Source organism: Rahnella bruchi (assembly GCF_003614975.1).
Taxonomy (GTDB): domain Bacteria; phylum Pseudomonadota; class Gammaproteobacteria; order Enterobacterales; family Enterobacteriaceae; genus Rahnella; species Rahnella bruchi.
Window position 1 is genome coordinate 1 of the sequence record NZ_QZWI01000010.1, and the last position, 57,671, is coordinate 57,671.

53 protein-coding genes (1 of these 53 running past the window's edge) are annotated in these 57,671 nt (G+C 51.4%); 31 read left to right on the forward strand and 22 right to left on the reverse strand.

The window, feature by feature from the left end; genetic code table 11:
- The 5 genes from D5398_RS16315 to D5398_RS16335 all read left to right on the forward strand — a co-directional run.
- Nucleotides 1-534, forward strand: a 534-nt coding sequence (locus tag D5398_RS16315) for a sodium:solute symporter family transporter (RefSeq protein WP_425272772.1), incomplete at its 5' end; no start/stop codon positions are given.
- Nucleotides 531-1,709 carry a sialidase family protein gene (locus D5398_RS16320; RefSeq protein ID WP_119825690.1) on the forward strand — a complete coding sequence of 393 codons (1,179 nt, stop codon included), beginning with the start codon at nucleotides 531-533 and terminating at the stop codon, nucleotides 1,707-1,709. The genes D5398_RS16315 and D5398_RS16320, both read left to right, overlap by 4 nt.
- Nucleotides 1,710-1,757: 48 nt before the next feature.
- The gene (locus tag D5398_RS16325; protein WP_120508571.1) at nucleotides 1,758-2,228 is read left to right on the forward strand and encodes a NanQ anomerase/TabA/YiaL family protein; all 471 of its coding nucleotides are present in this window, start codon (nucleotides 1,758-1,760) and stop codon (nucleotides 2,226-2,228) included.
- Nucleotides 2,229-2,231: 3 nt separating this feature from the next.
- Nucleotides 2,232-2,921: an SDR family NAD(P)-dependent oxidoreductase gene (locus D5398_RS16330; RefSeq protein ID WP_120508572.1), complete on the forward strand. Its 690-nt coding sequence runs from the start codon at nucleotides 2,232-2,234 to the stop codon at nucleotides 2,919-2,921.
- 40 nt (nucleotides 2,922-2,961) lie between these two features.
- Nucleotides 2,962-3,297, forward strand: a complete 336-nt coding sequence (locus D5398_RS16335; protein ID WP_274387309.1) for a Tn3 family transposase — start codon at nucleotides 2,962-2,964, stop codon at nucleotides 3,295-3,297.
- A 267-nt stretch (nucleotides 3,298-3,564) separates the two neighbouring features.
- On the opposite strand, the gene D5398_RS16345 is transcribed toward D5398_RS16335, so the two are convergent.
- From D5398_RS16345 to D5398_RS16400, 12 genes are all read right to left on the reverse strand, one after another.
- On the reverse strand, nucleotides 3,565-4,497 hold the full coding sequence (locus D5398_RS16345) for a hypothetical protein (RefSeq protein ID WP_119825696.1): 933 nt from the start codon (nucleotides 4,495-4,497) through the stop codon (nucleotides 3,565-3,567).
- A gap of 505 nt (nucleotides 4,498-5,002) precedes the next feature.
- A complete protein-coding gene (locus D5398_RS16350) occupies nucleotides 5,003-5,743 on the reverse strand; it encodes an SDR family oxidoreductase (RefSeq protein ID WP_119825698.1) in 741 nt (246 codons plus the stop codon).
- Between the two features lie 19 nt (nucleotides 5,744-5,762).
- Nucleotides 5,763-6,893: an alkene reductase gene (locus tag D5398_RS16355; protein WP_120508573.1), complete on the reverse strand. Its 1,131-nt coding sequence runs from the start codon at nucleotides 6,891-6,893 to the stop codon at nucleotides 5,763-5,765.
- A gap of 71 nt (nucleotides 6,894-6,964) precedes the next feature.
- Nucleotides 6,965-7,645, reverse strand: a complete 681-nt coding sequence (locus D5398_RS16360; RefSeq protein ID WP_120508574.1) for a type 1 glutamine amidotransferase domain-containing protein — start codon at nucleotides 7,643-7,645, stop codon at nucleotides 6,965-6,967.
- Nucleotides 7,646-7,769: 124 nt separating this feature from the next.
- A complete protein-coding gene (locus D5398_RS16365) occupies nucleotides 7,770-8,375 on the reverse strand; it encodes a TetR/AcrR family transcriptional regulator (protein WP_119823183.1) in 606 nt (201 codons plus the stop codon).
- 69 nt (nucleotides 8,376-8,444) lie between these two features.
- Nucleotides 8,445-8,705 (reverse strand): multiple stress resistance protein BhsA, encoded by a 261-nt coding sequence (bhsA, locus tag D5398_RS16370; RefSeq protein ID WP_120508575.1) that lies wholly within the window; start codon nucleotides 8,703-8,705, stop codon nucleotides 8,445-8,447.
- 144 nt (nucleotides 8,706-8,849) lie between these two features.
- Nucleotides 8,850-9,671 carry an alpha/beta fold hydrolase gene (locus D5398_RS16375; RefSeq protein ID WP_120508576.1) on the reverse strand — a complete coding sequence of 274 codons (822 nt, stop codon included), beginning with the start codon at nucleotides 9,669-9,671 and terminating at the stop codon, nucleotides 8,850-8,852.
- Nucleotides 9,672-9,806: 135 nt separating this feature from the next.
- Complete coding sequence (locus tag D5398_RS16380) at nucleotides 9,807-10,562, reverse strand: alpha/beta fold hydrolase (RefSeq protein WP_120508577.1); 756 nt, start codon at nucleotides 10,560-10,562, stop codon at nucleotides 9,807-9,809.
- A 155-nt stretch (nucleotides 10,563-10,717) separates the two neighbouring features.
- Entirely contained in the window at nucleotides 10,718-11,398 is a 681-nt protein-coding gene (locus D5398_RS16385; RefSeq protein WP_120508578.1) for a type 1 glutamine amidotransferase domain-containing protein, read from the reverse strand.
- Between the two features lie 329 nt (nucleotides 11,399-11,727).
- Nucleotides 11,728-13,143 (reverse strand): NAD-dependent succinate-semialdehyde dehydrogenase, encoded by a 1,416-nt coding sequence (locus tag D5398_RS16390; protein ID WP_120508579.1) that lies wholly within the window; start codon nucleotides 13,141-13,143, stop codon nucleotides 11,728-11,730.
- A 99-nt stretch (nucleotides 13,144-13,242) separates the two neighbouring features.
- A complete protein-coding gene (locus tag D5398_RS16395) occupies nucleotides 13,243-14,055 on the reverse strand; it encodes a helix-turn-helix transcriptional regulator (protein ID WP_120508712.1) in 813 nt (270 codons plus the stop codon).
- Between the two features lie 229 nt (nucleotides 14,056-14,284).
- A complete protein-coding gene (locus D5398_RS16400) occupies nucleotides 14,285-15,235 on the reverse strand; it encodes an alpha/beta hydrolase (protein WP_120508580.1) in 951 nt (316 codons plus the stop codon).
- 110 nt (nucleotides 15,236-15,345) lie between these two features.
- On the opposite strand from D5398_RS16400, the gene D5398_RS16405 reads away from it, so the two are divergent.
- Nucleotides 15,346-15,747 carry a MarR family winged helix-turn-helix transcriptional regulator gene (locus tag D5398_RS16405; RefSeq protein ID WP_119825706.1) on the forward strand — a complete coding sequence of 134 codons (402 nt, stop codon included), beginning with the start codon at nucleotides 15,346-15,348 and terminating at the stop codon, nucleotides 15,745-15,747.
- 457 nt (nucleotides 15,748-16,204) lie between these two features.
- Nucleotides 16,205-16,891 (forward strand): hypothetical protein, encoded by a 687-nt coding sequence (locus D5398_RS16410; protein ID WP_120508581.1) that lies wholly within the window; start codon nucleotides 16,205-16,207, stop codon nucleotides 16,889-16,891.
- 744 nt (nucleotides 16,892-17,635) lie between these two features.
- Here the strand turns inward: D5398_RS16410 and fabV are convergent.
- A complete protein-coding gene (gene fabV / locus D5398_RS16415; protein ID WP_120508582.1) occupies nucleotides 17,636-18,832 on the reverse strand; it encodes an enoyl-ACP reductase FabV in 1,197 nt (398 codons plus the stop codon).
- A gap of 7 nt (nucleotides 18,833-18,839) precedes the next feature.
- Nucleotides 18,840-19,148, reverse strand: a complete 309-nt coding sequence (locus D5398_RS16420) for a hypothetical protein (protein ID WP_120508583.1) — start codon at nucleotides 19,146-19,148, stop codon at nucleotides 18,840-18,842.
- Between D5398_RS16420 and D5398_RS16425 the strand changes: the two genes are divergently transcribed.
- The 4 genes from D5398_RS16425 (at nucleotide 19,143) to D5398_RS16440 (ending at nucleotide 22,478) form a co-directional block, all read left to right on the forward strand.
- Nucleotides 19,143-20,648, forward strand: coding sequence for a sugar porter family MFS transporter (locus D5398_RS16425; RefSeq protein ID WP_120508713.1), 1,506 nt, complete (start codon nucleotides 19,143-19,145; stop codon nucleotides 20,646-20,648). The genes D5398_RS16420 and D5398_RS16425 overlap by 6 nt on opposite strands.
- A 215-nt stretch (nucleotides 20,649-20,863) precedes the next feature.
- Nucleotides 20,864-21,157 carry a helix-turn-helix domain-containing protein gene (locus D5398_RS16430; protein WP_120508714.1) on the forward strand — a complete coding sequence of 98 codons (294 nt, stop codon included), beginning with the start codon at nucleotides 20,864-20,866 and terminating at the stop codon, nucleotides 21,155-21,157.
- On the forward strand, nucleotides 21,142-21,453 hold the full coding sequence (locus tag D5398_RS16435; RefSeq protein ID WP_120508584.1) for a HipA N-terminal domain-containing protein: 312 nt from the start codon (nucleotides 21,142-21,144) through the stop codon (nucleotides 21,451-21,453). The genes D5398_RS16430 and D5398_RS16435 overlap by 16 nt, the downstream gene beginning before the upstream one ends.
- Nucleotides 21,450-22,478 (forward strand): type II toxin-antitoxin system HipA family toxin, encoded by a 1,029-nt coding sequence (locus D5398_RS16440; protein WP_120508585.1) that lies wholly within the window; start codon nucleotides 21,450-21,452, stop codon nucleotides 22,476-22,478. Before D5398_RS16435 ends, D5398_RS16440 begins: the two co-directional genes overlap by 4 nt.
- Before the next feature lie 28 nt (nucleotides 22,479-22,506).
- Here D5398_RS16440 and D5398_RS16445 read toward each other — a convergent pair whose 3' ends face one another.
- The gene (locus D5398_RS16445; RefSeq protein WP_120508586.1) at nucleotides 22,507-23,961 is read right to left on the reverse strand and encodes an NAD-dependent succinate-semialdehyde dehydrogenase; all 1,455 of its coding nucleotides are present in this window, start codon (nucleotides 23,959-23,961) and stop codon (nucleotides 22,507-22,509) included.
- An 8-nt stretch (nucleotides 23,962-23,969) separates the two neighbouring features.
- Nucleotides 23,970-25,238: a 4-aminobutyrate--2-oxoglutarate transaminase gene (locus tag D5398_RS16450; protein ID WP_120508587.1), complete on the reverse strand. Its 1,269-nt coding sequence runs from the start codon at nucleotides 25,236-25,238 to the stop codon at nucleotides 23,970-23,972.
- Nucleotides 25,239-25,381: 143 nt separating this feature from the next.
- Between D5398_RS16450 and pdxR the strand changes: the two genes are divergently transcribed.
- From pdxR to D5398_RS16495, 9 genes are all read left to right on the forward strand, one after another.
- Nucleotides 25,382-26,893: a MocR-like pyridoxine biosynthesis transcription factor PdxR gene (gene pdxR, locus D5398_RS16455; protein WP_120508588.1), complete on the forward strand. Its 1,512-nt coding sequence runs from the start codon at nucleotides 25,382-25,384 to the stop codon at nucleotides 26,891-26,893.
- 1,422 nt (nucleotides 26,894-28,315) lie between these two features.
- Nucleotides 28,316-28,942: a ParA family partition ATPase gene (parA, locus tag D5398_RS16460; RefSeq protein WP_120508589.1), complete on the forward strand. Its 627-nt coding sequence runs from the start codon at nucleotides 28,316-28,318 to the stop codon at nucleotides 28,940-28,942.
- Complete coding sequence (locus tag D5398_RS16465) at nucleotides 28,939-29,148, forward strand: plasmid partition protein ParG (protein ID WP_120508590.1); 210 nt, start codon at nucleotides 28,939-28,941, stop codon at nucleotides 29,146-29,148. The genes parA and D5398_RS16465 overlap by 4 nt, the downstream gene beginning before the upstream one ends.
- A 1,375-nt stretch (nucleotides 29,149-30,523) precedes the next feature.
- The gene (locus D5398_RS16470) at nucleotides 30,524-31,510 is read left to right on the forward strand and encodes a replication initiation protein (RefSeq protein WP_120508591.1); all 987 of its coding nucleotides are present in this window, start codon (nucleotides 30,524-30,526) and stop codon (nucleotides 31,508-31,510) included.
- Nucleotides 31,511-32,198: 688 nt separating this feature from the next.
- Entirely contained in the window at nucleotides 32,199-33,818 is a 1,620-nt protein-coding gene (locus D5398_RS16475; RefSeq protein ID WP_244216782.1) for an ABC transporter substrate-binding protein, read from the forward strand.
- A 57-nt stretch (nucleotides 33,819-33,875) separates the two neighbouring features.
- Complete coding sequence (locus tag D5398_RS16480) at nucleotides 33,876-34,835, forward strand: ABC transporter permease (RefSeq protein WP_013577990.1); 960 nt, start codon at nucleotides 33,876-33,878, stop codon at nucleotides 34,833-34,835.
- Nucleotides 34,835-35,782, forward strand: a complete 948-nt coding sequence (gene opp4C / locus D5398_RS16485) for an oligopeptide ABC transporter permease (RefSeq protein ID WP_162940774.1) — start codon at nucleotides 34,835-34,837, stop codon at nucleotides 35,780-35,782. Before D5398_RS16480 ends, opp4C begins: the two co-directional genes overlap by 1 nt.
- Nucleotides 35,779-36,783, forward strand: a complete 1,005-nt coding sequence (locus D5398_RS16490) for an ABC transporter ATP-binding protein (RefSeq protein WP_120508593.1) — start codon at nucleotides 35,779-35,781, stop codon at nucleotides 36,781-36,783. Before opp4C ends, D5398_RS16490 begins: the two co-directional genes overlap by 4 nt.
- The gene (locus D5398_RS16495) at nucleotides 36,780-37,745 is read left to right on the forward strand and encodes an ABC transporter ATP-binding protein (protein WP_120508594.1); all 966 of its coding nucleotides are present in this window, start codon (nucleotides 36,780-36,782) and stop codon (nucleotides 37,743-37,745) included. Before D5398_RS16490 ends, D5398_RS16495 begins: the two co-directional genes overlap by 4 nt.
- 34 nt (nucleotides 37,746-37,779) lie before the next feature.
- On the opposite strand, the gene D5398_RS16500 is transcribed toward D5398_RS16495, so the two are convergent.
- Complete coding sequence (locus D5398_RS16500) at nucleotides 37,780-38,703, reverse strand: LysR family transcriptional regulator (protein ID WP_120508595.1); 924 nt, start codon at nucleotides 38,701-38,703, stop codon at nucleotides 37,780-37,782.
- Between the two features lie 158 nt (nucleotides 38,704-38,861).
- On the opposite strand from D5398_RS16500, the gene D5398_RS16505 reads away from it, so the two are divergent.
- Nucleotides 38,862-39,734, forward strand: coding sequence for a fumarylacetoacetate hydrolase family protein (locus tag D5398_RS16505; RefSeq protein WP_120508596.1), 873 nt, complete (start codon nucleotides 38,862-38,864; stop codon nucleotides 39,732-39,734).
- 6 nt (nucleotides 39,735-39,740) lie between these two features.
- On the opposite strand, the gene D5398_RS16510 is transcribed toward D5398_RS16505, so the two are convergent.
- Nucleotides 39,741-41,156 (reverse strand): PTS transporter subunit EIIC, encoded by a 1,416-nt coding sequence (locus D5398_RS16510; RefSeq protein WP_120508597.1) that lies wholly within the window; start codon nucleotides 41,154-41,156, stop codon nucleotides 39,741-39,743.
- A gap of 309 nt (nucleotides 41,157-41,465) precedes the next feature.
- Here D5398_RS16510 and D5398_RS16515 point away from each other — a divergent pair, with 309 nt between their 5' ends.
- Nucleotides 41,466-42,665, forward strand: a complete 1,200-nt coding sequence (locus D5398_RS16515) for an enolase C-terminal domain-like protein (protein ID WP_120508598.1) — start codon at nucleotides 41,466-41,468, stop codon at nucleotides 42,663-42,665.
- Nucleotides 42,666-42,670: 5 nt separating this feature from the next.
- Here D5398_RS16515 and D5398_RS16520 read toward each other — a convergent pair whose 3' ends face one another.
- Nucleotides 42,671-43,381: a GntR family transcriptional regulator gene (locus D5398_RS16520; protein ID WP_120508599.1), complete on the reverse strand. Its 711-nt coding sequence runs from the start codon at nucleotides 43,379-43,381 to the stop codon at nucleotides 42,671-42,673.
- Between the two features lie 186 nt (nucleotides 43,382-43,567).
- Between D5398_RS16520 and D5398_RS16525 the strand changes: the two genes are divergently transcribed.
- Both D5398_RS16525 and D5398_RS16530 read left to right on the forward strand, forming a co-directional pair.
- On the forward strand, nucleotides 43,568-43,864 hold the full coding sequence (locus D5398_RS16525; protein WP_112151594.1) for a helix-turn-helix domain-containing protein: 297 nt from the start codon (nucleotides 43,568-43,570) through the stop codon (nucleotides 43,862-43,864).
- Nucleotides 43,865-43,868: 4 nt separating this feature from the next.
- On the forward strand, nucleotides 43,869-45,194 hold the full coding sequence (locus D5398_RS16530; protein ID WP_120508600.1) for a type II toxin-antitoxin system HipA family toxin: 1,326 nt from the start codon (nucleotides 43,869-43,871) through the stop codon (nucleotides 45,192-45,194).
- A gap of 69 nt (nucleotides 45,195-45,263) precedes the next feature.
- Here D5398_RS16530 and D5398_RS16535 read toward each other — a convergent pair whose 3' ends face one another.
- Both D5398_RS16535 and D5398_RS16540 read right to left on the reverse strand, forming a co-directional pair.
- Nucleotides 45,264-47,744: a membrane-bound PQQ-dependent dehydrogenase, glucose/quinate/shikimate family gene (locus D5398_RS16535; RefSeq protein ID WP_120508601.1), complete on the reverse strand. Its 2,481-nt coding sequence runs from the start codon at nucleotides 47,742-47,744 to the stop codon at nucleotides 45,264-45,266.
- A 395-nt stretch (nucleotides 47,745-48,139) separates the two neighbouring features.
- The gene (locus D5398_RS16540) at nucleotides 48,140-49,027 is read right to left on the reverse strand and encodes a LysR family transcriptional regulator (protein ID WP_120508602.1); all 888 of its coding nucleotides are present in this window, start codon (nucleotides 49,025-49,027) and stop codon (nucleotides 48,140-48,142) included.
- A 141-nt stretch (nucleotides 49,028-49,168) separates the two neighbouring features.
- Between D5398_RS16540 and D5398_RS16545 the strand changes: the two genes are divergently transcribed.
- The 7 genes from D5398_RS16545 to D5398_RS16575 all read left to right on the forward strand — a co-directional run bounded on the left by D5398_RS16545 (nucleotide 49,169) and on the right by D5398_RS16575 (nucleotide 57,313).
- Nucleotides 49,169-50,734 carry an ABC transporter substrate-binding protein gene (locus tag D5398_RS16545; RefSeq protein WP_120508603.1) on the forward strand — a complete coding sequence of 522 codons (1,566 nt, stop codon included), beginning with the start codon at nucleotides 49,169-49,171 and terminating at the stop codon, nucleotides 50,732-50,734.
- Nucleotides 50,735-50,827: 93 nt separating this feature from the next.
- Complete coding sequence (locus tag D5398_RS16550) at nucleotides 50,828-51,712, forward strand: dihydrodipicolinate synthase family protein (protein ID WP_120508604.1); 885 nt, start codon at nucleotides 50,828-50,830, stop codon at nucleotides 51,710-51,712.
- Nucleotides 51,709-52,659 carry a nucleoside hydrolase gene (locus D5398_RS16555; RefSeq protein ID WP_120508605.1) on the forward strand — a complete coding sequence of 317 codons (951 nt, stop codon included), beginning with the start codon at nucleotides 51,709-51,711 and terminating at the stop codon, nucleotides 52,657-52,659. The genes D5398_RS16550 and D5398_RS16555 overlap by 4 nt, the downstream gene beginning before the upstream one ends.
- A gap of 4 nt (nucleotides 52,660-52,663) precedes the next feature.
- The gene (locus D5398_RS16560; protein WP_120508606.1) at nucleotides 52,664-53,623 is read left to right on the forward strand and encodes a nucleoside hydrolase; all 960 of its coding nucleotides are present in this window, start codon (nucleotides 52,664-52,666) and stop codon (nucleotides 53,621-53,623) included.
- Nucleotides 53,620-54,594, forward strand: a complete 975-nt coding sequence (locus D5398_RS16565) for an ABC transporter permease (protein ID WP_120508607.1) — start codon at nucleotides 53,620-53,622, stop codon at nucleotides 54,592-54,594. The genes D5398_RS16560 and D5398_RS16565 overlap by 4 nt, the downstream gene beginning before the upstream one ends.
- Nucleotides 54,594-55,511, forward strand: a complete 918-nt coding sequence (locus D5398_RS16570; protein WP_120508608.1) for an ABC transporter permease — start codon at nucleotides 54,594-54,596, stop codon at nucleotides 55,509-55,511. The genes D5398_RS16565 and D5398_RS16570 overlap by 1 nt, the downstream gene beginning before the upstream one ends.
- A gap of 2 nt (nucleotides 55,512-55,513) precedes the next feature.
- The gene (locus tag D5398_RS16575) at nucleotides 55,514-57,313 is read left to right on the forward strand and encodes an ABC transporter ATP-binding protein (RefSeq protein WP_120508609.1); all 1,800 of its coding nucleotides are present in this window, start codon (nucleotides 55,514-55,516) and stop codon (nucleotides 57,311-57,313) included.
- A gap of 8 nt (nucleotides 57,314-57,321) precedes the next feature.
- Here the strand turns inward: D5398_RS16575 and D5398_RS16580 are convergent, their stop codons facing one another.
- Nucleotides 57,322-57,671, reverse strand: the 3' portion of a protein-coding gene (locus tag D5398_RS16580) for an HdeD family acid-resistance protein (RefSeq protein ID WP_120508610.1). It continues 934 nt past the right edge of the window; only the last 350 of its 1,284 coding nucleotides appear in the window; its start codon lies beyond the right edge, outside the window; it ends in the stop codon at nucleotides 57,322-57,324.

Consider the following 57,671-nt stretch of genomic DNA (forward strand, 5'->3'; position numbering starts at 1 on the left):
GCCCTGCCAATCTTTATTCAGGATATGAATCCGTGGCTGGCGGGTCTGGTGACCACCTCGCTGGTGGCATCGATTTTCGTCAGCGTCAGTACCGTTGCACTGGCGATTGCCTCGCTGATTGTGAAAGATTTTTACGTGCCTTACCGCAACCCGACGCCTGAACGCGAGTTTAAAATGACCCGCTGGCTGTCGCTGCTGATTGGTTTCCTGCCGCTGATTTTCGTGCTGCTGGTGCCGGAAGTGCTGAAACTGTCGTTCTTCACCCGCGCCATCCGCCTGTCGATTTCCGTGGTGGCGGTAATGGCATTCTACCTGCCGTTCTTTAAAAGTGCGCGCGGGGCCAACGCCGGCCTGATCGGTGCCTGCGTGGTGACTTCCGTCTGGTATCTGCTCGGCGATCCGTTTGGTATCAACAATATGTATATTGCGCTGGTCACACCGGCCATCATTATGGTGATTGACCGGCTGATCCCCCAGCGCGCAGTAAAAAGTAAAAATGCACACCTTATTCAAAAGTCTGGAGCCTTAAGATGACCACTGAAACGCTAACCGTCGAACGCAGCGGTAAAGTGCACACCGCCGAACATGACGCCGCGCGCCGTGACGCTATGCTGCCGTCAGATTGCCCGCAAAACCATGCCGCCAATCTGCTGCCTTTGCCCGATGGCAGCCTGTTATGCACCTGGTTTGCCGGTACACAGGAAGGTATCGCGGACATCTCCATCTATCTTTCACGACTGGAAAAAGGTGCGAAAATCTGGAGTCAGCCGGTGAAACTTTCTGAAGATGCCAGCCGTTCGGAGCAAAATCCGGTGCTATTCCTCGACCCGGATAATGTGCTGTGGCTGATGTACACCGCGCAGAAATCCGGCAATCAGGACACCGCGATTGTGCGTTTTCGCCAGTCTCAGGATCTGGGCAAAAGCTGGGGAGACATCGGCACACTGCTCAGGGAACCCGGCACCTTTATCCGTCAGCCGGTGACTGTACTGGCCAATGGCGACTGGCTGCTGCCGGTGTTTTACTGCCGCACACAGCCGGGTGAAAAATGGGTCGGCAACAATGATGACAGCGCCGTTAAAATTTCCAGCGATAAGGGAAAAAACTGGCGTGACGTTGCGGTACCGGAAAGCACTGGCTGCGTGCACATGAATATCACGCCGCTGCACGACGGCAGCCTGCTGGCGTTGTACCGCAGCCGCTGGGCGGATTTCATCTACCAGAGCCGTTCCGTGGATGGAGGTAACAGCTGGAGCGCGCCGCAGCCGACCGCGTTGCCTAACAACAACTCGTCGATTCAGGTGACAACGCTCGCCAACGGGCATCTGGCGCTGGTGTTCAATAACCTGAGTGCTGCGGATGCCAGCGAACGCCGGGAATCACTGTATGACGAAATTGAAGATGAGGAAGACGATGTGCGCGTTGAAACAACAGCCGTAACCGGTGCCCGCACGGCATTCTGGGGTGCACCGCGCGCACCGATGACGCTGGCGATTTCCGAAGACGGGGGCCGTTCATGGCCTTACCTGCGCAATCTGGAAACCGGCGACGGCTACTGCATGACCAATAACTCGCAGCAAAAACTCAACCGCGAGTTCTCTTATCCCAGCATCAAACAAGGGGTGAAAGGAGAATTACACATCGCCTTCACCTACTACCGGCAGGCAATCAAATACGTCTGCGTCGAAGAATCCTGGGTGAAAGGCTGACGCTTATCCGGCCCGCCCAGTGCGGGCTTTTTTATTAAGGAGACCCTCATGATCACAGGTAATTTAGGCGCGCTGGAACTGGCTACGCTGCCCGCTGCACTGCTCAGAATTTTGATGCGGCCGGAATGTTCACTGGAAGCACTTTGCGCGCGGGAAGATGGACGTTTTCAGCCACCGGGAGCGGAATGGTTTTGCAGTATCGGTAATGCGAATACATCGCCCGCCGCAGAGCGCCATACGGAATTTCATCGCGAATGGCTGGATATTCAGGTGGTGCTGGAAGGAGAAGAAATCATTGGATTTGATACCCAAAATGCTACCGGACAATCTGCGGTAGAGCGCAAGCCCGATCTGTATATTCTCGACAATCCCGAGCTGGCCAATGAGATATTGCTTCGCAGCGGTGACTTTGTGACGTTCGCGCCTGGCGAGCCGCATCGTGCATTGTGTTGCACCACACATCCTGCAGTGGTGCGTAAAGCGGTGTTCAAAGTGCCGGCATCAGCGTTAAAGGAGTAAGCCATGAGCAATACACCGCTTAAACACGCGCTGGTGACAGGTTGCAGCTCAGGTATTGGTGAAACGGTGTGCCTGACATTGCTGGCGCAGGGCTGGACGGTGACCGGTCTGGCGCGCCGCGAAGTGAGCTTTCAACACCCTCACTTTCACGCAGTGCCGCTTGATATCACCGACACGGCAAAACTGACAGCAGTGCTGGAAACACTGCCTCAGGTGGATGCCGTGATCCACGCCGCAGGCATGATGAAAGCGGCACCGCTCGGGCAGTTGGATCCGCAGGCCAGCGAGGCGTTATGGAGACTGCACATCGGCGTGGCAGAAGTGCTTGCCGACCGGCTGGTGGAAAATATGCCGGACGGCGGGCGCATCGTGTTGCTCGGCAGCAGGACGTCATCGGGTGTTGCCGGTCGCAGCCAGTATGTGGCGACCAAATCCGCCATGACCGGTATGGCGCGCAGCTGGGCAGCAGAGCTGGCACCGCGCGGCATTACCGTCAATATTGTGGCCCCCGGCGCGACGCAAACCCCGATGCTGGATAACCCGCAACGACAAAGTTCTCCTCCAAAATTACCGCCGATTGGACGGTTTATACAGCCACAAGAAGTCGCCGATTTAGTCTGTTATTTACTCTCTCCTTCTGCTGCTGCGATCACCGGTCAGCAATTAATAATTTGCGGCGGCGCATCGCTGTAACTCAATTAGCATTTCTTAGAACCTATCCCAATAGGATTTTATGGAGTGCCCTCGATTCCGTAGACAGTTCCTTGTATCTCAAAATATAGGTCAGACTTGTCTACAGGCTCGGGGGCACTCCAAAGATCAACTGGGTGCTCTGAGCATGGTGACCAGTGCGGTTTTGCTATGGAATACACTTTACATTCAGGAGGCGTTGTCACATCCTCGCAATTCGGGGGAAACTCCTATGGAGGAGCACCTGGCAAGATTATCGCCGCTGATATATGGCCATATAAATATGCTGGGACATTATGCGTTTTCGTTACCAGAAGCTATTTTCAAGGGCGAGTTAAGACCGTTAAATATAAATACAAACAATGAATTAACCTCTTAGCGTGGTTTTTTACTTCATTGGACCTCGACCCCCTAAACCAAGCTGTTCCTGTTCGATGTCGCTGGCCAACACCAGGTGAACTTTGGGTATGACGTTGAGCAGGCCAAGCTGGCGATGATGCAATGCGGGAAATCTACCCCGCCAGATATCTGGCTATTTCTGATGTTGTCGCGCAAAGGCTATGCCCTAAAGCGCTTTCGTAAACCGCCAAGCCCCTTGCTAACTCACAATAATAATAAGGGCAGTCATATTATTGACTGCCCTTTTTTACTGATTTTGTTTGAACCTGTTTCCTAAAATAACATAACGTTCAACGCGTTCACTCAGTTGCCTGAGCCGGTTCGGCAGGTCTTTGTGAACGAAATCCTCGGGGACATCAAAGTCATCAATGTGGGCAACCAGATACTCATGCACTTTCTCGAGTATGGCCAACAGAGAAATATTGTGTTTGGCATCGTGGGTCGCAGTCTGAAAAGGAAGATATTTTTCGTCCCATGCTAAAGCATAGAGATTCATAAAATGGTCTCTTGCCTCCCTGAAGGGACGCTGGTCGAACATTTCCAGGATAAAGAAAAAGCACGGGATTTTTAATGCATTGATCCTTGCGAGTTCAACGTCTCGCCGCCGCCGCAAAATTTTCAAATTGGCAAAACGTGATTTTATGCAGGCGATGGGGTTAAGCACCCTCACCTTGTCATGCATCACCGGTTCTTCAGTATCACCCAGGGCGATTAAAAACGGTTCTGTATTTAACAAGAGTTTTTTATCGCTGAAGTCACCCAATTCAAAACCGGCTGGCCAGTCAATTACATCCACGGTATTAGCGATTTCAGGATCTTCCGGGTCAGAAAAATATCTGCCATCAACCTGCTTAATTTCTTTCGTCTTGCTGTCTATCAGCAAGAACCGTGCGACCGAGGGGGGATTTCCGTTAGCGTTCAATGAAACATCAACGTGTAGGGCATGTGCAATGGCATTTACATCATGTTTGTTCGCTGAATAATCTACGTCGATGGAGGTGACCAGTCGCTCATCCGGCAGCTCGTCACCATACTGGTCATGGAAATAGGAAACCCAATATTGTACCGCCTGGCCGCCGACCGTGATCACGGCGTCACGCAGCTGGTCACCGCTAGCGATGAGCTGAGTATTCAGAAGATAGGCTTGTTCGAATGGGGGAATTGCTTCATTTTCAGACATAAAAAAACCATCATTGAATGATGGTTCATTTTGCCGCAGTATTCCTAATCAAGCAAAGCTAACTGGCTGCTTAGACGAGAATTTTGAAGAGACACTGTAGCGTGATTTCGGCGCAGGTTTGTACTCGCGATCACCGCGTAGAACTTCTTTTGCCACTCTGTCATAGCGGGCATGTTGTTCTGACTTAACGATTGATGGAGACATTTGACGTTACCTGAGTACAAACATTTTTGTTGGATTGCATCAAATATACGCTGCCAATCTATCGCTTGCAATTACTTCTAAAAGAACAGGCGCAACATTCAATCCGGCACACGCAGCCAGTCGCATAGTGACATATTGAAGTGGTTTACTGAATTTGGCCACCTGAACAGAGGTGATACGCTCACCTCAGAACACTACGTGGCCACAGTGAAAAGCGGCGACCCGAACACCCGGAGATTGTGTGGAGTTAGAGCTCGGTCACGTTGCTGCTTTCAGTCGTCAACAGAGGAGCCAATCTGGGTTAGAACTCTTGACGAGTCGGCCGTAGAACAATTTCATTAATATCAACATCTGCCGGTTGTTCAATGGCAAAAGCAATTGCGCGGGCAACAGATGCTGCAGGTATAGCCTGTTTATAAAACTCCAAAACATTTTCTGATGCCGTGCCGGATGTAGAGTATTTCAGATCGCTTTCTACTGCGCCGGGCTCAATTGACGTCACGCGGACTTTATCTCCAACCTCTTGCCTTAAACCTTCTGAAATTGCCCTCACGGCAAATTTCGTGCCCGAATAGACCGTACCGCCGGGTGCAAATACCTTAATACCTGCGACTGAACTCAGATTAATGATGTGCCCACTTTCTTGTGCCAGGAAGCGAGGCAACACTGCGGCGATACCATAAAGCGTGCCTTTCAAGTTGACATCAATCATCGCGTCCCATTCGTCAGTATTGACCTCTGACATCGGGCGGATGGGCATCAGACCGGCATTGTTAATGAGAACGTCAAGTCTACCAAAATCTCTGATAACGGCTGAAACGACGGACTCAACTTGATGCTTATCAGTAACATCGAGCAAATAACCTCTGACATCCCCACCGCCGCGGGTAATTTCCTCGATGACTTCCTCTGTTTTAGATTGTCTGCGTGCTGCGATTGCAACCTTAGCACCACGACTGGCAAGGAGCCGAGCAACCTCAGCCCCAATCCCTGTATTACCGCCGGTGATTAAAATCACTTTATTCTCTATGCCATTGTTCATGATATGTCCCTTGAATTTGTTAACGCTGCGCGTTGTAAACCGGATAATCAGTAAAACCTTCACCCGTCCCGCCATACAGCGTGGCGGCATTAAGATCGTTATATGCCCAACCGTTCGCTATGCGTTCAGGGAGATCAGGGTTGGCGATAAATGGACGACCAAATGCGATGAGATCAGCCAACTGCTCCTCGACCATCCGGGCTCCACGTTCTGGTGTGTATCGACCGGCATAGATGATGCGTCCACTGAATATCGCGCGGATCTCACGGCGGAACGCTTCGGGTAAGTCGGGGGCATTTTCCCAGTCGGCTTCGGCTATGGACACATAGGCAACACCCGCGTTTTCCAGGATTTTTACCGCTTCGACGTAGGTCTTATGCGGATCACTTTCAACCAGGCCGATATAGACGCGGTCTTCATCTGTGCTTGAAAATAAAGGCGTGAAGCGAACGCCCAGACGATTTGGCCCTATTGCATGAGTGATAGCCTGAACAATTTCATCAAGAAACCGCAGTCGATTTTCAACAGAACCGCCGTATTCATCCTTACGCTGGTTTGCATGCTCTGAAATGAACTGATTAACCAAATAACCATTCGCAGCATGGATCTCGACCCCATCAAAACCTGCACTGATGGCATTTTTCGCCGCCTGGGCATATAAATTAACGAGGTCTTTAATTTCTGACCGGGTCAGTTCGCGAGGAATTGAAGGGGTAACCAAGGTGCCCGTACCTGACCCCGTTTCAATAAAAGCCTTTGCTTGTTCAGCATGAATCGCTGAAGGAGCCACGGGGGCACTTTCTTCTGGTTGCAGTGCGGAATGAGAAACGCGTCCCACATGCCAAAGTTGGGCAAAAATAATCCCCCCTTCGGCATGTACCGCGCGGGTCACTTTTTTCCACCCCTCAATGTGTTGCTCAGTATAAATTCCCGGTGTCCAGGCATAACCTTGTCCACGAGGCTCAATCTGAGTACCTTCAGTGATCATGAAACCTGCACCCGCGCGTTGGCGGTAATATTCGGCCATGAGGTCGGTGGGCACATTACCGGGTTGTTCACTTCTTTGGCGCGTCAGTGGGGGGAATACAATGCGATTTTTAAGGGTATAAGGACCAAGCTGAGTTGGCTCGAATAAGGCTTTATGATTCATAAGGATTTTCCATGAGTGATCATCGTAAGAGGTGACAGGTGGGCATCCTGTCACCTTCACTTCGTCAACAGTTATGCACCCAGCTGCTTAATCAGCTGGGCCGCCGTTGCTGCCGAGGACGTTGGGTTTTGCCCGGTGATGAGTAAGCCATCGCTGACCACATAAGAACTCCAGTCCGCCCCTTTCGAGTAAATGCCGCCTTTGGCAATCAGCTCGTCTTCTACCAGGAAAGGCACAATCTGCGTCAGGCCCACGGCTTCCTCTTCGCTGTTGGTAAAACCGGTGACCTTACGGCCTTCTACCAGGGGTTTTCCCTCCGGGGTTTTGACATGGCGCAGCACGCCAGGCGCGTGGCAGACCAGTGCTACGTGTTTGTTTGCGGCCAGGAAGGCTTCGATAAGGGCGACGGAGTGTTTATCTTCGGCAAGGTCCCACAGAGGGCCGTGACCACCCGGATAAAAAACGGCGTCGTAATCAGCTTGTGAAACGCTGTCGAGGCGAACCGTTGACGCCAGGTGCGCTGTAGCTTCTGCGTCTGCCTCGAAGCGGTGGGTTTGTTCGGTCTGGAAGTCAGGCTCATTACTTTTTGGGTCTAACGGCGGGTTACCGCCTTTCGGTGAAGCCAGCGTAATTTCCGCGCCGGCGTCTTTGAAGGCGTAGTAAGGCGCAGCCAGCTCTTCCAGCCAGAAGCCGGTTTGGCGGCCGGTGTTACCCAGTTTGTCGTGTGAGGTTAAGACCATCAGAATTTTCATCACTACTCTCCTGCATTTCAAAGCGATAGTTGAATTAGACCAGTCGTCTAATTAGGTGGTAAATATTAGACCGGTCGTATATTAATTGAGTACAAAAAACGGCTCTATACTGAGTACCCCCTTGCTAGGGGGTAATATGAATAATTTTTCTTGTCGTGAGCAGCGCTGAATCAAACGGGCCAGTATTTCGAACAATCTTGACCATGACGCTTGCACCTACCCAAAGCTGGTAGAGACTTTCTGCCACGGTGCGAGGTGTATCGTCAATAGTGAGAGACCCCTCGGCTACACCCGTTTCTAACGCTTGTGCCAGACGCGAGATTATCCCTGAAGTGCCTGCCTCTAGCGTTAAGCGCATCGTGTCCGAAAGATCGGCAACTTCAGCGCCTAATTTCACGGCAAGACACTTCCCCTGACAGTCAGAGAACGACTGAGATTCACGCCACTGCTGCCAGTAGTTCATCAGTCGCTGAGCCATATTGAGACCTGGCTGGCCCAGTGTCCTGTCGATATCGGCGAGATAATCATCAAAATAGTGTGCCAGCATGTCTGCGCCAAAAGCTTCTTTCGAACTAAAGTAATGATAGAAAGAGCCTTTAGGCACACCAGCATCTTTGAGTATTTCGTTCAATCCGACCGCAGAAAATCCTTTACCCGCCATAATACGCTGGCCTGTCGCCAGAATGTGCTCGCGGATTTCATTGCTATGTAGTTGAGTTGTCGTATTCATATGTTTAATTTACCAAGAACTAGACCAGTCGTCTATAGGTAAGTTAAAACTATTCCAGTGTGCTAACGCTTATTTGTAGATTTCAGCAGTACCGTACAGATGGTTATCGCCACCGGCTGAAATAATACGGTAAGACGTTGCACCATGTTCAGTCGCTTTCGCCGCCAGTTTGTCCTGCAGGTCGCTCAAATTGCTTCCTACAGCTGAAGCGTTGATCACCCCAATACTTTGCCCCTTCACGGGTACAGCGTTGACTTCCGTCGCGGCAACAGTGGCAAAAGAAGCGGCAGTGAGTACCATTACGGTGAAGGCTTTAGTTACGTTTTTCATGATCATATCCTCATTACATTATTTTTAAGTACACTTTACACGTAGGTAAGTGGGTATATTTTTAGGCACTGAATTCATTTAAAAAATTCGTTCAATGCCCTGGGAGACAAGTATAAATGGGGACCTTGCATGTCCCTTATCCCATTACTCTTCAATGAATCGCAGCAGGTCTTCATTAATCGTCCCGGCTTGGGTGATTGTCATCCCGTGGCCAAATCCTGCATAGACTTTGAGCTGTGCATCTTTGACAAGTTGCGCGGACAGAATGGCAGAGTCGGCCAGCGGAACGATCTGATCGTCATCACCATGCATGATCAGGGTTGGCACATCGATTTTCTTAAGGTCATCGGTGAAATCAACCTCGGAGAACTGTTTGATACAGTCATATTGACCTTTGATCCCACCCCGCATGCCCTGAAGCCAGAAGCTTTCTCTCACACCCTCTGAAGGCGTCTCTGACGAACGGTTATAGTTGAAAAATGGCGTGGTCAAATCCTTGTAGAACTGAGAACGGTCTTTTTCGACCGCAGCACGGATGCCATCAAACACTTCCATAGGCAGACCGCTAGGATTTTTCTCACTTTGCAGCATAACCGGCGGTACTGCGCCGATAAGTACGGCTTTGCTGACGCGCGCCGAGCCATACGTACCGATATAGCGTGCGACTTCACCACCGCCGGTCGAGTGTCCAACCAGAACAACGTCGTGGAGATCTAACTGCTCGATGAGTGATGATAAATCTTCAGCGTAGGTATCCATATCATTGCCGTCCCACGTCTGACTCGAGTTGCCATGGCTGCGGCGGTCATGAGCGATGACACGGAACCCCTGCTGACCGAAGAACAACATTTGCGCGTCCCATGCATCACTCGATAATGGCCAGCCGTGGGAAAAAATAATGGTTTGTCCCTTGCCAAAGTCTTTATATGCAATCTTAGAACCGTCTTTCACCTGAATAGTTTTCATCTCTTTATTCTCTTTTCTGTTGGCGACGCCTCATGGGCGGAGCATTTGATTTAAAAGTATTTTTCTTCGTATATTGATTTTTACACTGGGCAGTCATTGAAAGAATGACTGGCCTAGAAAGCATTTAACTGATGTTTACTGAGATAAACTTTGTGCCGCTTTTTCGATCACCGCCGCAATTTTTTCAGGCTGCGATGCGTAAATGGCATGGTTGCCTTTCAATTCAGTGACGGTGCTGTGCGCGCGTTTAGCCATGAAGCGCTCCAGTTCTGGATTAATAGCACGATCCTGCGTCGCCACGACGGCCCAGCTTGGCTTCGTTTTCCATGCCGGAACGCCTGCCGGGGCAGTGAATGCCGCTACTGCAGGCATGAGTTGAGAGTGCGCCAACAGATTTGTCTCTTTGACGGGCAAGTCAGCTGCAAAGTCAGCGTGGAAATTTTCCGGTTTGATATAAAGGAAGTGATCTGGCGTTTCAGTAATTGACTGAGCGGCTGGCGGATATTTTTTGGCCAGACTCAGCAATGAGTCACCTTGCTCCGGCTGGAACGCTGCGATGTAAACCAGACCTGCAACAGAGGGGTCATTTCCCGCGTCACTGATGATCATTCCGGCGTAGCTATGGCCAACCAGCAGTGATTTACCACTTTGTAATGCCAGAACGCGTCGAGTCGCAGCGACATCATCAGCCAGCGAGGTTTGCGGCTCCTGAACAATCGACACGTTGTAGCCTGCTTTATTCAGAATGCGAGCCACCGGATCCCAACCTGAACCATCAACAAAAGCGCCATGTACCAGAACGATGTTTTTTACCGGCGCAGCCATTGAAGACTGGGCATAAACAGACAGAACCAGGCTTAAAGCCAGCGTGGTCAATGATTTTTTAAACATGATGTATTTCCTTCAATTGTCATTTTTTTAGTTAATACCCTGACATCCTGGCTCCCTGCCTTACAGGCCAGCGGACGGACATTCAGGTGTGTAATGTTGTCCAGATTTGCTCAGTGGGGAGGGCTTAAAGAACTCCCTCCTCACGTGATTAACCGTTATGCACCCAGCTGTTTAATCAGTTCTTCTGCCGCCTCGGTAGAGGAGGTTGGGTTTTGCCCGGTGATCAGCAGGCCGTCAGTAACAACATAAGAACTCCAGTCCGCTCCTTTCGAGTAAATCCCGCCTTTGGCAATCAAATCGTCTTCTACCAGGAAAGGCACAATCTGCGTCAGGCCCACGGCGTCCTCTTCACTGTTGGTAAAACCGGTGACCTTACGGCCTTCTACCAGCGGTTTTCCCTCCGGGGTTTTGACATGGCGCAGCACGCCAGGCGCATGGCAGACCAGTGCTACGTGTTTGTTTGCGGCCAGGAAGGCTTCGATAAGGGCGATGGAGTTTTTATCTTCGGCCAGGTCCCACAGAGGGCCGTGACCACCCGGATAAAAAACGGCGTCGTAATCAGCTTGTGAAACGCTGTCGAGGCGAACCGTTGACGCCAGGTGCGCTGTAGCTTCTGCGTCTGCCTCGAAGCGGTGGGTCTGTTCGGTCTGGAAGTCAGGCTCATTACTTTTTGGGTCTAACGGCGGGTTACCGCCTTTCGGTGAAGCCAGCGTAATTTCCGCGCCGGCGTCTTTGAAGGCGTAGTAAGGCGCAGCCAGCTCTTCCAGCCAGAAGCCGGTTTGGCGGCCGGTGTCACCCAGTTTGTCGTGTGAAGTTAAGACCATCAGAATTTTCATCACTACTCTCCTGTATTTCATATCGATAGTTGAATTAGACCAGTCGTCTATATTGTTCTTAAATAAAAACGTTTCACCTGTGCCTGTTATTCCGGCCAACTCTGCGTGCTGTTTCATTCTGCCGGAACGGCTGTCGTGCTATGTCGCCTAGTCGCCGTTGCCATGTGTGTAAGCCAACTCATAATAGACCGGTCGTCTAGAGATAATTAATAAAACTTTTCATCTTTTTCGTGCCAGAGCACTTTCATATAGCGGGTGCCTGTTCCGATAACATAACGCACTAATATTAATGCTTATTCAACTGAGTTTTCCTCCTGTCGATGATGCACTTAGTTAACTATTTTTGCCCATACTGCCTGAGCATTTGTGAATTCACGCAGGCCGAAGTGGGAGAGCTCGCGACCATACCCACTCTTTTTCACACCGCCAACCGGGATGCGTGCATTCGTGGCAGAAAATCCGTTGATGAATACCCCTCCTGTTTCTAAACGCCGCGCGATTCGCTGGGCACGGGAAACGTCGCGGGTCCAAAGATTGCCCCCTAAGCCGTAATCGCTGGTATTTGCCAGCTCAATAGCATGCTCAATGTCATCTGCGACAGTAATAGTTGCAACAGGGCCGAAGGTTTCCTCATCAAATGCAGCCATTCCCGGGCCCACTTCGCCCAATACGGTAGGCTCATAGAAGTTACCAGGGCCCGCGATTTTATACCCCCCAAGAAGACGTGTCGCGCCGGCTGCGAGAGTTCGTTCTACTTGATGATGTAATTCTTCACGCAAATCTTTTCGCGCCATGGGCCCGATCCTATTTTGCGGGTCCAGCGGATCGCCAACCTTCAACTGTCTGACGGCCGCGATGAATTTTTGGGTGAATTCCTCCGCGATGGGTTTTTCCAAAATAAACCGTTTCGCGGCTAAGCACACCTGGCCCGCATTTTGGAATCGCGCTTCAACACCCGCGGTAACAGCCAAATCAATATTGGCGTCAGCGAGCACGATAAATGCGTCTGATCCACCCAGCTCAAGCAAGCTTTTTTTCAATGCTTTGCCTGCAATCGCCGATACGGCAGACCCCGCCCGCATACTCCCCGTCAATGTCACTGCGGCAATGCGATCATCCTCAATCACTTCTGCAACAGTTTCGTTATCAGCAATAAGATTGGCGAATAAACCTTTAGGGAAGCCCGCACTCTCATAAGCATCCTGCAAAGCATAGGCAGAGCCCATCACATTGGGCGCGTGCTTGAGGATAAAACCGTTACCCGACAGCATAATTGGGCCCGAAGCGCGAATGACCTGCCATAAAGGGAAGTTCCAGGGCATGACGGCCAAAATTGAGCCAATCGGCAGATAGGAGACATGTACCTGGTCGTCATTTTCGACAGAAACAGGTTCATCTGCGAGGATTGCCGGGCCATTGCTGGCAATCCAATCAATTGTCGCTGCACACTTCTCAACTTCTGCACGGGCTGCTGCCAGTGTTTTCCCCATTTCAGCGGTGATGATCCCTGCCAAATTTTCTGAGCGTTCGCGCAGAATCGCTGATAAACGACGATAAGCTTCTACGCGTTTCGGCATGGGAGTAGCACGCCACAGGCGAAAAGCCGCGTTATTACCTGCCAGCATGCTTTCTACTTCGTCTGCCGTTTGGAATGCATAAGTCGCGATCAACTCGTCCGTCGCAGGATTACGTGAAGTCGCGACATCAAGAGAAAGCGTATTCTGTGTGACATGTTGGGATGACATAGTTTTTGCCTCATAAACGGTTTAAGAGAAGCACGTTGTGTGCTTCGATAAAATTCAGTTTAGGCAGATCGAATCATCCCTGGAAGGCGTCTTGTTATCCTATGACTGGGAGTCATAGGCAACGTGACGGGGAATATAGGTCACCAGAGAAAGGTCGGGTCTTCCCTCTGGCGTAAGAGCGACATAGGTAAATTCAATATGTCCGGAAGTAGGATGCAAAATCCGCTTGCTCCCCTCCCCCATACCTTTCACTTCCGTATCCAGCCACCACTCTTTGAATTCCGGGCTTTTTTCAGAGAGTTCTTCAATGAGATGGTCAAAAGGCTTTTTGTCCTGAGCATGGGCGCGTGATGCGCGGAAAACGGAGATCATCCCTCGAGCCATCTGCTCCCAATCCAGGATCTGGGTGCGATATGGCCTATAAAGAAACAGCAGGCGCAACGTATTACGCTCATGAGGTTGCAGCGAACCATAATCAATAAACAAATCAGCAATAGCATCATTCCAGGCAAGAATATCAAGTCGGGCATTTCTCACATAGGCCGGAATGGGATCGATAGCGCGCACTAACCTTTCCAGTCCATCACTCACGCCATTCTCAAGGGAATGTGGTACCGGCTCTTCGCGCGGTGAAAGGGCAAAAAGATGGGATGACTCAATTCGGTTAAGTTTTAGAACTTTGGCTATACGCTGGAGTGCATCTGCCGAAGGTTTAATCTCTCTCCCCTGCTCAAGCCAGGTATACCAACTCACACTGACCCCAGCCAAGACGGCGACTTCTTCACGACGTAAACCGGGTGTACGGCGAGTACCCTGTTGCATGCCGAAGTCCTGAGGATTAAGACGTGCGCGCCGGCTTACAAGGAAAGCACCGAGTTCACGACGCTGCTCTGACGTGGTTTTTTTAACCATAATAGTCTGCCTATAAATGTGCCTGTTTGACCAACGCTTCATCAAGATGCTGATGAATTTCTTATTTTCTCATCTGAACCCTATGCTAAACGATACAATTTAAGCAAAAAATCCTTCATTTCCGTGGCTAACATTGGTTGCCACGGGAGTAGAGGAAAGGATCCGACGGAAATTGCCTTTCTATCAACGAGGCAAGAATGCATGGGGCCTGCATCTTTCTCTATTCGCGCTAACGGTGCGTGACTTCCCACTGACGTGTGAAAAACTGGTCAAGGTGTTCCACTGCCTGATCGACGTACTCCGGGACGTCGTACATCTGATAATGGCGCGCGCCTGCGATTTCAATGACCGGTTGCGCAGCTCGAGCCAACCCAGCGAGTCGGTAACCGTCTTCAAATGAGCCGGTTGTCCCCGCCGAGTTTCCTGCAACGATAACTTGCACCGGCTGCGTGAGCAGAGTTTCCGCCAGATGGAAAGCATCGAAGCCAAGAATCAACGCATCACTCAAGTAATGGCGGCGATTAGTGGAGTTCACGTGTTGTCCACGCTCGGTTCGGTAGTAAGTGATAGCCTGCAGCATATCGATGTCCGCTATACCCGCTGCGGTGGCCTCGGACAACGTATCAGGGATCCATTGATGCAGTACCGGCGCAGTGCCGTGGGCTTCGTTTATCGCTTGCGCGGCGATGGTTTCCAGGAGGCGGCTGAGGCCGTCATCTGCTGCAACCATTTTTCGAAAAGCATTGCCGATATCGCTAGGTACCACGACCCCCAAGGCCTTTACGCGATGGTCAATCATCGTTCCGGCTGCTGCGTAACCGCCGCCAGCGCAAACGCCCAACATGCCAATACGCCCGTCGTCAACCTGGTTTTGCCTAATCAGGAAATCGACGGCAGCGCGCAGATCGGCGATACGGGCCGCCGGACTTTCCAGATCACGTGGCTGGCCGGAACTCGCACCTTGATAGGCAGGGTCGAACGTTAGAACGATGAACCCCCGCGCTGCCAGCGCGCGCGCGTAGTTGGCGGCGATCTGCTCCTTGACGCTGCTACCAGGCCCGGTGATGACAAGCGCGGGATAGCGCTTCAAGGGATCCCCAGTGGGAGGCATGTACAGGTAGGCGGCGATGGCAAAAGTGTCACGCGCAAATGTGGTGGACCGGCATTGGACGGTGTTCATAATGGTGTTTCCCAAGTAAAATACTATTGAAGATAACATAGTACAATATGGAACTAGAATATGTTTAAACAATTTCAGTCATGTACTATAAATAAAGACGGGCGGGATGGATGAGTGATGCTGCGAACATCTGGGCTCTGAACCACCGAGTGCTCAGCCTCGTTATGAACGAATGCGCCGAACAACTTGCATCGCTCGGGCTGGAAACGAAGGAATTTTTTGTACTTGGCGAAATTGAACCGTGCCGCTATCCGGCCGAACTTGCCAAACGTTTAATGTTGCCAAAGGCCAGCGTGACAGTTTATTTGCGCAACCTAGTTGCAAAAAAATTCGTTCGACGCGAGATCGATGAGGGTGACCTGCGCCGACACCGGTTGGTGTTAACTTCAGAAGGCAGATGCGCACTCGACGCAGCAACGATGGCGCTGTCTTCAAGCTTCGAGAAGCGCCTGACGCGACTGAAGGCGCAGGAACGGGCTGAACTAGAGCGTCTACTTACAACACTTGTGTGACGCGAGCACGCTGTTGGCTGAGTGGATGAATGGGTCAACCCGTAGCGCGTTTCCAAAGGCTATGCCCGTATTCGATGCGTTTGCGGGCTCAAACATCAACGTCTGTACGGAGCCATCTCGCTCTGCGAAGTAGTTCCTGTATTTATCAAGTTGCGCGTAAAACCTCGCCCTTTTGACCATGACCCAAAATCCTATTCCATTCAGACTCCGTTTTCATGAATGGAAATATATTGATAATTCCCTTCGAACAATGAATATTCATGTCGGCTAATTTTTTCCCTTGTATGTAATTTTTCAAGTCAACCAGTACGGTCAAAGCTAGTTCTGAGCCATAAACATTGGGCAGTCACGTTAAAAAGGGTCCTTACATATCACGACTTCTTTTGAAAGGAGCTAAAGCAAATCGTAAATAAGAGGATAACGACTATTCACAGGTCTGTTTATCCAATGAGGGATCATGAATTTCGTAATCTTTGTCGTGTGCACAACCGTTGCAATTGTCATCTTCAAAAAGTCCCGCAAGAACTCGCTTGCAAAAGGGCGAGGAAAATTCAGGGCGTCTGCTACATCCTACGTCATATCTTTTGTGTCGTTTTTCCTCCTGATGGGTATCGGTTCGCATTTCGATGTAAAACAAAATCCAACTAGTGCAGCAACAGAATCAAGCTCATCACCTAATAATCATTCTTTGGCAAAGTTGACCGATAGCAATGACACAGTGACCACGTTCAATCTGTCTCATCCTTATGAGAAAGCTGTTTATGACAACATCAAACAGATGCCTGACATTCAGCCAAGATTGAATATGTCTAGTGCTGACTCTGAGGCCCAGGATAAGCGTGATGGGGCGCTGATGTTCTTTAGAATCTACGGCTTGAGTGAGGATGATTTTTCCAGACTCGTTCGCCCAGTTTGCATTGGTGAAATAAACCACATGAAAGCGGTTTATCACAACGAAACCAGCCTTTGGTTACCGCTTAACAATAACAATTATGTTGTTAAAGCTGAAGAAGAACGTCGAAAGGAATGGAATAAGCAATACTATGCAAGGTTGGAAGGTGTGTATAAACGCATGAATGAATGCATGTTCACGGTAAGCCAGCAGCAGCCCATGCACATCCTGCGTCAGCCGGGAATTAAATAACAAACAAGCCGCCAATCTAGGCGGCTTGTTTATGTGCGCCTGACATTTTCAGCATCTCGGATGCAATCTTCATATGAGCTCATAAATTATCTCACGAGGGCCAATGTTAAGGATAAAAATCAAACACACTAATTATCCCCTCGGATACTTAAAAAGAATACATTCCATTAATGTGTCCTATGGGACACATTAAAGGAAACAGAATGATTGTTATCGACTGCTTTATATTATGAAGGTAGCCACTGTATTCGCATCAATACAACTGATACCCAAAATAGACGTGAACTTTGGGCGGCTTTAAAAAGTACCCCGGCAGCATCGCGATACCAGCCTAAACCTAACCTCATCCAGCGAGGCGTGAAGCTGTTGGTTACCGCTGGGATGAAAAGGGATCTTTAGTGAAAACTATCAAAATGTAAGGCTTGTGGGTCGTTCGTGACACTATCGACTGCCGCTTGCTGGAGCTTTCGAAAAAACGTGTTGAAATGAAGGCCGACCGCAGGGTAGCTAAAAAGGCCAATTTCCACTCACAGCAAGCCGATAGGCAGAGTGGTCATCAGGGCTGCTATGAGCGAGAGCTCAACCATGGTTACATAACTCACCTTGCCATATCGGGATCAATGGGGAGCAGCTGATTGGCTATAGCCAATAAATCAATGCGTTATACTCCACTTCCAATAAAAAAGCCCCACACCCACCTTTCGGCAAATGCGGGGTTTAGCAATCGCTTAACGTAAAACCAAATTACATCTGGATCAGATGTTTGATTTTCACGTCTGGATTGGTCTCGGCAGCGTAATCAACGCCGTTCAGGCCGAAGCCGAACAGACGCATGAACTCGCTTTTGTAACCCGCGAAATCAGTCAGTTCAGCGATGTTATCGTTGGTGACTTCATCCCACAGCTTGCCGACTTCTGCCTGTACTTCCGGCGCGATTTCTTTCAGGTCAGCGCGCAGACGGCCTTCGTTATCGACCAGCGGTTCAGCGCCATACAGGCTGTCTTTGTACAGACCATAAACCTGCTCGATACAACCTTCGTGCGTGCCCTTCTCTTTCATCACTTTGAACAGCAGGGAAAGATACAGCGGCATCACAGGGATGGCAGAACTCGCCTGCGTCACAACGGCTTTCAGTACGGAAACACGTGCGTCGCCGCCCTGAGTGGCCAGTGAGCTGCGGATATCCAGAACGCGTTTGTCCAGATCCTTCTTCGCTTCACCGATTGAACCGTTCCAGTAGATGTCCTGCGTCACTTCTTCACCCAGGTAGGTGAACGCCGTGGTTTTCGCGCCGTTAGCCAGCACACCGGCGGCTTTCAGGTCATCAATCCACATCTGCCAGTCTTCGCCGCCCATGACCGCTACAGTGCCCGCGATTTCTTCAGGAGAAGCCGGTTCCAGCGTGGTTTCGTTGATGGTTTCTTTGTCGGTATTGATGCCGCGAATAGTGACTTGCTTACCGATTGGTTTCAGGGTGGAGTTGAACACTTCACCGGTTTTCGGATGGGTACGGCGCGGCGCTGCCAGGCTGTAAACCACCAGATCAACCTGACCTAAATCTTGTTTGATCAGCTCAATGGTCTTTTGCTTCACTTCATCAGAGAACGCGTCGCCGTTGATGCTTTTTGCGTACAGACCTTTTGCGTCCGCAAATTCTTCGAAGGCAGCGGAGTTGTACCAGCCTGCGGTAGCAGTTTTAGATTCATCGCCCGGACGTTCAAAGAAGATGCCCAGCGTTGCTGCGTCAGAACCGAAAGCAGCTGAGATGCGGGCAGCGAGGCCGTAACCGGTAGATGCGCCGATCACCAGAACTTTTTTCGGACCGCCTTCGATTTTGCCTTGCGCGGTAACGTAGTCGATTTGTTCTTTAACGTTCGCCTTGCAACCTTCCGGATGGGCAGTAACACAGATAAAGCCACGGATGCGTGGTTTGATAATCATATAGACCTCATTGCAACTGTCTCAGTAAATTGGCCGATAGAATATAGGTTTGCGCCGTTTCAGGCAAAACCTGCTGCTTTATCCCATCGTAAACAGACTTCTCTGAAGCAAATACAGCGCTTATTTTACCCGAGCGGATAAAAACGAACCGCGATATCCTCTTCGGGAAAGTGTAATGCACTTCCCGCCTCACTCCTGCGCCGCATTCAGTATTTTCCGAAATTTTAGTATCTGCGTTGTAATCCAAGACTAATTTTCCCTGCTGCCTACCAAAATCCTCAACATGAGTTAGATTTAGAGCTTGTGTGATATACATCACACAAAACATGACAACAATAATGAAATACAGGGAGCACTTGTGACTCAGAAACTCAACAGCGGGCAGGAAAGCGAGGCGAAGAAAACGCCACCGCCGACCGAACCGCTGGTAAAAGTAATTGCGTTTATTGCCACCCTCGGTGGTTTATTGTTTGGCTACGATACAGGGGTAATTGCAGGCGCGCTGCTGTTCATGAAGCACGATCTGCATCTGACGTCGGTAACGACCGGGATGGTCACCAGTTTCCTGATACTGGGTTCTGCCATCGGTGCGATCTTTGCGGGACGGGTCGCTGACCGGTTCGGGCGAAAAAAAATTATTCTGGTGATGGCAATAATATTTATGGCCGGTTCGCTGGGTTGCGCTATGGCACCCAACGTCGTGCTGATGATTATGTTCCGCTTTATTCTCGGTCTGGCCGTCGGTGGCGCAGCAGCGATTGTGCCGATTTATATCGCCGAAATCGTGCCTTCTAACCGCCGCTGGCAGTTCGTCACCTTGCAGGAACTGATGATCGTCTCCGGCCAACTGATTGCTTACACCAGTAACGCGGCCATTAACGAAGTCTGGGGCGGCGAAACCACCTGGCGATGGATGCTGGGCGTTGCCTGTGTTCCGGCGGTGATTTTGTGGGTCGGTATGTTATTCCTGCCTGACACGCCGCGCTGGTACGCGATGCATGGCCGCTATCGTGAAGCACGTGATGTGCTGGAACGCACGCGTAAAGCAGGCAGAGTTGAGAAAGAACTGAGCGAGATCCGCAGTTCCATGAGTTCCAAAAGCGAGAAGCATTCCCGCCGCCAGAAAACGATTTCCGTCTGGATGAAACGCCTAGTATTTCTGGGAATTGGTATCGCCATGCTTCAACAACTCTCCGGCGTGAATACCATCATGTTCTACGCGCCGACCATGTTGCAGGCCACAGGGTTAAGCACGAATGCGTCTCTGATGGCAACTATCGCCAACGGGGTCATTTCAGTGATCATGACGTTCGTGGGCATCATGCTTCTCAGCCGTTTCGGCCGCCGTCCGCTGCTGCTGACCGGTCAGATTGGTTGTACGCTGACGCTTCTGGCCATCGGACTGGTAACCTGGCTGATGCCGGAAACGGTGAACGGCCATCCAGATGCAGTTCGCAGCTATCTGGTATTAGGCGGTATGCTGATTTTCCTGTGCTTCCAGCAGGGTGCGCTGTCGCCGGTGACCTGGCTGCTGCTGTCGGAAATGTTCCCGATGCGCATCCGGGGCATGGCTAACGGCGTATCAGTCTTTGCTATGCAGATGACCAACTTCTCCATCGCCTTTATGTTCCCGATCATGCTGGATACCATCGGACTGACGATGTCCTTCTTCTGCTTTGCCGCCATCGGTGTCGCAGGGGGGATTTTCGCGATCATCTTCGCACCGGAAACACAGGGAAAAACGTTAGAGCAGATTGAAAAACACTTCAAAAAGCATTTACAGGATGAACCGGCACCGCAGGAAGCGGGAAGTTAAGCGCGCGATGTAATCATTTTACCGGTCAGGCTCTCGTCTGGCCGGTAAAACAGGCTAACGATAAAGTGTCATATTTGACCTTTTAATGACTAATTTCTTAATGATTTTGCCGAAACTGCATCTTTAACAACCAAATGGTTCAAATATGACACTTTGCAGCTTATAATGAGATACCTTGTTTAATTTCTCACCAAATGAGTCTGATCGTGTCAAATATGACCCCCAGAAACGTAGAAATTTTACTTTCTCAGCTTTCCGAAAATGAGAAGCAGTTATTCATCGAACGTTTAAGCGCGTTTCAGCGTTTCCCTTTTGAACCATCCAAACTGACACCACTCATCATTCAAAAAATGAAACAGCAAAACATTACCTATGAAGAAATGGCTCTGCAAATTGGCATTTCTTTATCGACATTTAAAAGAATGATTGCAGACCCAGCGGGTTCAAAAACCCTCAATCTCAATGCATTACTTAAAGAGCTTGGGATAAAAGTATGGCTCGAAAACTAGAGGTGTGGTTGTACGACGAAGTGGCCGGAATATTAACTGAGCGTGAAAGTAAGTATGAGTTTTCATATGGCGCCGCCTACATGGGTCCCGCCCTATCCATAAGCATGCCGGTCAGAGCAGAACCTTACATAAGTGAGGACTTGCATCCTTTCTTCAAAGGACTGGCTCCCGAAGGATGGTTGCGCAAGCGCTACTCTGAAATCCAGAAAATCGACTCCAGGGACTTATTCGGCCTACTCATGCATAACGGTGACGATTTGCTGGGTGCCATCGTGATTAAAGAGAAAAAATCATGAATTCAGAACACTGTCTGATCAATTTAAGCCAGTTGAAGGGTGCCGAAATCGAGACCGGATATTCCACAAAAGGCATCAAACACTTACTACAAAATCCCGGGATGATGCCGGATTTACCGTTTACACGCAGACAGTTTATACAGGAACAACCTCAACGTCAGAAAGGCATGAGCATATCGGGTTACCAACCTAAATTATCGTTAGCCATTGAGGATAATGAATTTCGGGTGGTGAGCAACGGCGGGACGTATATTCTGAAACCTTCTCCTGAAGAGTATCCTCATCTTGCCGAAAATGAACACGCGACAATGTCTGTAATGGCTCGCCTTAAATTCATTGTTCCTCCTTTCGGCCTCGTCAGGTTCAGCAAAGAGGAGAGAGACCAACAGAGTGAGCTTGCCTACGTGATAAGAAGATATGACCGCGGGCAGACAGGTGATGACCGCATGCATCAGGAGCAACTCGACGGTGCGATGGGCATCAGCGATAAATACGGGTCTATCGACGATAAAAAAGCGGTAAGTTATCAAAGGGCCGCCCGTTTTTTGCTGGATAACCTGGGCAATAGTCTGACGAATAAACGCGATATTTTCCTACGTATCGTTTATGCCTATGTACTTGGAAATAATGATTTTCATCTGCGCAATTTTGGCATTTTACTTCCCCAAAATGCCCCGCCTTCGCTCGCTCCCGTTTATGACTTTATCAGTGTTGTTCCTTACCCCACAGCCTTTGGTGAATATCTCGCTTTGCCACTCCTCGAAAGGGAAGAAAACGATCAGGAAAGTGCCCCTGGCCTTGACTCGCCTTACGGTGAGTATACCGGCGCTGATTTTGTCTCCCTGGGGGAAGGGATCGGGATCCAAAATCAACTTGTACGAAAATGGTTACTTAACGTAATAAGAAGCCACCAGCTCATCATCGATACTTACAATGAAAGTCATATGCCTGCAGAGCAGCGTGACAAAGTTCTGGAATATGTTTCACGCAGAATATATCTGCTGGAGGTTATGGATTTACCCTGACCCACCAGGAAAACACATTCCGACTCCGTTATTCACCCAGCTCAATGCACAGATATTTCATTTCCAGGTAATCGTCCATACCGTAACTTGAGCCTTCACGTCCCAGACCGGATTGTTTGATGCCACCGAAAGGCGCGACTTCATTTGAAATCAAACCGGTGTTAATCCCCACCATGCCGTATTCCAGCGCTTCCGGAACCCGCCACTGGCGCGCTGCGTCGCGGGTAAAAATGTATGCCGCAAGGCCAAATTCAGTGTCGTTTGCCATCGCCACGACCTGCGCTTCATCGGTAAAACTAAATACGGGCGCCACCGGTCCGAACGTTTCTTCACGAGCAAATTTCATCGCAGAAGTGACATTCCCGATAACCGTCGGCTGGAAGAAAGAGCCGCCCAACGCATCCGGCTGACCGCCGGTCAGTAAGGTGGCCCCCTGCGATAACGCGTCTTCTATATGCTCCTTCACTTTGCTGACCGCTGCCTGGTCGATAAGCGGCCCCTGTGTGATGCCGGCTTTTGTACCGTCGCCCACGCGGAGCTTTTCCACTTCTTCGACCAGTCTGGCGATAAGTGCCGGATAAATGCCCTCCTGGACATAAATCCGGTTAGCGCAGACGCAGGTTTGTCCGCTGTTACGAAACTTAGAGGCCATGACCCCGGCTACAGCACGTTCGAGATTGGCGTCATCGAACACGATAAATGGCGCGTTACCGCCCAGTTCCAGCGAGAGCTTCTTCACCGTCGGCGCACTTTGCGCCATCAGGATCCGGCCCACTTCTGTTGATCCGGTAAAGCTCAGTTTGCGCACAACCGGACTGTCACACAGCACTTTACCGGTGGCCTGCGCTGAACCAGTGATCACCTGCAATACGCCTGCCGGAATACCGGCTTCCATCGCCAGTTGACCGAGCGCTAACGCACTGAGCGGAGTTTGTTCCGCAGGTTTGACGATCATCGAGCAGCCCGCAGCCAGTGCCGGTGCGGCTTTTCGGGTGATCATCGCTGCCGGGAAATTCCATGGGGTGATCGCCGCGCATACGCCGATCGGTTGTTTCAGAATCAGCATTCGTTGCGATGCCTGAACCGGAGCCAGAACGCTGCCCTCTACGCGTTTGGCTTCTTCGGCAAACCATTCGATAAAGGAAGCGGCGTAGACAATTTCACCCTTTGCTTCCGCCAGCGGTTTGCCCTGTTCTGCTGTCAGTATCGCTGCTAAGTCGTCGGCGTGTTCCAGCATCAGCTGCGCCCATTTCTGCATCAGCGCGGCACGCTGTTTTGCGGTTTTTTCCTTCCAGCCCCGCTGCGCCTGTTCGGCATACACAATAGCCTGTGCCGTTTGCGCCGTGGTGATTTGCGGAACGCAGCCGATGACTGCACCGGTTGCCGGATTAATCACCTCTTCGAATTCGCCGCTTTCGCTGTCATACCATTCGCCATTGATCAGGCATTGCTGGCGTAAAAGACTTTGATGTTTCAGTTGCATAAATTGCCTCAGTCAGCCAGAACGCGGGATAAAATCGCCAGTGCGTCTTTGAACTGGGCATCAGGAATGGTCAGCGGATAAAGGAAGCGGATCACGTTACCGTGTACACCGCAGCTGAGCATCAGCAAACCGGCATCCAGCGCTTTACGCAGATAGTGTTTTGTCAGCTCAGCGGAAGGTTTGCCGGTGGCCGGGTCGTTAAATTCAGCCGCCACCATCGAACCACGAGCACGGACATCGACCAGCGCCGGACATGTCGCTTTGGCTTTCTCCAGCACTTCCACCAGCTCTGCCCCTAAACGGCTGGCGCGGTCGCACAATTTTTCTTCTTCGATGATGTCGAGCACGGCAAGGGCCGATGCCACCGCCAGCGGATTACCGGCATAAGTTCCGCCCAGACCGCCCGGCTCAGGCGCATCCATCAGTTCAGCGAGACCTGACACACCGGAAATCGGTATCCCGCCGCCGAGACTTTTCGCCATCGTAACGATGTCAGGTTTTGCATCCGGATAATAATCTGAGGCAAACATTTTGCCGGTACGGGCAAAACCGGTCTGCACCTCGTCAGCAATCATGACAATGCCGTGACGGTCGCAAATTTCACGTAATCCCTTCACGAAATCTTCAGGCGCGATGTTGAAACCGCCCTCCCCCTGCACCGGTTCATACAAAATCGCTGCTACCTGTTGCGGACTTATGTCGCTGCGGAAAATACGTTCGATGCTCTCCAGCGCCATTTCAGTCGTAACGCCATGAACCGCGTTCGGATATTGCGCGTGAAAAACGGAGGCAGGAAAAGGCCCGAAACCGACTTTGTAAGGAACTACTTTGCCCGTCAGCGCCATAGTCAGCAGCGTACGGCCGTGGAACGCGCCGGAGAAAGTCAGAATCCCGGGGCGACCGGTTGCAGCGCGGGCAATTTTCACCGCGTTTTCGACCGCTTCCGCGCCGGTACTGAAGAATGTCGTTTTGGCTTTGCCATTGACCGGAGAAATTGCATTGATGCGCTCGGCCAGGCTTATAAAGCTGGCATAAGGAACAATCTGATAGGCCGTATGCGTGAAAAGATCGAGCTGTTTGCGGATCGCTTCAACAATTTTTGGGTGACGATGACCTGTGTTTAACACGGCAATCCCGGCAGTGAAATCAATGTATTCCCGTCCTTGCTCATCCCACAGCGTGGCGTTCTCTGCCTTCGCCGCGTAGAAATCACACATTACGCCAACACCTCTTGGGGTCGCTTCTTTACGGCGTTTTTCCAGTTCACTGTGACTCATCTTTCGCTCCTGCATGAAGGTTGATGTTGTAGATTGCCGATTGCAAGGTGAACAATTTGTCGAAATAGCAATCCGTTCTTGTTTTTTATCCCGCCAGCGGCTCTATAATCTAGAACCACTTTTAATTATTTTTAGGTACCACTTTGCGTTCACTGCTTTCTGACCTCATTTCACAGCGCCTGGCAGACAGTTCTGCAGGTACACTAAATAAGCGCGTTTATCAGGCGTTGCAGCAGGCTATTTTCGACGGCAGTATCATGCCCGGCAGCCGTTTACCTGCTTCGCGTGACCTGGCTAAAGAGCTGGCCATTTCGCGAAATACTGTGCTGGCGTCGTATGACCAATTGCAGGCAGAGGGTTACATTCAGACCCGTACCGGAAGTGGAACCTTCGTCACATCAGATTTACCCAAAGATGGTGTGATTGCTGATAACGCTGTCCATCATTGCACGCCGGTTCTCAGCCATGTTGTACTTTCAGAACGCGGCGTCCGGCTACTGAAGCGCACAGGCGTTGCTTCGCAACAATGGGGCGCATTTATGCCGGGTGTGCCTGACGTCAAAAAGTTTCCGCATGATATCTGGCGCAAACTTCAGAACCGGTTGAGCCGGCATCTGCACCCTGAGTTCCTTACCTATTCTCGCCACGGCGGATGCCCGGAGCTGCAACAAGCACTGGCGGATTATCTGCGTATTGCACGTTCTGTCGATTGCACGGCTGAACAAATCCTTATCACATCAGGTACACATCAGGCCCTGGATTTACTGGCGAAAATGTTGTGTGACCCTGGCGATGTCGCATGGATCGAGGAACCGAGTTACTGGGGGATCCGTAATGTGCTGACCATCAATGGCGTGGATATCCAGCCGGTACTGGTAGATGAAAATGGTATGGCTCCGCCTGACGATTTTTCCGCTAATACAGAAAATTTTCGAGTACCTAAACTCATTTGTGTGACACCTTCACATCACTATCCGCTCGGATCGGTCATGAGTCTGGCGCGTCGTCAAAAAATTCTGGCGCTGGCCAGCGGGCAAGGCAGTTGGGTGATTGAGGATGATTACGACAGTGAGTTCCGTTATTCGGGCAGCCCGATTCCGGCATTGCAGGGGCTAAGCAGCGATGCACCGGTAATTTATATCGGAACATTCAGCAAAACGTTATACCCGGCGATGCGAATCAGTTACGTTGTTCTACCCCGCACGCTGGCGTCACGCTTAAAAATCGCACACTCGGAGTTATACCGTGGCGGGAACGGGTTGACACAACTAACCCTTGCCGAATTTATTCGCGAAGGACACTACGCAGCGCATATCCGCAAAATGCGTCTGATCTACGGCAAGCGCAGAAATGCGCTAACACGTCTCATTGAAGAGGAACTTGGCCCCGAATATCTAAGTGAGGGCAGTAACGCTGGATTGCATCTTATTCTTTCCTTGCCAGATTCTGTTGATGACGTTGCTTTGTGTGCAGAGCTTGAACTGTTGAACATCCTTGCACGCCCACTTTCAGCTTATTACTCGCGCCCTGCCCCGCGGCGAGGATTATTGCTTGGGTATGCTTGTGTCCCTGAGGAAGAAATAGAAATCGCATTCGGACATATCGTCCGTTGCCTGAAACGCAGGTTGCAATTAGAGGGTTCACTACGAAAATGAGAATCTGTGATTTTGTGATTTTGTGATTTTGTGATTTTGTGATTTTGTGATTTTGTGATTTTGTGATTACAGAATCACTTAATCTCAGGAGTTTGCAATCACTAAATCCAAACATCTCAACATCCTGTGATCAACCACTAATCTTTTAATCCCACAATCCTGGAATCTTTGAATCACAAGATTGGATTACTAAATCCCACAATCCTTTAATCATGTAATCTAAAAATCCTAAGATTTGTAAACATCAATCCTGTAATCCTATAATTCTTAAATCCTAATCCTGACCTCACAGAACCCCAGGATGGACATCCTATAATCCCAGAATCACTCTCATGATCTCCGGTTCATATCATCACAGCTCCCGATTCCAGAATCCTATCATCCTGAAAATTTGTCAGTTGACCATACAATCTTAAGATTCTTTTGAAATCCTGAGATTACACAATCCTTACCCCCTCAATTATTCATCATTTAACTCATTGATATTAATACAATGATTACATAATCACATAATCTTATTCCAAGATTAAATCTTATAATCCTGAAATCACATTCACTGCGCCACTCTCTGTAAAAGGATTTAAGGATTACAAGATTTCATAATCCTATAATGCGTTCACATCGCCTGTTGAGATTGTGTAAGGTCAGAATCATAGAATCCCATTAGGCGTAGACCCCTGGGATTCAGTAAATAAATCCTATAATCCTGACACTTTTAGAATCCCATAATTCCGTGATGGTGGCATTGCCATCTCCGGAGCGCAGAATGTTGAGATGTTGAGATGTTGAGATGTTGAGATGTTGAGATGTTGAGATGTTGAGATGTTGAGATGTTGAGATGTTGAGATGGTGAGATGGTGAGATGGTGAGATGGTGAGATGGTGAGATGGTGAGATGGTGAGATGGTGAGATGGTGAGATTTTAAATGTACGGCTAATCTTGTCCATACATTTTTATTTCACAGACATATCAGTTAAAGGATGGCATCAGAATCCAGCATTCCTAAAATTCAGAGATTTAGAGATTTAGAGATTTAGAGATTTAGAGATTTAATAATCAGCAGATTGGAGGATGTACACTAACCCTCATAAATGTTTGTTAAACCTTAATCTGAAGATTCTGTAATCCTCAAATCATACAATCTTCACCGTATAGAATCCTCAAATTAATAAAACAGGATATCTCAGATGGTGAGATACCAAATCAACTCAACCTTACTGAATCCTGTAATCATGGGATAATGAAATTCTATAATCCTTAGATATTGAAATCTCCGGATGCAAACTTTATAGTAGTATCTCAATCCTGTGATTCATGGATTAGTAAATCCCATAATCCTAAGATTACAAACTATATGAATCCTAAAATCTTATGATTTTGGAATCCTGTTATCTTCACTGAACGCTTCATCAAGAGGTTGTCATGGCAGCGAAAATTATTTCCTTCCTAAACGGGAAGGGCGGAGTAGGGAAAACCACGACATCAATAAACATAGCAACTTGTCTGGCGAGACAAGGCCATAAAGTGGTGATGGTTGATACTGATCCGCAGGGAAGCATCAGCAACTGGTACGACGAAAGTAAATGTCAGTTCGACCTGGCAGAAGCAGCTTCAGAAAAAGAAGTCTATACCGTACGCAAGCAACTGAAAGAATACGATTACGTAGTGATTGATGGAGCCGCTGCAATTTCAGCCATTTCATCCGCAGCAGTGATGGTCAGCGATTTAGTTCTGATCCCCGTAACACCGTCACCATTAGATTTTGCCGCTTGTGGCGCTATTTTGGCCGTTGTGGAAGCTCGCGAAAACCTGCAACCAGTAATTGCGCGCTTTCTGATCACCAAAAAAGTGGCTTCAGCTAAAATGCTTGAAGTATTAAAAGTATCCATTGCCGATACGGGTGTTCCTGCACTGCGTACCGGTACGACCCAACGCCAGGTTTACATCCGAACCATGATGGATGGTGGCACCGTTTTCGATACAACGGACGGGAATGCGAAGGGTGAAATTGAAATTATGACCAGAGAAATCACGGAGTTGCTGAAATGAAAATGAAACTTGGCCAGCACAGACAACTGACCACAGCACTGGACGCTGTAGCAAAACCACCTGCATCGGTGAAAAAATTACAGACTAATATCGATGAAGAACTGCATCGTCGGTTCAAAACCAGCTGTTTCCTGCAAGATCGCGAAATGAAAGACGTTCTGACAGAATTGATCCAAGCCTGGCTCATCCACAACGAACGCGCTTAATATTATGATCGCTGGCAGGATCGGGTCTTACAGGCCCGTTTCTGACTGCATCTAGTCTGTAACCCTTGCACTGTCTGCCCTAAACCCTAATCAGCTCCTTCCTGAAGCTTTCTCTCCGTTGTTATCAGATCCCAAGATCAAATAATGTTTTGTTTATTTTATAAGTTTAGATCTTTCTCTTTAGGGAGGGTTTTTACTTATTATTATCATGAGGTTAGAACACTCATTGTGGAGTGATTTCCTGCCCGAGGTGGAGATCCTTCATGTTTGATGTGGATCCTTTTCATGGTCAATGTAGAGTCTTTTTCTGTGGATAATTTCTTTAGAGATCAGATCATTATGTACGTGGAAGGATTTTCTGTGGATATTTTACGCGATAACCCGCTCTTCACCTCGTAATGACCAGTTTAATGACTAACATACTGTCATCACAGACTTTTCTTATAAGTGGAAACATTTCCTGATCCCATAGGAAACAGAGATATGTGGAAGAATTTCCTGTGACAGCGTCACGTGATGTCACTAACAGACAAAAGTGATCCCTGAACACCTATGGAACAGCTCAGGAAAGGGCTGATCGCAGGATGCAAAACGGTTATGTGGAGATTTTTCCTGATCCCTTAAAGGGTATATGTGGAAACATTATCTGATCTAGAAATGAGAAATTCTTAATGGGATCAGAGAAGTAGTGATAAAAATCAACGTGTTATTAATTTGGTGACGTTGTCACATGCCTATATGTGGAGCTTTTTCCTGATCCTGATGGCAATTTGCAAAGGCTAATAGGTACTCACAAAATAGAGCAATCCTGTTAAGTGGAAAGATTTCCTGATCCCGGAGTCATCCATATGTGGAAAGATTTTCTGCAAAGTGATCGCTGGCCTTATGTGGAATCATTTCCTGATCTCCCTCCCGCTGTGGCGCTAATGTGGAGACATTTTCTGATCCCACTGTCTGCTATATGTGGAAAGTTTTCCTGATGATCCCTCCCTAGACAAGAACGAGGCTAGAAAAAGAAATGAGAAGGAGGTCACACTGCTGAAATTGACGATTAAACACTCAACCACACCTCTAATGTGGAGGAATTATCTGATCACTGGCAGTGATGAGGGGCTCAAATGCCTGTCCGGCAGATTAAAGATCCCTGAAGGAATATGTGGAGAAATTTCCTGTAAAAGTGTGGTCGATCCAGCATGTTAAAAAAAGGATCCCTGATGCGCTGGAAATCCTTATGTGGAGAATTTTCCTGATCTGTTTTTTTTGATCATCATTTATCTATATGATTTTAATATAATAAATAACTTTTGTTTTTACTTTACGGCAGCATTTTTTATGTGGAATAATTTACCTTCTTTCCACTTATGGATCCTGCTACATGGAACTGAATAAACTCACAGTAGTTCAGGGGAACGATCTTCTTGAAGGCGCATACAGCGTCACTCTGGATGAAATGCGCTTGCTTAACCTCGCGCTGGCTCAAATTGATAGCAGGAAACCGCAACCGGATACGCTTTATCGACTTTTCCCTCAGGATTATCAGCGGATCTACGGGGTAAACCCGACAAGCAGCCACCGCCAGTTACGCGAAGCAGCTGAAAGTCTGATGAAAAAACCGGTCACCATCTACAAACCTGATGTGAAAACCGGCAAGGTACGTACTGTGCAGCTCTCCTGGTTCTCGCGTCTGGAATACGTCAGCAGTGATGATCACAGCGCGGTTGTGCTGAGATTCGGGCAGGACGTTGCGCCGTATCTCTATGAACTTAAAGAATCTTTCACCAAACTCAATTTCGCTAACATAGCGAAACTTGATACCCCGTTTTCCGTGCGCCTGTATGGCTGGCTAATCAAAGCCAAGAACCTCTACGGGCGACGCAGCGGCAAAGCCATTGAAGTGACGCTGGATCTTAACTGGATGCGCGAGAAGGCCGGTTTGGCGGGCAAATACGAGGACTATCGTGACTTCCGTCAGAAGCTGCTTGAGCCGACGATCAACCGGATCAACGCCAATACCGACATCTCTGTCGTCTGGGAACCGGTAAAGCAGGGCAGAACCGTAGTATCTATCAAATTTGCCTATGTGGATGAATCGGCTCCAGAAGCCAGCAAGCCGTTGCGTCCGCGTTTACCACGGCGTCCGCGTGCTGTTGCAGGGTCCGCTCTCGAAGGGGAGTGGGCACGACGTTGCATTGCAATCTTTGAAGAGTATCTCGATAAATTAAGCTCCTACGATGTCGAGGAAAAGGCCACGTTGCCGGATCTGCGCAAGCTATCAGGCTGGTACAAGATGATTGGCGAGAAGAATAAACAAAAAGAAATTCTCTCTGAAGTCAGTTCTCGCAGCAAAAAAGCCGCGGCCTGAAAACCTGGTTTCCGACCCAAACTTGAACGGCGTATCGATAGTAAGATATGCCGTTTTTTATTGACCGGCATCTGGAAAAGATATGTGGTTTCTCAGCAGTTCTCTTATGTTATAGGGCTTACGGTGTTAGTGAGTACTTACTGGGTGTGATCAGGTAATCTTTCCACATTAGCCGTTTTGGCGGCTTTTTCAGCGGACTGAATCGAAAGTGATAAGGCATAGGTTACAAAAAGGGATCACGCGAGACGTATACTCCAGGACGGATGCCAGTTTCTACTGTAAATAAGACCTAGGATGTAAGTGAGTACTTACACCATGCGCCGTGCATATTCTTTGATTACCGCCCTGCACCAGTGCACCGACATTTCATCGTCATCAGTGATGGGTATAGCTAAAAAATGGCTTAATTAATCAAAAAATAACATGACAAATTTATCGAATTTAACTTGATTGTTCGAAGAGGTTTTTTGGGCATTAAGAAATAACTAACAGCTATAAGCCATATTTTTTCGTTGTTAGACAAGGCCAAACGGCGTCCTTACTCTTTGTCATGTTTTGTAAACCGTTTGCACTCCTTACAGATGAGGGATCTCTTTTGGCTACGTTATTACGTTCTTCCTTCGCGCCAGCTGGACAACGCGTGCGCCGCACTGCCTCTTTCAAAATCGCATTACTGGCCAGCGCGGTAATGTTGTCCTCTTTTGCTTACGCTGATGATGTCTTAAAAGAAGGCATCACACCGGCAACCGATGCCAGCCAGGTTCCTGCTGCGGCGAAACTGCGCACCGATACGGTGATCGCCGGGATCTCAGAACCTCAGGGTATTTTTAACCCTTACTTTTTCGTTAACGGCTGGGATGAAAACGTCACTAACGTGATTTTCGCCCGTCTGATTGACTGGGACAGCCAGGGTAAACTGGTCCCTGGTCTGGCAGAAAGCTGGACCGTCAGCCCTGATGGCAAAACTTACACCATCAAACTGCGCCACGATCTGAAGTTCAGTGATGGCTCTCCGCTGACGGCAGAAGATGTCGCATTCACGCTGACCGTGTTGTATGACCCGAAATACGACGGCGACACGGACATCACACTGGCACACATTGCCGGTGGTGATGAGTATAAGCAGGGTAAGGCTGACAGCATCAGCGGCCTGAAAGTGATCGACCCGCTGACGTTGCAGGTCACCACCACACAGCCGGGTGCGACGACGTTGCAGAAAATTGGCGGGCCGGTGCTGTCGAAAGCGTATTACGGCAAAGGCTATTCACGCGGAAATCTTGATTACCTGCGCACGCTGCACGGTAAACCACTGGGCAATGGCCCGTATGTGTATGACAAATATATTCCGGGGCAGGAGATCCGTTTCCACGCCAATGCCAACTATTATCGTGGAGTACCGCCGACCCCGCGCTTTATCTATCGCGTGACCAATCCGTCGACTAACTTCCAGCTGTTCCAGACCGGTGACACCGATTACGACGCATTCACTTCGCGCCCGGATGATATCGAACAGCTGAAAATGCTCGGCTTTGCCAACATCAACCTGTACGGTTCCAGCGATTACAGCAAGATTGAGTTCAACGTAAGACGGCCTGCATTGCAGGATGTCAAAGTCCGTCAGGCGCTGATTTACGGCCTGGATCGTCAGAAATTGATCGACGTGGTTTATCAGGGCTACGGCTCAGTAGCGATCGAGCCGATCGCGCCGATTTCCTGGGCGTATAACACTGAAGGCGTGAACCCGTACAAATTCGATCCGGCGCAGGCAAATAAGCTGCTGGATGAAGCAGGGTGGAAAGCGGGCAGCGACGGGATCCGTGTAAAAGACGGTAAACGTCTGGAACTGACGCTGCTGGTCAGCAAAAAAGTGCTGAACGATGCGCTGATCCCGATTGCGAAAGAGAACTACCAGAAAATCGGCGTGCTGCTGAAACCACAAGTTGTGGACTTTAACGCGCTGATGTCACAACGCAAGGCCGGGAATTACGATCTGGCGTCCTTCAGCACCAGCACGCTCAACGATCCGCACGATGGCGTCTGGGATTATTACAGCACAGAATCCACGGAGTCTGGCTATAACAACCCTGAAGTCGACAAACTGATCAATGAAGGCAACGCGACGCTGGATATTGAAAAACGGAAGCCGATCTACCACGAACTGTACAAAGTACTGGCCAACGATCCGCCGGTGATCCTGCTCGGTAACCGTAAAATCCTTTCCGCCAGCAGCGCCCGTGTGACGGGGTTTAAACCGGATATTTACAACGGTCTGACCGGCAGTCTGCCGGACGTCAAAATCGTAAAATAATCCCGTTCAACCACATTGCCGCCGCACTTTTGCCGGTGCGGCGGCCTTGGGAAAGTCATGAGAAATTTTATTCTGCGTCGTTTGCTGCAAACCATCCCGATGCTGTTCCTCGCTTCACTGCTCATTTTCATGCTGTTTGCCAAAACGCCGGGCGATTTCATCGACGGAAATATCACCCTGACCGCTCAGCGCGCCGCCGAACTTAAAGCGCTCTATGGACTCGATCAACCGCTGCTCAGCCGTTATCTGCATTGGCTGGGCAATCTGCTGCGCGGCGATCTCGGCTTTTCGCTGCAATATCAGATACCCGTCAGTCAGTTGCTGAATCAGTACATCTGGAACTCCTTCCTGCTCGCCACCATTGCAATGGTGTTGTACTGGGGGATCGCGCTGGCGGTCGGCATTGTCTCGGCGATGAAACCCTATTCATTGTTTGATCACGTGGTGAGTATTGTGATATTCGCGGCGATGTCCTTTCCGACCTTCTTCCTTTGTCTGCTGCTGATCAAATGGTTCGCTGTGGACCTACACTGGTTGCCGGTGGGCGGCATGACCAATACCGGCAGCGATGCAACGGGCTGGGCGTGGGTGATGCAGGTGGCTGCGCATTTGGTATTGCCGGTGGTGGCGCTGGTGATGTTGCAGGCAGGCAGCCTGACACGCTATTTCCGCGCCAGCATGCTGGACGTCGTGCGCATGGATTTCATCCGTACTGCCCGCGCTAAAGGGCTGCGTGAGCGCACAGTCATCCTGAAACATGCGCTGCGAAATGCGCTGTTGCCGATAATCACATTGCTAGGGTTTGAGCTGCCGGGGCTGTTTTCCGGGGCGCTGATTACCGAAAAAGTCTTTAACTGGCCGGGAGCAGGGCATATTCACATTGATTCGCTGGCTGCACGTGATTATCCGGTTCTGATGGGTTTCACGTTGTTTCTGGCGGTGTTAACCATTCTTGGCAACCTGATTGCTGATGTGCTTTATGCGTGGGCTGATCCGCGTATTCGTGTGAGGTCGTGATGTTTGGCTCTTTATTTTCTACTAACCGGCGATTACGTGAAGCACAGATCCCTGCACTGGCACAAGTGACACCGTCACCCTGGTTACAGGCCTGGCGTGCTTTACGTCAGAACCGTCTGGCGATGTTCTGCCTCATTTTACTCGTTGTCATGGCGGTCTGGTGCATAGTGGGCCCTTACTATTCGCCGTGGCGTGATGATGCGACCGACGCGCTGATGATCAACAAAGCACCCAATGTGGAGCACTGGCTGGGCACCGATTTTCTCGGACGTGACGTGTATACGCGGCTGCTACTGGCCGGTCGCATCTCGCTGATTATCGGCATGCTGACCATGTTGCTTTCCGTGACGCTCGGTTATCTGATGGGGGCAGTATCCGGTTATGTCGGGGACATCACCGACAAAATCATCATGCGCTTTGCCGATCTGGTGATGACCATTCCGAGTCTGCCGCTGTTGATCGTGATGGGCGCGATGCTGTCTGAGCTGGATTTTTCGCCGGATTCCCGTGTGTACATGGTGATCGTCATGCTCAGTCTTCTGGAATGGCCGAAGCTGGCGCGTCTGGTTCGCGGGCAGATCCTTTCATTGCGCGAGCGTGATTTCATGCTGGCGACAAAAGTGCTCGGCCTGTCGTCGCGCCGCCGTCTGTTCGGGCATTTACTGCCGAATACCGTACCCATTCTGGTAGTGATGGCGACGATGGCGGTGGCGAATGCCATTCTCAGTGAATCTGCGCTCAGTTATCTGGGACTAGGTGTGGTACCGCCAACGCCGTCATGGGGAAATATGATGGATGCCGCCAACAGCCTGATCGACTTCCAGCGCCGACCGTGGTTATGGATGCCGCCGGGCGTGGCGATCTTTATTACGGTAATTGCGATTAACGTGCTGGGCGACGGCCTGCGCGATGCGCTCGATCCAAAAATGAAACGGAGCAAAAAATGACTGAACCCTTGATCCGTTTTAACCAGCTTTCGCTGTCTTTTGCCAGCGATGAAGGTCGCGTGCGCGCGGTGCAGGATGTCACGTTCGACATTCAGGCCGGGCAGACTGTCGGGGTTGTCGGCGAATCAGGATGCGGAAAAAGCGTCACGGCGATGTCACTGATGGGGCTGTTGCCGCCACAGGCTGCCCGCATTGATGGCGGAGAAATCCTGTTTCAGGGGCGTGATTTACTGAAGCTGCGTTCGTCACAAATGGCCGATTTGCGCGGTAATCAGCTGGCGATGATCTTTCAGGAACCGATGACCGCGCTAAATCCGGTGCTGACGATTGGTGAACAACTGGTTGAACCGCTGATCCGCCATCGCGGTGAATCACCGAAATCGGCGTGGGCGCATGCAACGCAGATGATTACTGACGTGGGGCTGGCGCGCGCGGAAAGCCTGATGACCAGTTATCCGCACCAGCTTTCCGGCGGCATGTTGCAGCGCATCATGATTGCGATGGCGCTGAGTTGTAAGCCACAGCTGCTGATTGCAGACGAACCGACCACCGCGCTCGATGTTACCGTTCAGGCGCAAATCCTGCGTTTGCTGCGTGACCAGGCGCACCAAAACCACATGGCGCTGATGCTGATCACCCACGATTTAGGCGTGATTGCCCAGATGGCGGATCACGTCGTCGTAATGTACGCCGGTAAAATTGTCGAGCAGGGCGCGACCGCCGATGTGCTGCGCAATCCGCTGCATCCTTATACTCAGGGGCTGATTGCGTCACGTCCGACCGCGGGTGAACGCCGCCGCCGCTTATATTCCATTCCCGGACAAGTGCCCAGCCTGGCAGCATTACCGCCTTACTGCGCATTTACCGATCGCTGCTCGCGCGCCACTGACCGTTGCCGCGAAGGGATCCCACCGCTCGAAGGAAAACACCGTCAGGCTGCCTGTTTCTACAGCGGATTAACGACGGCGCAAGAGAGTAAAGATACGGAGCTGCAACCATGAGTGCGGAATATCTGATTGAAGTCGACGGGCTGAAAAAATATTTCCCGATCCGCGACGGCGTATTCGGTCAGGAAACCGGCCAGCTGCGCGCCGTGGATGGCGTCAGTTTTAACATCCGCAAAGGCACGATTTTTGGTCTGGTCGGTGAATCGGGCAGCGGCAAAACCACGGTAGGACGCACGCTGCTGGGGCTGTATGACAAAACCGCGGGCAGCGTGAAGTTTCGCGGCGAAGATCTTCATGCCCTCAGGCCTAAACAGCTGAAAGCGTTGCGTCCGAAAATCCAGCTGGTGTTTCAGGATCCCTACAGTTCGCTGAACCCGCGTATCCGAGTCGGTGACGCCATCGGCGAGGCGATGCTTGAACATCAGTTATGTTCGCGCGCTGAGCTACGGGAAAAAGTGCTGGAAGTGATGAAAATCTGCGGCCTTTCGCCGCTGCATTACAACCGCTTCCCGCACGAATTTTCCGGCGGCCAGCGCCAGCGTATTGGCATTGCCCGTGCGCTGATCCTGCAACCGGAATTTATCATTGCGGATGAGCCTATTTCCGCGCTGGATGTGTCCATTCAGGCGCAGATCATCAATCTGTTCTCAGATTTGCGTGACGATCACGGCGTGACGTTTTTGTTTATCTCGCATGATCTGGGCGTCGTGGAACATCTTTGTGATGACGTGGCGGTGATGTATCTCGGTCAGCTGGTGGAAACCGCCAGCCGTGATGTGCTGTTTGAGCGGCCCTTGCATCCTTACACGCAGGCGTTGCTGGCGGCAGTACCTACGCTCGATCCTGACAGCGAACCGGTGGCGATGGTCAGCGGGGAAATACCGGATCCGTCAAAACCACCCGCCGGTTGTCGTTTCCACACCCGCTGCCCGTACGCCATTGCACGTTGCCGGGCGGAAATTCCGCTGTTACGTGAAGTGGAAAACGGTCACCGCGTGGCCTGCCACCTTGTATAAAGAAAAGCGGATGTAAATCCGCACCCGCCGGTATTCAGTCTTCGAGGATCCGGCGGGCTTCCATCTGCATTTTCTGCCCGACGCTTTTCGTCACGTCGATCACTTTCTGCGTCGCGGGTGAAAGAAACGCACCTTCCAGCCAGGTGATCCCGACCCGACGCTCCATCACTAACTGATCGTTATCAATACGGATCAGCCGCGACAAAAATTCTTCTTCCACCAGAATGTTTTCTGACAAAAAACTCAGCAATCCGCTTTTCGCAATCAGGCCCGGCACCGATGCCAGCGAACTGATTTCCACTTTTACATCCGGCGGCGAGCAATGATTTTCATAGAACATTTTATCCAGCCACTGGCGCATCGAGACGGTTTTCGCCGGTAAGATCCAGCCATAACGGCTGAGTTCGCGCAGGCTTGCGGGCTTACCGGCCAGAGGATGGTCGCGTGAGGCTGCCACGATCACCCGGTCGGCGGTCACCGGTAACTGCACCACCGGGCTGTCATAATTGACCAGCGGCCCGATGATCACATCGATAGCATGACGTTCCAGCAGGGCAAAAAGCACATCGTTCATGCCGATCTGGATTTCTAATTTCATGTTCGGTACCTGCGATTGCAGCATTTTGCAGATTTCAGGCAGCAGGAATTGCGTTGCTGAACCGGAGACACCCACGCGCACGATCCCGCCCGCGCCGCTGCTCAGTTCATTCATTATCTCGCCAATTTCCAGATAGGAACTTTGCAACGCCAGACCGCGCTGATAAAGCACCCGTCCCGCTTCGGTCAGTTCGAGTCCTCGTCCTGCCCGTTTGAACAGTTTTATCTTCAGTTCTTTCTCTAAACGGGTGATAGATTTAGAAAGTGCAGGCTGAGTTATATTTAAATTTTGTGACGCAAGTCTCAAATTCATTAACTGTGCAGCCGTCACGAAGTAGTCTAAATCTCTGTTATTTAACATAGATTCCTAAAATTCATCAATTCGGTAATAAAATATAGTAGAAGGCATGAGAGGCAGGGTCAATAATCACGCCGACGTTGCGACGGGCAAGCCGTTTTTGCAACACGAACGCCAGCGAATTTACCTGTTTTAAGTAAAATAAGAATCTAAGTGCATCTATGAAAATTGTTAATTTCACCATCAGCAAAGACCACACCAAAAGCTTCGGCATCTATAAAGAAGAGGGGATTGTCGACGTCGGCAGTCACTCAGGATGCCGCGATATTAACGAATTCATGGCACGCCATTCACTTTCGGAACTGCAACGCTACCTTGAGCTGCCAGCGGATCTTCAGCTGAATGACATCAGTTTCCTGCCGGTTATCGACCGTCCGGGAAAAATCTTCGGCGTCGGCATGAACTACGCAGAAAAACGCAGAGAATTTAACGAAACCAGCGACGCGCCAACGCTGTTTGTCCGTTTTGCCGATTCACAGGTCGGCCACAACGGCACTATCATCAAACCGGCTTCTTCTGAGCAGTTTGATTATGAAGGTGAACTGGCCATTATTATCGGCCGCACGGGCCGCAATATTTCAGCGGATGACGCGCTCGATTTTGTCGCCGGTTACAGCTGCTATATGGATGGCTCGGTGCGCGACTGGCAGCATAAATGGTATACCGCCGGGAAAAATTGGCCGTCGACAGGCGCATTCGGTCCGTGGATGGTAACGCCGGATGAAGTGGGCGACCCGCAAAACCTGAGCATCAAAACCTGGCTGAACGACCGGCTGGTGCAGGACGATACGACTGCCAGTATGATCCACACTATCCCGCAGATGATCGCCTATATCAGCACCTTTACTCAGCTTTCACCGGGCGATGTGATCATGACCGGTTCACCGGGCGGCGTCGGTAAGACCCGCGTTCCGCCGTTGTTCCTGCATGAGAATGACAAGATTGAAGTGGAAATTGAAAATATCGGTCGTCTGACCAATCGGATCCAGAATGCACCGCTGTCTGAGATTTCGCGTTCAAAGACAGCGGCCTGATAAACCTCAGCGCGTCTGATTAACCAGAGGCACCGTTTGTTCGGTGCCTTTATTTTTGACAACCATCAGATACGTCAGCGTAAATGACAGCCCCAGCGAAAGCACCACACCCATCACAATGTAGATGAAATACGGGCCGATATAGGCGGGCAGGCTGAAAATGCTCGACAGAATATAGCCGTATAACCGCACCCCGAAGAAAGCGATAAACGCAGACGCCACAGAACTGCTGATGGTGGTGGCGATAAACGCTTTTTTGTAGCGTGTCAGCACGCCGAACAGCGCCGGTTCAGTGATCCCCAACAGCCCCGAAATCGCCGCAGACAGCACCACGGATTTCTGCTCGCGGGTTTTGACGTGGAAGTAAATCGCAAACGTCGAACCGGCTATCGCCATGTTGGCCATAAACATCATCGGCATCAGCATGTCCCAGCCCTGATCGGTAAAGTTCTGCAATGCAATCGGCGTCATCGCGTGGTGCATACCGGTGAGGATCGCCACCGGGCGGATCGCGCCGACAATAAATCCGGCAAATACCGCAGACACGTCAAACAATCCCTGAATGCCAAACGCCAGCAGTTTGCCGAGATAAATTCCCGCCGGACCAATCAACGTCAGTGAAACCAGCGCGGCGATAAATAAGGTCAGCGTCGGCGTAAAGACGGTTTTCAGCACGTCCGGCATGAATCTATCTACCCAGCGGTGGATGTAACTCAGCGCCAGCACCGAGAAAATCACCGGAATGACGCTGGCCGAATAGTTGAAAACAGACACCGGCAGTACTTGCATAAAATACAACACGTCAGGCGCACCGGCCGTATGGCTGGCGAGCGCTTTCGCGGCGTCCATCAGCGTCGGGTACATCAGACAGGCAGCAACGGCTGCGGCCAGATATTCATTGGTTTTGAAGATCTTCGCCGCAGAAACCGCGAGGAAAAATGGCAAAAAGTAAAACACACCGCTGGCGATCAAATCGATGATCATCACTGTTTCACTTTTGGCTGAGACCACCTTCAGTGCGATTAATCCTGCCAGCAAACCTTTGATCATCCCCGCGCCAGCAATGGCCGGAACGATCGGGCCGAACACGCCGGAAACGGTATCCATGAACATCGAGACCAGACTTTTTCGTCCTTTTGTGGAGACATTTCCTGTTGATCCGGCGTTGTTCCCGCAGACCGGTTCCAGTTGTGACACGATGGCTTCGTACCAGATATTCACCTTCGGACCGATAATGATCTGCACCTGTCCGCTCTGACTTTGCGCGCCAAGTACGCCGGGCAGATTTTTAATTTCTTCCCAGGCCACTTTATTTTCGTCACGTAAATCAAAACGCAGACGGGTCATACAATGCCAAACTTTATTAATATTTCCTGCGCCACCGACCAGTTTAATGACCGACTGTATTATTTCTGTATTCACCCTGAACCCCGCGACGGAAATTGAATTTTTCTTTATTTGAATGACTGGGAGTGTAATGAGGGCGGTTTTCAAAAACAAACCAATAAAACAGGATCCCCATCACAAAACTTCAGTTCAAGGCGCTAATTTAGCGGGTCATCGCTAAATTGGTCTGTTTTTAACGGCTAATCAGGCGTGCTTTTATACCAAAATAAAAGCCTGAATTTTAGGTTTACAAGCAGGATGAAAATACGGTGAAATAACCCCAATACGAATATTCCCGCCGCCTTTTTTGTGAAAAGGGATCACGGTTTTTATAAAGGATTTATCATGCAGCCAGTGCTGATTACAAATATCGAATGCCAGATTACACGTCCCGATCGTCATAATTTAGTGGTGGTCAGAATTGAAACTGACCGTGGCGTTTTCGGGCTGGGCTGCGCGACGTTCCAGCAGCGCCCGCTGGCCGTCAAACTGATGGTGGATGAATATCTCAAACCGCTGCTGATGGGGCGCGATGCCAATCACATCGAAGACTTGTGGCAGATGATGATGGTGAATGCTTACTGGCGAAACGGGCCGGTGATCAACAACGCTATCGCGGGCATCGATATGGCGCTGTGGGATATCAAAGGCAAGCTGGCGAATATGCCGCTGTATCACCTGTTCGGCGGTAAATCTAAAGATGCGGTAACGGCGTACAGTCATGCAGCGGGCGAAACGCTCGAAGAACTGTACGGCGAAGTGGACCGTTTACTGGGCGAAGGTTATCGCCATATCCGCTGCCAGCTGGGCTTTTACGGCGGCAATGCGCAGGATTTTCACAGCACACGCGAACCGACATCGGGCGCGTATTACGATCAGGATCAGTACATCGACAACACGCTGGCGATGTTCAAAGCGTTGCGTGAAAAATACGGCAATCAGTTCCATATTCTGCACGACGTGCACGAACGGCTGTTCCCGCAACAGGCGGTGCAGTTCGCTAAAGCGGTGGAACAGTACAGGCCTTACTTTATTGAAGACATTCTGCCGCCGGATCAGAACGAGTGGCTGGCGCAGATCCGCAGTCAGACCGCCGTTCCGCTGGCGACCGGCGAGTTATTTAATAATCCTGCAGAATGGAAAGATCTGATCATTAACCGACGGATCGACTTCATCCGCTGCCACGTTTCGCAAATCGGCGGTATTACACCGGCATTAAAACTGGCGCATTTCTGCCAGAGTTTTGGTGTGCGTCTGGCCTGGCATTGCCCGCCGGACATGACGCCGATTGGTGCAGCGGTAAATACACATCTGAATATTCATCTGCACAATGCGGCTATTCAGGAATTTGTGGCGTATCCGGCCAACACGCAACAGGTCTTCCCCGGCGCGCAGAAGCCTGAGAACGGCTATTTTTATCCAGGTGAAGAAGCAGGGATTGGCGTGGGCTTTAACAGTCAGATGGCGGAAGAGTTTCCGGTGGTTTACCGGCCGCATGAATGGACGCAAAGCCGCCTGCCGGATGGCGTGATCCACACGCCGTAACGCGCTTACGTCTGGCGGAAAGCCAGATTGTCCTGATTAAACGGGATGACGTAGGTGCAGGAATAGTCGATATCGACAATATCGCTGAACGCATAAACCTTGCCGCCCTGCAAAATACCTCTGTTGGTGATATGCATGGCGGCGATGCCTTTTTTGCAGCCGAGCGTTTGCGCCTGTTCTTTATTGATCGTGACGGCCTGATAACGGGTGAGGGAATGCGAAATCGCATAGCCTTTGCTCAGCACATATTGCTGGATGGAATGCTCAATGGTTTTCTGATTCAGATCGGCAAACACTTCTGCAGGCATTCGGGAATATTCAATCTGCACATTGCGCAGGTTAATCCGCCGTAAACGGGTGAACGCCCAGATAAAATCGTCGGCGCATAAACCGAACACCTGCTGTTCCTCTTTATCTGGCCGGCGCTTGTGTAATTCCAGCATTTTGAAACTGATTTCAGCGAATTTCTTCTCAGTCACCGAATTGTAGATCAGCGGATTACTGCTGACACCCGTATTAATGTATATGCCGGACCCCTGCACGATATGCACCGCACCGATACTCACCAGTTTTTCCAGCGCCTTGCGCACCGTGAACCGCGAAACCCCATATTCTTCCGCCAGCTGGCGCTCCGGCGGCAACTTTTCCGGCAGCGATCCGCTGTTCTGGTAAATCTTGCTCAGTAAATCCTGTGCGATAAATTCGCTTTTTTTCATGGGGTTTCATCCGTGCGTGAAAGAGCTATTTGAGCATGACGGGCGGCAGTGGGCAAATTACAGCGTTTAAGCTGTATTGAGCGTTAACAGCTTTTAGGCTGTATTTTACTTTTACAGCCTTTAGGGTGTAATGTAACAAATACAGCCTATAATCTGTATAAGACCCCTGATACCAGAGCCGAAATAATGAATACAGTCTATCCGTTAAAAACCCTTAACCAGCTACGCCCGCTACTGGTGGGGTTCCGTAAAGAAAAAGGTCTGACGCAAAAGGATGTGTCAGAAAAACTGGGAGTGACTCAGCAGACATATGCCCGGCTGGAGGCGAACCCTGCTGCTGCCAGCCTTGACCGGCTGTTTAGAGTATTTAATGTGTTAGGTATTGAGATGGTGTTTTCTTCACAATCCGATCCTGAAAAACCCTCTATGGAGGAAATTAAGCCGGATTATTTAAGTACGCCCGCCAGAAAGGAACAATGGTGATGATATGCGTCGTGCGCAGCAGCGTTTAGCGATATGGATGAACGGTATTCCTGTGGGGTACTGGGAAAAGCAAAAAGGCGAGGATCGTTTACAGTATTCGCCCGAATGGACAGAAGACCAACAAGGGCGACCTTTGTCGCTTTCCCTGCCGTTCACGCCGGGCAATCAAGTGCATCGCGGCAATGTGGTTCGTGATTATTTTGACAATTTATTGCCCGACAGCGAAGGGATCCGCAGGCGCCTGGCGGTACGTTATCATGCTGAAAGCCTTGAACCTTTTGACTTGCTTACTGAACTGGGTCGGGACTGCGTTGGAGCAATCCAGCTGCTGCAGGTCGAAGATCAACCCACAGGGATATTCACCATCCGCCAGCGTCCGCTTTCGGAGCCGGAAATTGCCGGTATGCTGCGCAACACGGCGGTGGTTCTGCCGGGTCAACACGATCAGGATGAAGATCTGCGATTATCTATCGCGGGAGCACAGGAAAAAACGGCGCTGTTATGGCACAACCATCAGTGGTGCCTGCCGGAAGGAAATACGCCAACTACGCACATTTTCAAATTACCACTGGGTCTGGTGGGCAACATGCAGGCGGACATGAGTACGTCCGTTGAAAATGAATGGCTTTGTGCCCTGATCCTTGAGCAGTATGGAGTGCCAGTTGCTAAAACGCACATTGGACAATTTGAAGATCAGAAAGCGTTGATCGTCGAACGTTTTGACCGAAAGCTTTCTTCAGACGAGGCATGGTGGATCCGTCTGCCGCAGGAGGATATGTGTCAGGCCATGGGCGTTTCACCCTTGCGGAAGTACCAGTCAGATGGTGGCCCGGGGATCTCGGATATTATGGAAATCCTGAGCCGGTCTGAGCAGGCTCAGCAAGATCAGTATCAGTTTTTCAAGGCACAGATAATTTTCTGGTTGATGGCTGCTACCGACGGCCATGCGAAAAATTTCAGTATCGCGCACCTTCCTCAAAATCGTTATCACATGACGCCACTGTATGACATTTTGTCAGCGTGGCCGGTCATCGGGCATGGGAACAATAAGATAGCGTGGCAGAAATGTAAGCTGGCAATGGCTGTCCGGGGGAGTAACAATTATTACCTGATTAATAAGATTCAGCGCAGACACTGGATTAAGCAGGGAGAGCAAAGTGGATTAGGGAGAAGACAAATTGAAACCATTATTGATGAGATCATCGAACTCACGCCGGTCGTTATTGAAAATGTCACGAGGCAGCTGCCTGCTTCATTTCCCCCTGAACTGGCTGATGCCATATTTACAGGGATGGAGCAGCAACGGGTAAGACTTCAAGCACAGGCTTAACCTGTAAATACCACCCACAAAAAAGCCCGCCGGTTTACCCCGGCGGGCTTTGTCATTTACTGCAAAATCTTATTTCTCGTCAGGCAGTGCGTAGGCGATCACGTAGTCGCCGCGTTCTGCGGACTGACGTGCGCCACCGGCGCTGATGATGATGTACTGTTTACCGGTTTTCGGGGAAACGTAAGTCATCGGGCCAGATTGACTGCCGACAGGCAGACGGGATTTCCAGATTTCTTTACCGGTTGCAGTATCAAACGCACGCAGATAGAAATCCTGCGTACCGGCGAAGAACAGCAGGCCGGATTGCGTTGACAGGCTCGCGCCCAGCGTTGGCATACCGACTTCCATTGGCATACGCATTTTGATGCCCAGCGGACCGGTGTCTTTCACTGTACCGACAGGAACCTGCCAGACAATTTTACCGGTTTTCAGGTTAACCGCAGACATGGTACCGAACGGGGGTTTCTGGCAAGGGATGCCCAGCGGAGACAGGAAACGCTCGCGGACTGCGCCGTAAGGCGTACCGTCCATCGGCACCATACCCATCTCGATGCCGCTCGCGCCGGTCGGAACCTGTGCACGCGGAACCATGTAGTTCGCCAGACCCAGACGCATATCATTCACGAACATGATGGCGTTGTTCGGGTCAACCGACACGCTGCCCCAGTTCATACCGCCCAGAGAACCCGGGAATTGCAGGGAACGATCCAGACCCGGAGGCGTGTAAACGCCCTGGTGACGCATACCTTTAAACTCGATGCGGCACAGCAGCTGATCCATCGGCGTTGCGCCCCACATATCAGATTCTTTCAGCGTCTGGTTGCCGATGTTTGGCATGCCGACAGAGAAAGGCTGAGTTTTAGAGTAGCGTTCGCCAGGAACGTTGCCCTGCGGTACTTCGCGGTTTTCGACTTTCGCAACCGGCTGACCGGTTTCGCGGTTCAGCATGAAGATCATGCCCTGTTTGGAGGTCTGCACCAGAACCGGCGTGCTGCCACCTTTACCGTCCGGCAGATCATACAGCAGCGGCTGAGACGGCAGGTCGAAGTCCCACAGGTCGTGATGCGTGGTCTGGAAAGTCCAGCGGACTTTACCGGTGGCCACGTCTACCGCGACAACAGAAGAACTGTATTTGTCATCAAGCTCTGTACGCGTGCCGCCGAAGAAGTCTGGCGTCGCGTTACCGGTTGGCATGTAAATCAGACCCAGTTTTGGATCGTATGACATGGCTGACCAGACGTTCGGCGTACCACGGGTGTAGGTTTCACCTTCCGGTGGCAGTTTGGTGATGTTCGGATTACCCGGATCCCATGCCCACACCAGCGCGCCGGTGTGCACGTCGAATGCACGAACCACGCCCGGAGGTTCGCCGGTGGAGAAGTTATCTGCCACGCGACCACCCACAACCACCACATTACCCGCGACCAGCGGGGTAGAGGTTTGCTGGTAGTAGCCTGGTTTGACTTCACCCATGCCGACTTTCAGATCCACCACGCCGTTGTCACCGAAATCAGCGCAAGGCTTGCCGGTGTCGGCGTTGATGGCGATCAGACGCGCATCAATGGTTGGCAGGAACAGACGACGTTCGCAGGTTCCGCTGACAGTACCGCCGGTGGCAGCAGGCGCTTGCGGGGCATCGGTTGCAGGCGCGGCAGCTTCTGAAGCGGCGTTTGGCGTGGCCGGTTCAGCCGCAGGAATGGCAACTGGCTGTGCTGCCGGAGCCTGTGGCGCTGCGCTGCTATTCTCGTAATAGCCCAGACCACGGCAACGCTGCCAGTTAGGCGCGGTAGAGTTGGAGTCATAAGACCACAGCTTTTTACCGTCATCCACATTCAGGGCGATCACTTTGCTGTAAGCGGTACACACAAACAGCTTGTCGGCCACCTGCAGCGGGGTGTTCTGATCTTCAGCGCCGGAGCCGTTACTCTGCGGGATATCGCCGGTATGAGCCGTCCACGCAACCTGAAGTTTATCGACGTTGGTTTTGTTGATCTGATCCAATGCAGCAAAACGGTCGCCTGCGGTGGTGTTACCCCAGTTTTCCCAGTTCTTCTGCTCTGCACCTTTATCTACCGGTTTCACCGGCACCTGATCGTTGTCGGCGCTGATGATTGGCGTCGGCACGAAGGTGTTGCCGAAAGCGGCAATCAGCGCAACGGCCAGAACCGCCGCCAGCGAGAAGCTTGGCCCTTTACGTGCCACCAGACCCGCACGTGCTTTCAGCAGCGGATAAGCCAGTGCGACCAGGAAAGCCAGAACGCCGAACGTGAACAGGCGGGAGAACAGCGGCCAGAACGTAAAGCCTGCGTCCCAGACGGCCCAGATAATAGAAAGCACAAAGGCCACGGCATAAAGCCATGCGCCGGAAGGCTTACCTTTAAAAATCAAAACGGCGGAAACGATGAGCGCCAGACCCATCAGCAGGAAGTAAACGCTTCCTCCTAATGTGGCCAGGTACGCACCACCGATACCGAGTGTCAGGCCGATGACGACCATCAGCGCACTCAGTAACCAGAGGAGCCACGTCCACTTGTTATTTGTTGTTGGCATGATTTATCTCACTGCATTGGTTTGTAGAAATAGGTTGTAGAGAACTGCTAATGAAAAGCTGGTAACACTTAACGACCACCCGCCACTAAATGAACCAAATAGAACAATTTCGCGCAAATAGTAATACTTCTCATCGAGGTTGTGAATGTGTAACGAAGAGTTTGAAATTAGGTAAATTATTATAGATTAGATTATTATTTATGCAGGTATTTTTTACACATTGATTTTAAAGAATAAAATAAAGTATGTTATTCATTATTTTTATTTTTTTATAAATATATATATGTTTTTCATCTAACAGATCGCACCAACTGTCCGCACATTTTTGGTCATAAAGACTGAAATGTAACATTTCGGACTCATTGGTACGAAATCGGCGAACCTGACGGGGTGTTTTACAGATAGCCTTCGATTAACGTCTTCATTTCTTTGGTGATGTGTTCCACCAGACGGCTTTTCGGAATTTGCGGCGGGAAAACGGCGAGATAGGCGATGCTGATATTCGGTGTAAAGGGTTTGAGCACCAGATCACTTTTATGGCTACGCGCGGTAATGAAATCAACCACGCCGACGCCCAGATTATTCCCGGCCATCACACAGCAGTTATTGAGAGATGTTTCGATTGGGTTGTTCAGATATAAGTCGAGACGGCTCATCACCTGATCGAGCTGTTCACGCAGCGGCGTTTTGCGCCCCGGAATAATAGGGCGATAACGCGTCAGATCCATCGCAGTCACCACGTCTTGTTTCGCCAGCGGATGGCGTGGCGACATCACGGCAACGGCGTTCGCCCGTGCCAGCATTTCCGCTTCCAGACCTTTCACGTCCGGCTTGCCGAAAATAAATCCGACGTCGTACTGATTGCTGGTGACGACATCGGTGATATGCGTCGTACTTTCAATGTCCAAAAACAACGAGATATCAGAAATCTGCTCAATCAGCGGCGGGAGGATATGCTCGACGCACAGCGCCGATAACGCCGCCACTGAACCGATACGCAAAACGCTGCCTTTGGAATGACGGATTTCGTCGGCGATATGTGAAATATGTTCAAGTCCGAGGTATAAACGCTCGACTTCGCGATACAGCTTGATCGCATCGTCACGCGCGATCAGCCCGCGTCCGTCGCGGTCAAAAAGCTTCAGATCCACCGCATATTCAAAGTCGCGGATCAGCCGGCTGACCGCAGGCTGGGTGATGTTCATCATATTCGCGGCTGCGGTAATGCTACCTGTCAGGATCACTTTGTGAAAAGCTTCGACCTGACGGGGATTAATTTTCATAATATATCCTCAGAATCCATAACATTTGTTTATGGATGTAACACAAAATACAATTTTCAATTCAGAAGTCCACCCCCTAGACTCCAATTTACGATCTGATACACATTGCCTGAAAATCTAAAAAAATTAAGGGTTAAATGCATGAGAAAGTCCGTTCTGGCAGGAGTGCTTTCCTCAGCACTGGCCACGCTTTTCGTTTTTAATACAGCTTCTGCACAGGCTGCTGATCTGAAAATCGGTCTGGCCGCTTCAACGACTTCGATGGATCCGCAATTTTATGTCGGTGGTGCCAACAGCGCCATGGCACGCAATATCTTTGACGGCCTGGTTAATCAGGACGAAAAACAACACATTACGCCTGCACTCGCGGTGTCGTGGAAAGTTATCAACGACACGACCTGGGAATTTGCCCTGCGTCCCGGCGTGAAATTCCACGACGGCAGCGATTTCACCGCCAAAGACGTGGTTGCCAGCGTGAAACGCGTGGCGCTGGCCTCGAAAAACAGCCCGAGCGCCTATACGCCGTACGTGAATGACATCGCTGATGTCACTGAAGTGAATCCTTTAACGGTGAGAATTATCACCAAAGCGCCAACACCTTTATTACTGAACAACTTAAGCCGTGTCGCGATTTTGCCTGCGCGTCTTGAAACGGTCGGATCACAAACCCTCAATGAAGGGAAAGACGTGATCGGCACCGGCCCGTTCAAATTTGTCAGCTGGACGCCGGACGATAACGTGGTGCTGGCGCGTAACGACCAGTACTGGGGCGGAAAAGCGCAGTGGGATAAGGTCACGCTGCGTGTGTTCAAAAACCCGAGTGCCCGCGTGGCGGCGATGCGTTCCGGCGACGTGGATATGATTGAAAGCGTGCCGACGGCAGACGGACGGGATCTGGGCAAACAAACCAGCCTGCATCTGGAATCCGTGGCCGGTAACCGCATTCTGTATTTGCACCCGGATCAGGATCGCGATGTGTCGCCATTCGCCAAAGGGCCGGATGGCAGCAATCCGCTGAAAAAACGCGAAGTGCGTGAAGCGATGTCGCTGGCGATAAACCGTCAGTCGATTGTGGATCGCATCATGGACGGGCAGGGCGTACCGGCGTCGCAGTTGGTTCCGGCTGGGTATTTTGGTTATACGCCTTCAATACCCGCAGCGGTTTATGACCCGGCGAAAGCCAAACAGTTGCTGGCGCAGGCCGGTTATCCGGACGGTTTCACGCTGACGTTCCATGCGTCGAACGACCGTTATCCGAATGATTCTAAAATCGCGCAGGCGCTTGGACAGATGTTCAGCCGCGTGGGCATTAAAACTGACGTTGTGACCATGCCGGGCAGCGTGTATTTCTCGCGTGCATCCAAACGCGATTTCAGCCTGATTATGGGCGGCGCGGCGATTGAAACCGGTGAAGCGTCCGGTGTGCTCGGGCCGTTGCTGGAAACCTTCGGGCCAAATGGCGGACAGGGAAACCGCGGACGTTATTCCAATCCTGAATTTGATAAAACGCTGGCAAAAGCGCGGGAAACTCTCGACGACGTTCAGCGTGAAAAGCTGTTGCAGCAGGCCACAGAGATTGCCATGAAAGACGAAGGCACCATTCCGTTGCTGTTCCTTTCATACACCTGGGCGATGAAAACACCTTATACCTACGTTGGCCGCTCCGACGGCTACACGTTGCCGTACTTTGTGCATGAGAAACAATAAATCAGCGCAGAGTGCGAACCGAACCAAGGCGGGAATACAGCACCAACACCAGGGCTGTACTAAGGTAGTAGTTTACTAAAAGAGAGAGAAGCTATGACTTCTTTTAGCGGTGTGTATCCCTATCTGGTTTCGCCGGTCACTGATGGCGGCCAGATAGACAAACCAGTGTTAACCGCGCTGGTCGAACATCTGATTAACAGCGGCGTGCATGGTCTGACGCCGCTCGGAAGCACAGGTGAGTTCGCTTATCTCAATGCAGAGCAACGTACGGAGATAGTGAAAACCGTCGTCGAAGCCGCTCGAGGCCGCGTTCCGGTAATCGCCGGGGTTGCAGCCACCACCATTCAGGACGCTGTCGCGCAAACCGCTCGCTACGCCGCTCTGGGTGTCGACGGTATTCTGGCGATCCTCGAAGCGTATTTCCCGGTGCCCGATCAGGGTGTCGAAGACTATTTTCGTGCTATTGCGACCGCTGCCGGAAAACTGCCGGTCGTGCTGTACACCAATCCGCAGTTCCAGCGTTCTGATCTCAGCCTGCCGGTGATTGAGCGCCTGAGTCACGTGGAAAACATTAACTATATTAAAGATGCGTCGACCAATACTGGCCGGTTGCTGTCGATCATTGAGCGCACGCAGGGGCGGATGCAGGTGTTTGCGGCGTCGGCGCATATTCCCGCGTGTGTGATGCTGATTGGCGGCGTGGGCTGGATGGCCGGTCCGGCGTGTATTGTGCCGAAACAAAGTCTGGCGCTGTATGAAGCCGCGAAGCAGGGCGACTGGAAAAAAGCGATGGAGTTGCAGCGTCCGCTGTGGCGCATCAACGAAATCTTCGCCAAATATTCGATTGCCGGTTGTATCAAAGCCGCGCTGCAATTACAGGGCTTTGCGGTGGGCGATCCACTGGCGCCGCAGGTGCCTCTGAACGAAGCGGCGCGTGATGAAATCGCTGAAGTTTTACGTTCCGTGGGGGCGCTGTGAAAACCCTGCCGGTTATCATTGACTGCGATCCGGGTATTGACGATGCCATTGCGTTGCTCAGCGCGTTCGTCGCGCCGCAGCTGAACATTCTCGGCATCTGCACGGTCTGCGGCAACCAGCCGCTGGCGAATACGACCCGCAACGCGCTGCAAATCGCCGAGCTGGGTTACCGGCTGGATATTCCGGTGTTCGCCGGTTGTCATCAGCCGATGCTGCGCGCACCAATCCACGGTCAGTTCCACGGGGAAAACGGCCTGGGCAATACCGCCTTTCCTGCGCCGCAAAAATCCGCTGAATCTCTCCATGCCGTTAACTTTCTGATCAACAGCTGCGAACAGGCGATTGCCAGCAGTCAGCCGCTGACGCTGTGCGTGCTCGGACCGCTGACCAATCTGGCGACCGCACTGCGCATGAAACCTGACATCGCCGCCGGTATCGGTCGCGTGGTGTTAATGGGCGGGGCTTATCGTGAAGCCGGAAACCGCACCATGACCTCCGAATTCAATATGCTGGCCGATCCTCACGCCGCGCACATTGTATTTTCCTCGAATCTACACATCACCGTTTTGCCGCTCGATGCCACGCATGAGGTGATCCTGACGCCGGAACACGTGGCGAGATTCGTCAAAGTCTCCGGACGTATTTCCGCACAGCTTGGCGAATTAATGGCGTTCTGGGATCGCAACGACGTACGTCGTTACGGTTCGCGCGGCGGGCCGTTGCACGATCCGCTGGTGATTGCTTACGTGCTGGCGCCGGAACTGTTTGGCACCGAAAAAGCGCGGGTGTTTGTCGAACATGACAGCGAACTGTGTATGGGGCAAACCGTTGCCGACTGGTACGGTAAGTCGGGGCAAACCCCTAACGTTGATATCGTCACGCGCGTGGATGCAAACAAAGTCTTCGCACTGTTTTACGAACTGCTTTCACGTTATGCCGGAAAATAATCTTATGAGCCAGCGCATCATTATTGATACTGACCCCGGCGTTGATGACGCCATCGCCATCTGGCTGGCTCTGGCGTCACCGGAACTGGACGTGCTCGGCATGACCGTGGTCGCCGGAAATGTGGCGCTGAAAGATACGGTGCGCAACGCCTGCAAGATTGTGGCGTTGTCCGGCAAGACAATACCGGTTTTTGCCGGCGCACCCGGCCCGCTGGTGCGCGAGCAGGTTTATGGCAAATATGCGCACATCGGCGCATTCAAAAATGAACTGGTGCCGGATTCTGACCTGCAACCGCAGGCTGAACACGCGGTGGATTTTCTGGTGCGCACGTTACGACAGGCCGCCGAAGATAACGACCCGATCACCGTTTGTGTGATTGGCCCGATGACCAATATCGCGCTGGCGTTAGGAATGCATCCGGACGTCGCGCGCGGTATCAGACACATCGTCACCATGAGCTGCGCGTTTACCGCGCTCGGGCACCGCGTGCCGTGGGCAGAATTCAACGTGTATGCCGACCCGCATGCCGCCGAGAAAGTCTTTAGCAGCGGGGTACCGCTTATCATCATGCCGCTGGATATGACCTTCCAGGCGCTGATCAGCAAAGATGATATTGAGGCGCTGAAACAGGATGGCGGCTTACCTGGCGAATCTGTCGCCGCGCTGCTCAATGCGTTTGATCGCAGCGACCTCAACCGTTTTGGTCGCGAAGGCGGGCCGGTACATGACGCCACCACCGTCGCATGGCTGCTGCAACCCGGCCTGTTTGAAGGTCAGCCCGCCCGCGTGGGCGTGGAAATTTCCGGTAAAACGGCGGGTTACACCTACGCGGATTTCTGGAACAAACTGGCGACGCCACCTAACGCCACGGTTATGCAAAAAGTGGATGAATACGGCTTCTTCAGTCTGTTGCGCCGCGTTTTCTCGCGATATGGCAACCCCTCCGGCGACGTTCAGGCATGAGCCGTTACCTGCTCGGGCGATTCGGACAGACATTCCTGACGTTGCTGGTGATGTCATTGCTGGTTTTTGGTGGTGTGTATCTGGTCGGTAATCCGGTGGATTTACTGCTCAGCACCACCGCGACACCCGCTGAACGCCTGAATGTGATCCAGTCCTTTGGCCTAGATAAACCGGTGTGGGAGCAATATGGCCTGTTCGTGGTCAACGCCCTGCACGGTGATATGGGCAACTCCTTTATCTACAACCAGCCCGCGCTGCACCTGATTTTTCAGCGTATGCCCGCCACGCTCGAACTGGCGCTGGTGGCGTTTGTGCTGGCGCTGGTGATTGGTATTCCGCTCGGCGTGTATGCCGGTCTGCGCCCTGACGGCTGGTTATCGAAGTCGATCATGACCGTCTCAATTTTAGGTTTCAGCCTGCCGACGTTCTGGATTGGTCTGATGATGATCATGCTGTTCAGCGTCAAACTCGGCGTGCTTCCGGCCTCCGGACGGGGTGCTACCGTGGACGTTTTCGGCGTGCCGGTCAGCCTGTTTACCGCCGACGGTCTCGCGCATCTCATCCTCCCCGCGTTCAATCTGGCGTTGTTTAAAATCTCGCTGATCATCCGTCTGACGCGCGCCGGTGTGCTCGAATGCCTGCAACAGGATTTCATCCGTTTTGCCCGCGCCAAAGGGCTTTCGGAAAGCCGCATCGTGCTGGTTCACGTCCTGAAAAACACTCTGATCCCGCTGATTACCGTTATCGGCCTGGAGCTCGGTTCGCTTATCGCGTTTGCCGTGGTCACAGAAACCATTTACGCCTGGCCGGGAATGGGCAAGCTGATCATTGATTCTATCGCCGTGCTGGATCGCCCGGTGATCCTGGCGTACCTGATGATAACTGTGGTGATGTTCAGCCTGATTAACCTGCTGGTGGACGTGCTGTACGTGCTGGTGGATCCGCGCGTCCGGCTGGGGGGCGAAAACTGATGTCGTCTGGATCCGTTCACTCGCGCAGCACCGTTCAGGGCAAACCGCATTCAGCGTTTTACCACACCGTGCGCGCGCTGCTGCGCGATAAATTCTCTCTGTGTGGCCTGATCATTTTAGGTATCGCCATTCTGTTCTCCGTGCTGGCGCCGTGGATTTCCCCGCAAAATCCGTACGATTTATCGCAGCTTGATATCATGGATGGTCGCCTGAAGCCGGGCACCGCCAGCCTGAGTGGCATGATTTACTGGCTGGGCACCGACGATCAGGGACGCGATTTACTCAGCGCGATTTTGTATGGCACGCGCACCAGCCTTCTGGTCGGGGTTTCCAGCGCGGTGATTGCGCTGACCATTGGCGCGGCTCTGGGGCTTATCAGCGCCTACGTGGGTGGCAAAACAGATGCGCTGATCATGCGCATTGTTGATATCCAGCTGAGCTTTCCGCCGATTCTGATCGCGCTGATTTTACTGGCGGTGCTCGGGCAGGGCGTCGATAAAATTATTCTGGCACTGGTAGTCACGCAATGGGCGTATTACGCACGCACCATTCGTGGCTCGGCGCTGCTCGAACGCCGCCGCAGTTATGTGGATGCCGCCCGCAGCATGGCACTGTCTAACCCGCGTATTCTGTTCCGTCATATTTTGCCCAACTGCCTTCCCCCGCTGATTGTGGTGGCGACCATGCGCATTGCTTACGCCATCATGCTCGAAGCCACCTTGTCATTTCTGGGTATCGGGCTGCCGGTTACCGAACCTTCACTCGGCCTGCTGATCGCCAACGGGTTTGATTATCTGATGTCCGGCGATTACTGGATAAGTTTCTTCCCCGGTATCACGCTGCTGGTGCTGATCGTCGCCATCAACTTAGTCGGTGACGCGCTGCGCGACATCCTCAACCCGCGAAATAAGGATTGATGATGCATAACCCGGTTTTACAGGTCGATAAGCTGAATACCGCGTTTTCCGTGGACGGTGAATGGCTGAACGTAGTGCGGGATCTTTCCTTCTCCATTGGCCCTAAAGAAACGCTGGCGCTGGTGGGCGAATCCGGTTCCGGCAAAAGTGTGACGGCGATGTCCGTGATGCGTTTGCTGGATGAAAAGCAGACCCGCTATTCAGGCAGTATCCAGTTTGACGGCCAGGAATTACTCAGCCTGAACCGTGCGCAGATGCAAAGCATTCGCGGAAACCGCATAGGTATGATTTTTCAGGAGCCAATGACCAGCCTGAATCCGGTGCTGAAAATCGGTGTGCAGATTACCGAAGTACTTAAACGCCATCGGGGCATGGACGATAAAACCGCCCGCGCTGAAGCGGTGCGCCTGCTGGAAAAAGTGCGTATTCCGGCCGCCACCTCGCGGCTTAACGAGTATCCGCTGAGCTTTTCCGGTGGCATGCGTCAGCGCGTGGTGATTGCCATCGCGCTGGCCTGTAATCCCCGTTTGCTGATTGCTGACGAACCCACAACGGCGCTGGATGTGACCATTCAGGCGCAAATTCTGGGACTGATTAAATCGTTGCAGGAAGAAGAGGGCATGTCGGTTCTGTTCATTACGCACGATATGGGCGTGGTGGCGGAAGTGGCGGATCGCACCCTGGTAATGCACCGTGGCGAAGCGGTGGAGCAGGCCACCACGCGGGAAATCTTCCATCTTCCCCGACACCCTTATACGCGGGCGCTGCTTTCAGCCGTGCCGCGACTCGGCGCAATGAACGGCGTGGCGCTGCCGAAACGCTTCCCGCTCACCGACATGCAAACCGGCGAACCGCAGCCGGTGGCGGAATCAGTCGATACGCTGCGCGCAGGGCTGCCGGTGTTGGACGTTAAAAATCTGGTGACACGTTTTGATGTGAAATCCGGCCTGCTGCGACGTGTTTCTGCCCGCGTGCATGCGGTCGAAGACCTGTCGTTCAGCCTGCAACCGGGCGAAACGCTGTCGCTGGTAGGCGAATCCGGCTGCGGAAAATCCACCACCGGACGTACGATTTTACGCCTGACCGAAGCGACTTCCGGCGAAGTGCTGATTGCCGGGCAGGATATCCGCCGCGCAGACAGTGCGCGGCTGGCGGAGATCCGCACCCAGGCGCAGATGATTTTTCAGGATCCGTACGAAAGCCTGAACCCGAGAATGCGCATCGGTCAGGCGATTACCGAACCGATGATAAGCCTCGGACTGCACAATGCCGAAAGCGCGAAGCGCCGCGTGGCGCAACTGCTGGAACAGGTGGGATTACAAAGCAATATGGCGACGCGATTCCCGCATCAGTTCTCCGGCGGACAGCGCCAGCGCATCTGTATTGCCCGCGCGCTGGCGCTGGAGCCGAAAATGATCATCGCCGACGAAGCGGTTTCAGCGCTGGATGTGTCAGTGAAAGCGCAGGTGATCAATCTGATGCTCGATCTCCAGCAGGAACTCGGGCTGGCGTACCTGTTTATCTCGCACGATATGGCCGTCGTCGAGCGCATCAGCCACCGCGTGGCGGTGATGTATCTGGGTGAAATCGTGGAAATCGGTTCCCGCGCAGACATCTTCCAGAACCCGCAGCACACCTATACCCGCAAACTGCTGGCCGCCGTGCCGGTACCCGATCCGGATGTTCACCGCAAACGCACCGTGGTACCCGAAGAACTCGCCAGCCCGCTGCGCGCGGCGATCTATCAGCCGCCTGCGCGCCATTACCGTGAAGTCAGTGACGGGCATTTCGTGCAGCTGTAATCGTGCAACTAAAGTGGCGATTTATCCCTTTGCCGCCAGCGTGTAAACCACGAATGCCGGACCGGATGCACCAGCGCGTGTAATGCCCGCGCATAATCGAGCATCAGCCCCGGTGTCCAGGCCATCGTCGTCGCGCGTTTTCGCAGCTGGGCAGCAATCCACAATTCAGGCATAAAAAATAATTTCAGGAAACGCCACCAGCCTCCGTGTCGGGAAATAACGCCCTCCAGCGCGGCTTCCAGCCCGTAGGCCACGCTGCTGGAGCAATTTCGCCAGGTCAGGTTATAAATCACCAGCTGGCGATAGCTTTCCCAGAATTGCTGTAACGCCTGCGCATTAAAATCACTGAACACAATTT

What these genes read in the sequence shown, in the direction of transcription:
- D5398_RS16320 (WP_119825690.1), top strand. Translation starts at nt 531, where the DNA reads ATGACCACTGAAACGCTAACCGTCGAACGCAGCGGTAAAGTGCACACC.
- D5398_RS16325 (WP_120508571.1), top strand. Translation starts at nt 1,758, where the DNA reads ATGATCACAGGTAATTTAGGCGCGCTGGAACTGGCTACGCTGCCCGCT.
- D5398_RS16330 (WP_120508572.1), top strand. Translation starts at nt 2,232, where the DNA reads ATGAGCAATACACCGCTTAAACACGCGCTGGTGACAGGTTGCAGCTCA.
- D5398_RS16335 (WP_274387309.1), top strand. Translation starts at nt 2,962, where the DNA reads ATGGAGTGCCCTCGATTCCGTAGACAGTTCCTTGTATCTCAAAATATA.
- D5398_RS16345 (WP_119825696.1), bottom strand. Translation starts at nt 4,497, where the DNA reads ATGTCTGAAAATGAAGCAATTCCCCCATTCGAACAAGCCTATCTTCTG.
- D5398_RS16350 (WP_119825698.1), bottom strand. Translation starts at nt 5,743, where the DNA reads ATGAACAATGGCATAGAGAATAAAGTGATTTTAATCACCGGCGGTAAT.
- D5398_RS16355 (WP_120508573.1), bottom strand. Translation starts at nt 6,893, where the DNA reads ATGAATCATAAAGCCTTATTCGAGCCAACTCAGCTTGGTCCTTATACC.
- D5398_RS16360 (WP_120508574.1), bottom strand. Translation starts at nt 7,645, where the DNA reads ATGAAAATTCTGATGGTCTTAACCTCACACGACAAACTGGGTAACACC.
- D5398_RS16365 (WP_119823183.1), bottom strand. Translation starts at nt 8,375, where the DNA reads ATGAATACGACAACTCAACTACATAGCAATGAAATCCGCGAGCACATT.
- bhsA (WP_120508575.1), bottom strand. Translation starts at nt 8,705, where the DNA reads ATGAAAAACGTAACTAAAGCCTTCACCGTAATGGTACTCACTGCCGCT.
- D5398_RS16375 (WP_120508576.1), bottom strand. Translation starts at nt 9,671, where the DNA reads ATGAAAACTATTCAGGTGAAAGACGGTTCTAAGATTGCATATAAAGAC.
- D5398_RS16380 (WP_120508577.1), bottom strand. Translation starts at nt 10,562, where the DNA reads ATGTTTAAAAAATCATTGACCACGCTGGCTTTAAGCCTGGTTCTGTCT.
- D5398_RS16385 (WP_120508578.1), bottom strand. Translation starts at nt 11,398, where the DNA reads ATGAAAATTCTGATGGTCTTAACTTCACACGACAAACTGGGTGACACC.
- D5398_RS16390 (WP_120508579.1), bottom strand. Translation starts at nt 13,143, where the DNA reads ATGTCATCCCAACATGTCACACAGAATACGCTTTCTCTTGATGTCGCG.
- D5398_RS16395 (WP_120508712.1), bottom strand. Translation starts at nt 14,055, where the DNA reads ATGGTTAAAAAAACCACGTCAGAGCAGCGTCGTGAACTCGGTGCTTTC.
- D5398_RS16400 (WP_120508580.1), bottom strand. Translation starts at nt 15,235, where the DNA reads ATGAACACCGTCCAATGCCGGTCCACCACATTTGCGCGTGACACTTTT.
- D5398_RS16405 (WP_119825706.1), top strand. Translation starts at nt 15,346, where the DNA reads ATGAGTGATGCTGCGAACATCTGGGCTCTGAACCACCGAGTGCTCAGC.
- D5398_RS16410 (WP_120508581.1), top strand. Translation starts at nt 16,205, where the DNA reads ATGAATTTCGTAATCTTTGTCGTGTGCACAACCGTTGCAATTGTCATC.
- fabV (WP_120508582.1), bottom strand. Translation starts at nt 18,832, where the DNA reads ATGATTATCAAACCACGCATCCGTGGCTTTATCTGTGTTACTGCCCAT.
- D5398_RS16420 (WP_120508583.1), bottom strand. Translation starts at nt 19,148, where the DNA reads ATGTATATCACACAAGCTCTAAATCTAACTCATGTTGAGGATTTTGGT.
- D5398_RS16430 (WP_120508714.1), top strand. Translation starts at nt 20,864, where the DNA reads ATGACCCCCAGAAACGTAGAAATTTTACTTTCTCAGCTTTCCGAAAAT.
- D5398_RS16435 (WP_120508584.1), top strand. Translation starts at nt 21,142, where the DNA reads ATGGCTCGAAAACTAGAGGTGTGGTTGTACGACGAAGTGGCCGGAATA.
- D5398_RS16440 (WP_120508585.1), top strand. Translation starts at nt 21,450, where the DNA reads ATGAATTCAGAACACTGTCTGATCAATTTAAGCCAGTTGAAGGGTGCC.
- D5398_RS16445 (WP_120508586.1), bottom strand. Translation starts at nt 23,961, where the DNA reads ATGCAACTGAAACATCAAAGTCTTTTACGCCAGCAATGCCTGATCAAT.
- D5398_RS16450 (WP_120508587.1), bottom strand. Translation starts at nt 25,238, where the DNA reads ATGAGTCACAGTGAACTGGAAAAACGCCGTAAAGAAGCGACCCCAAGA.
- parA (WP_120508589.1), top strand. Translation starts at nt 28,316, where the DNA reads ATGGCAGCGAAAATTATTTCCTTCCTAAACGGGAAGGGCGGAGTAGGG.
- D5398_RS16465 (WP_120508590.1), top strand. Translation starts at nt 28,939, where the DNA reads ATGAAAATGAAACTTGGCCAGCACAGACAACTGACCACAGCACTGGAC.
- D5398_RS16470 (WP_120508591.1), top strand. Translation starts at nt 30,524, where the DNA reads ATGGAACTGAATAAACTCACAGTAGTTCAGGGGAACGATCTTCTTGAA.
- D5398_RS16475 (WP_244216782.1), top strand. Translation starts at nt 32,199, where the DNA reads ATGTTGTCCTCTTTTGCTTACGCTGATGATGTCTTAAAAGAAGGCATC.
- D5398_RS16480 (WP_013577990.1), top strand. Translation starts at nt 33,876, where the DNA reads ATGAGAAATTTTATTCTGCGTCGTTTGCTGCAAACCATCCCGATGCTG.
- opp4C (WP_162940774.1), top strand. Translation starts at nt 34,835, where the DNA reads ATGTTTGGCTCTTTATTTTCTACTAACCGGCGATTACGTGAAGCACAG.
- D5398_RS16490 (WP_120508593.1), top strand. Translation starts at nt 35,779, where the DNA reads ATGACTGAACCCTTGATCCGTTTTAACCAGCTTTCGCTGTCTTTTGCC.
- D5398_RS16495 (WP_120508594.1), top strand. Translation starts at nt 36,780, where the DNA reads ATGAGTGCGGAATATCTGATTGAAGTCGACGGGCTGAAAAAATATTTC.
- D5398_RS16500 (WP_120508595.1), bottom strand. Translation starts at nt 38,703, where the DNA reads ATGTTAAATAACAGAGATTTAGACTACTTCGTGACGGCTGCACAGTTA.
- D5398_RS16505 (WP_120508596.1), top strand. Translation starts at nt 38,862, where the DNA reads ATGAAAATTGTTAATTTCACCATCAGCAAAGACCACACCAAAAGCTTC.
- D5398_RS16515 (WP_120508598.1), top strand. Translation starts at nt 41,466, where the DNA reads ATGCAGCCAGTGCTGATTACAAATATCGAATGCCAGATTACACGTCCC.
- D5398_RS16520 (WP_120508599.1), bottom strand. Translation starts at nt 43,381, where the DNA reads ATGAAAAAAAGCGAATTTATCGCACAGGATTTACTGAGCAAGATTTAC.
- D5398_RS16525 (WP_112151594.1), top strand. Translation starts at nt 43,568, where the DNA reads ATGAATACAGTCTATCCGTTAAAAACCCTTAACCAGCTACGCCCGCTA.
- D5398_RS16530 (WP_120508600.1), top strand. Translation starts at nt 43,869, where the DNA reads ATGCGTCGTGCGCAGCAGCGTTTAGCGATATGGATGAACGGTATTCCT.
- D5398_RS16535 (WP_120508601.1), bottom strand. Translation starts at nt 47,744, where the DNA reads ATGCCAACAACAAATAACAAGTGGACGTGGCTCCTCTGGTTACTGAGT.
- D5398_RS16540 (WP_120508602.1), bottom strand. Translation starts at nt 49,027, where the DNA reads ATGAAAATTAATCCCCGTCAGGTCGAAGCTTTTCACAAAGTGATCCTG.
- D5398_RS16545 (WP_120508603.1), top strand. Translation starts at nt 49,169, where the DNA reads ATGAGAAAGTCCGTTCTGGCAGGAGTGCTTTCCTCAGCACTGGCCACG.
- D5398_RS16550 (WP_120508604.1), top strand. Translation starts at nt 50,828, where the DNA reads ATGACTTCTTTTAGCGGTGTGTATCCCTATCTGGTTTCGCCGGTCACT.
- D5398_RS16560 (WP_120508606.1), top strand. Translation starts at nt 52,664, where the DNA reads ATGAGCCAGCGCATCATTATTGATACTGACCCCGGCGTTGATGACGCC.
- D5398_RS16565 (WP_120508607.1), top strand. Translation starts at nt 53,620, where the DNA reads ATGAGCCGTTACCTGCTCGGGCGATTCGGACAGACATTCCTGACGTTG.
- D5398_RS16570 (WP_120508608.1), top strand. Translation starts at nt 54,594, where the DNA reads ATGTCGTCTGGATCCGTTCACTCGCGCAGCACCGTTCAGGGCAAACCG.
- D5398_RS16575 (WP_120508609.1), top strand. Translation starts at nt 55,514, where the DNA reads ATGCATAACCCGGTTTTACAGGTCGATAAGCTGAATACCGCGTTTTCC.